This window comes from Kitasatospora sp. NPDC048715 (genome assembly GCF_043198905.1).
GTDB lineage: Bacteria > Actinomycetota > Actinomycetes > Streptomycetales > Streptomycetaceae > Kitasatospora > Kitasatospora lactacystinica.
Window position 1 is genome coordinate 550,252 of record NZ_JBICVH010000001.1, and the last position, 55,878, is coordinate 606,129.

The window sequence follows — 55,878 nt, forward strand, 5'->3', positions numbered from 1 at the left end:
TGGCGGCCGTCGCCGTCGAGGCCGCCGGGCTGAAGATCGGCGGACTGCTCGCCGAACTCGGCCGCGCCATGAAGGACGCCCTGTCCGGCGTGCTCAAGGAACCGGCCGCCGTCGCCCTGCTGAAGCTCGGCACCGCGCAGGGGACGGGGATCACCGCCGCCTCGTACCGCGGCGGCGCGTTCGACCCGCTCGCCGCCGGGCTGCCCGCCGCCCTCGGCGAACCGGGCGTGCTCGGCGCGGACGGCTCCGGGCTGGTCCTGCTCGCCGGGAAGGACGGCAAGCCGCTGGTCGGCGTGCCCGGGCTGACGGTCAAGGTGGACGAGCACGGCACGCCCGTCCTCGGCCAGGACGGGCAGCCGGTCATCCTCCGCGCCGATGGCACACCGGTGGCCGACGCCACCGGGCTGCTGGTCGTCCCCGGGCCGGACGGCAAGCCGGTGGTCGGGGTGGCGGACCTCGCCGTCCGGCTCGACGAGCACGGGCAGCCGGTGCTCACCGACGAGAACGGCAAGGCGGTCCGCGGGGTGCCGCTCGCCGGGCTGACGCCGGGGGCGGGCGGGCCGGAGGGACCGGGGGGACCGGATGGGCCGGGCGCCGGGGGGCCGGGCACGGGTGGGACGCCCGGCGGGCCGGCGGACCCGAGGACGCCGGGCGTGGTGACGGTGGCCTCGGTTGCGGTGGCGGATCCGGGGGCGGTCGTCGGTGGGCCGGACGTGGCGGTCGCGGCGAACGCGACGGCCGGGGCGTCGGCGGGGGCGTCGGCGGGCGGGGCCGGGGGCGGGTACGCCGCCGCCGGCGGCCCGCCGGGGCAGCACCGGGCGACGGGGAGCGGGGGCGGTGACTGGTCGCCACCGGCGTCGTCCGCGCCGTCCGCGCCGTCCGCGGTCGCGCCGGTCCGGCAGGGCGGCGGGCCGGCGGTCCGGGCGGACGGGGACTACCCGCTCCAGGCGCCCGCGGCCTCCGCGCACGGCGGTGGCGGTGGCGGTGCGGGTGGCGGTGCGGGTGGTGTTGGCGGAGGTGGGCCGGTGACCGTGCGGACGGACTCGGTGAGTGCGCCGGCCGCGCCCGTCACCGCGCCGTCCGCCGGTGGCCCCGCGTCCGGCCCGGTGTACGGACCGGCGTACGGACCGGCGCCGGACGCTCCTCCGCCGGTCCGGCCGGTCGCAGTGCCCGGGCAGTTCGGGACTCCGGTGTACGGCGGGTACCAGCCGGCCGGACCGGCCGGGCCCGTCGGCACCGTCGGGCCCGGGCCGCTGGCGGGCGCCGCCGGCGGGCCCGTGAACGTGGCGGCGCCGTTCGGCAGCGGTGTCGGGGCGGGCGGCGGGTCGGCCGTCGGTGGGCCGGCCGTCGGCGGGCCGCAGCCCGGCGCGCCGGTGGCCCGGACCCCGGCCGGTGCGGCACCGCACCCGGTCGTCGGACCGCCGCCCGTCCACGCCGCGCCGCCACCCCCGGCCGCACCCCCGATCGTCGGGACCACCCCGGTGATCGGCCGACCCGAAACCCACCCGGTGGAGGCCCGGAGGCGGGAGAACGCGGCGGGACTCGCCGACCCGACCCTCGCCTGGGGCGCGGTCCCGGTCGCGACCGCCCACGCGATGGCCCTCCAACTCGCCCTGCGCGCACGGCGCGGAGCCCGGCCGGACGACCCGGCGGTCCGGCTGCGCGGCATCGCCGACAGCCGTCCGTACGGCCTGCCGGGCGGGCTCGCGCCGGTCGACCCGCAGCACCAGGCCGAACTCGAACGCCGCGCGCCCCGGGACGAGGACGGCCTGCCCGTCCGCCACCCCGACCCGGCGGCCGGCGGCTGGGCGGAGGCCGTCAACGACGGCGGCTACCGCGAACCGGGCCGGGCCAACAACAGCCTGGAGATCGCCCTCTCGGCGGTCGAGTGCCACACCGGCCGCCCGACCTGCGCGGCCCCGCGCATCCCCACCGACGGCGACGCCGGCGAACGCGGCGGCCGGGACCGCGCCGAACGCGAACTCGGCGCCCCCTTCCGGGACCTGGGCGACGGCGGCCGGGCCTTCGACCGCCTCGCCGAGGACCTCCGCCGCGCCGGCCACGGCTCCCAGGCGCTACTCCTCACCCTCGACGCCTACGGCCGCCCGCACGCCTGGAACGCCGTCAACCACCAGGACACCGTCACCTACCTCGACCACCAGCTCGCCCGCCGGGCCCCCACCCCCCTCCACCCCGCCACCCACGGCCTCTGGGCCATCGCCCTCACCCCCGAAGGCCGCCCCCTCACCCCCACCCCCTGACCCCCAGTGCGGGAAGTCGGCCCGTCCGACTTCCCGCGCGGCCCGCCACGCTGCCCCTCAGCGGTGGAATGCGCGGTAGCGGGAGGAGCCCGCGTGGGAAGTCGATCCCGCCGACTTCCTGTGCGGCAGCCCGCGATGGTGTTCCTGAGCGGTGGAATGCGCGGAAATGGGAGGAGCCCGCGCGAGAAGTCGACCCCGCCGACTTCTCGCGCAGCTGGCCAGGGTGCCCTCGCGGAAAGTGGGAGCCGCGTGGGAAGCCAGCTGGTCCGTTTCCACTTGCCCGCGCGACGGGGTGTGGGGGCGGCAGGCCATGGTGGGGTTCGTGAGAGGTTGCGCAGGAAGTCGACCAGGCCGACTTTCTGCGTGGCCCGCGGCGCTGCCCGTCGGCGGTGGAATGCGTGGTTGCGGAGGAGTCTGCGTGAGAAGTCGGCCCGGCCGACTTTCTGTGTGTATTTGGGGTGGCTGGGTTCGGGTCTGAGAGAAATATGTAGACCGACCGACATATTCAACGGGGTGATGCGTAGGAAGTCGACTGGGTCGACTTTTCGCGGTCGCGTGCTGGGGGTGTGGGGGAGTGGCTGGTCCCGTGCAGTTCGCCATGGTGGCCCTGGAGGGGGAAGGGATGCGTGAGAAGTCGGCCGGGTCGACTTTCTGCGTGGCCCGCGGTGCTGCTCCTCGGCGGTGGAATGCGCGGTTGCGGAGGGGCCCACGTGAGAAGTCGGCCGGGCCGACTTTCTGTGTGTATTTGGGGTGGCTGGGGTCGGTTCTGGGAGAAATATGTAGACCGACCGACATATTCACCGGGGTGATGCGTAGGAAGTCGACTGGGTCGACTTTTCGCGGTCGCGTGCTGGGGGTGTGGGGGAGTGGCTGGGTCCCGTGCGGTTCGCCGTGGTGGCTTTGGAGGGGGAGGGGCGCGTGAGAAGTCGGCCGGGCCGACTTCTCACGCGGATCCGGTCCGGGCGGGCTTGGGTCTGCGCGTGAATATGTAGACCGGACGTCATATTCGTTCTTCCGGTGCCGGCTGCGGGGCGGCAGGGGATGTGGACGCCCGCGTGGGAAGTCGGCGGGGCCGACTTCTCGTGCATGAGGGGCTGCGCTTCCGGTGCTTGGTGCTTGGTGCTTGAGGCTTGGTGCGGGCGTGGGGCGCGGGCGTAGGGTCGCGGGTCGGGCCGGGATGGGCGGCGGGGAGTGGACGGGACGGGGGTGGCCGGGTGATTTCTCGGGCGCAGGCGGTGGAGGCGGGGCACCGGTGGGTCAACGGGGATCTGCCGCAGGGTGCCGGGGCGGTGCGGCGGGTGTGCACCCACGAGTTCGAGCTCGGCTGGGTGGTGTGGGCGGAGCCCGCCCGGGTGGTGGTCGACCCGCGGACGGGGGAGCGGCGGGCGCCCGAGGAGGTGGGGGCGGCCTGTGCCGTGGTGGACCGGGAGAGCGGACGGTTCACGCTGTGGCCCTCGGTGCCGGTGGACGAAGTGGTCGGGCTGTACCGGGACTTCGTGGGCGCCGGCGGCTACGATCCGATCCTCCCGCCGGCGACCGGCCGGGGTGCCCGGGCCGAGCTGACCTACCGGGACGACACGGGTGAGGAACGGTCGCTGGCCCTGCGCTCCGCGGCGGGCCTGCCGCACCCGGCGCTGCGCGGCTGGTGGTGGCTGCGCGAGCAGGGTGTGGCGGCCGAGGACGTGCTCGCCGTCCGGACCGACCTGCGGATGAGCGCCCTGCCCGGCGGCTACTGGTCGTACGCGCTGACCGCCGAACTGCCTCATGCCCGGATCGACTTCGAGCTCCCGTACGGCCCGCGCTTCGACCACCGGGCCGCCGCAGTACGGGCGCTGCCCGCGTCGCCGGACGGTCCGGCCCGCAACCGGGTGCCCTTCCCCCGCGCACCGGGCGGGGCACATCCGGCGGGCGAGGCGGCCGACGAGTCCGACACCGCGCTCGCCGCCCGGCTCGCGGAGCGGTTCGGCCCGGCGGGCGTCCAGCGCTTCGAGCCGGCGGACGTCGCCCGCGCCGAACTGCCCGGGGACGCGGCCGCGTTGCTGCTGGCGGTGGGTGTCCCGGTGGCCGTGCCGGGGTTCTTCGCGCTGCACCACCCGGGCGCGGAGGCGATCGCCGACGGCACCCGCCGGGGCACCGTCCTGCCCCCGCTCGCCGCGTGGCTGGCCGAGTCCGGGCGCGGCACCCGGGCGGCCGAGCGGGAGCGCCTGGCGCTCGCCGGGCAGTTGGTGCTGGGGACGGACGGCTGGGCGCTGCTGGCCCTCGGCCCGGTGGACGGCGCCGTCCGGGCGGTGGACCCGGACTACGCGACCGTCCGTCACTGCAATGAGAGCCTGCGCGCCTTCGTCCGCTGCCTGGAGGTGTTCGCCGGCTGGTGGCCCGCTCTGCGCGGGCTCGACCCGGTGGCCGCGGGCGGGGCGGTGGACGCCCTGCAACGCGCGCTGGCGGAGGTGGACGGCACGGTGTTCGCCGACCCGGAGAACTGGTGGGCCGTCATCGTGGAGCAGCTGTGGGACGGCCTGTTGTGACGGTCGGCCGTCACAACAGGTCGGCCGTCACCGGTACCGTCGCCCACCCGCACCGCCGGCACCCCGCCCACCCCGCCCACCCCGCCGGCACCCCGCCCGCCCGCGCGGCCACTGAGCGCCCGGACGGTCCGGGCGCGGACGACCCGGGCCGCCGGACCGCCGCCGGATGGCCGTCGGCCCCGCCGCCCGGTCCCGGACCAGCGCGAATACCGTCACACCCCCTCTCACCAGGGTCCGCATCGCGTAGCGTGGAGAGTTATGCGACTCGGTGTGCTCGACGTAGGTTCCAACACGGTCCACTTCCTCGTGGTGGACGCCCATCCGGGCGCTGCCCCGCTGCCGGCCTACTCGCACAAGGCCGAGCTGCGCCTGGCCGAGCTGCTGGACGCGGACGGCGCGATCAGCGCGGCCGGCGTCGAGCGGCTGGTCGGCCATGTGGCCTCCTCGCTGCGGGTCGCCGAGGACAAGGGCGTCGTCGACATCCTCCCGTTCGCCACCTCCGCCGTGCGCGAGGCGGCGAACGGCGAGGAGGTGCTGCGCCGGGTGGCCGCCGAGACCGGCGTCGAGCTGCGCGTGCTCTCCGGGCAGGACGAGGCCCGGCTCACCTTCCTGGCCGTCCGCCGCTGGTTCGGCTGGTCCTCGGGCCGGCTGCTCAACCTGGACATCGGCGGCGGCTCGCTGGAGATCGCCTGCGGCCTGGACGAGCAGCCGGACGTCGCCTGCTCGCTGCCGCTGGGCGCCGGCCGGCTGACCGCCCGCTGGCTGCCGGGCGACGTCGCCGACCCGGAGGTGCTGCGCGAGCTGAGACGACACATCCGGGCCGAGCTGGCCGCCGTGGTCGGCGAGATCAACCGCCTCGGCCCGCCGCGGCACGCGGTCGCCACCTCCAAGACCTTCAAGCAGCTGGCCCGGATGACGGGCGCCGCCCCCGCCGACGCGGGCCCGTACGCCGACCGCCGGCTCACCCGCAGCGGGCTGGCCTCCTGGCTGCCCCGGCTGTCCGCGATGACCGTCGCCGAGCGCGCCCAGATCCCCGGCGTCTCCGAGGGCCGGGCCAAGCAGCTGCTGGCCGGGGCGCTGGTCGCCGACGCCGCGATGGACCTGTTCGGCCTGCAGGAGCTGGACGTCTGTCCGTGGGCGCTGCGCGAGGGCATCATCCTGCGCCGCCTGGACGCCATGGACAGCCCGGCCGACCGCCGCCGCCCGGCGCTCACCCCGTAGCCCGGCCGCGCCCGGGCGCCGGGCGCGGCGGAGTGCCGGCCGTCGATCGACCGCGGCCGGGTCGACGTGCCGATGGTCACTGCGCCGGTCATCCCGCCCCGTTCGCAGCGTGCTCCGCTTACGCTGTCTCCCGTGGTGCAACCAGCGGGCGAGGACGGAACGCAGGAGGGCCGCACTCCCGGGAGCGGGCAGTCGCGGTCGGACGGTCCGCGCCGCCGGCTCGGCAAGGCGGTCACGGGCGCCACCGCCGCCCAGGCCGCCAAGCAGGCCGCGAAGGCCGTCAAGGCCGCCCAGCGCACCGCGAAGACGGCAGCGGCGAAGACCGCGAAGCCGACCGCGGCGGGTCCGGCGAAGACGGCTAACACGGCGACCACGGCGGACACGGCGAAGACGGCCACCGCACGGAAGCGCACCGCACAGCAGCACACCGCACGGCAGCACACCGAACAGCAGCACACCGCGCAGAAGCACGCCGCGCAGCAGCCCGCCACCGGGAAGGGCACCCCGAACAGGGCCGCCGCGAAGCCCGTCCCGAAGGAGACCCGCACCGCCCGGGCCGCCGGCGCCGCCAAGGCCGCCGTCCAGTCCGTCCGCTCGGTCAAGGCCGCCAAGCGCGACGCCGCCCGCCCGCCGCTGCTGCGCACCACCGACCGGCTGGTGCTGCCCCGGCACCCGGCCCTGCACATCCCCGACACCAAGGTGGTGCTGTCCACCGCCTCGGTGTACCCGGCGAGCACCGCCGTGGCCTTCGAGCTGGCCGCCAAGCTCGGCTACGACGGGGTCGAGGTGATGGTGTGGAACGACCCGGTCAGCCAGGACATCGACGCCCTGCGCCGGCTCTCCGACGCCCACCGGCTGCCGATCCTGGCCGTGCACGCGCCGTGCCTGTTGATCACCCAGCGGGTGTGGACCACCGACCCGTGGACGAAGCTGGTCCGGGCCCGGGCGGCGGCCGAGAAGCTGGGCGCGAGCGCGGTGGTCGTCCACCCGCCGTTCCGCTGGCAGCGCCAGTACGCCAAGGAGTTCGTCGAGGGCATCAACCGGATGGCGGGCGAGACGGACGTCCGCTTCGCCGTCGAGAACATGTACCCGTGGCGCTACCGCGACCGCGAGATGCTCGCGTACGCGCCGGGCTGGGACGTCACCGACGAGGACTACCGGCACTTCACGATCGACCTCTCGCACGCCGCCACCTCCCGGATCGACACCTTCGCGATGGTCGAGCGGATGGGCGACCGGCTCGCCCACGTCCACCTGGCCGACGGCAGCGGTTCCGGCAAGGACGAGCACCTGATCCCCGGCCGCGGCAAGCAGCCCTGCGCCGAGCTGCTGGAGCACCTCGCCCGCACCGGTTTCGACGGCCACGTGGTGCTGGAGGTCAACACCCGGCGCGCGGCCTCCCCCGCCGAACGCGAGGCCGATCTGGCCGAGGCCCTCGCTTTTACCCGCTTGCACCTGGCCACCCCCTCGCGCGTACGCTGAGCCGTCCGGCCGGATCGGGCGCGAACCGCCCTACCGAGGGGGAGAAGTGACGAACGATCAGAACGCCGGTGGGGCCGGCGGCTTCAGTGAGGTCCGCAACTTCCGCGAGCTGGCCGGGAGCTTCGGCGCGGTGGCCGCCGCGTACGACCGCGGCCGCCCCGGCTACCCGGAGGGGCTGTTCGACGAGCTGGAGCGGCTCTGGGGCCGCGGGCTCAAGGGCGCCCGGGTCCTGGACGTCGGCGCCGGCACCGGCATCGCCACCCGTCTGCTGGCCGCCCGCGGCGCGGACGTCGTCGGGGTCGAGCCCTCCGCCGGGATGGCCGCGCAGTTCCAGGCCGTCTCGCCGGACCTGCCGCTGGTCCGCGGCGTCGGCGACGACCTGCCGTTCCACGACGGTTCCGCCGACCTGGTCACCTACGCCCAGGCCTTCCACTGGACGCACCCCGAGAAGTCCGTCCCCGAGGCGCTGCGGGTGCTGCGGCCGGGCGGCGCCGTCGCGGCCTGGTGGAACGTCTTCGACGAGAGCGTCCCGTGGGTGCGCGCCCGGGACGAGCGGCTGTGGGCGGCGCTGTCGGGCCGCTACCACGGCTACCGCCGGATCGCCGAGCTGACGGTGCCCTTCGCCGCCGCCGGGCTGGAGGTCTCCCGTGCCGAGCTGCGCTGGCGGCGGCAGGTGCCGGTCGAGCAGGTGGTCGACAACCTCACCTCGCGCTCCTACTTCGCCTCGCTGGACCCGGAGCGGCGCGAACCGCTGCTCGCCGCCGAGCGTGCGGCGCTGCTGGCCGAGTTCCCGGACGGGCAGGTGGTCGAGCCGTACGTCCTGGACCTCACCGTGGCCGTCAAGCGGGACTGACCGGGGAGGCCCGCCGCCTGCCCGCATCGCGGACGGAGCGTCCGCCGGCCGGACGGCGGGCGTAGGCTCGGTACCCACAGCGGCCCCCGGACCCTCCCAGCAGCGGGGTGCCCGCGAGAGCCCCGAAGGAGTGGAGCACAGTGCCCGAGCTGAGGTCCCGTACGGTCACCCACGGTCGCAACATGGCAGGCGCCCGGGCGCTTCTCCGGGCGGCCGGCGTAGCCCGCGAGGACTTCGGCAAGCCGATCATCGCGGTCGCCAACTCGTTCACCGAGTTCGTGCCCGGGCACACCCACCTCCAGCCGGTCGGCCGGATCGTCTCCGAGGCGATCAAGCGGGCGGGCGGCATCCCGCGCGAGTTCAACACGATCGCCGTGGACGACGGCATCGCGATGGGCCACGGCGGCATGCTCTACTCGCTGCCCTCGCGGGACCTGATCGCCGACTCGGTCGAGTACATGGTGAACGCGCACTGCGCCGACGCCCTGATCTGCATCTCGAACTGCGACAAGATCACCCCGGGCATGCTGATGGCCGCGCTGCGCCTGAACATCCCGACCGTCTTCGTCTCCGGCGGCCCGATGGAGGCCGGCAAGGCCACCCTGGTCGACGGCACGGTGCGCAAGCTCGACCTGGTCGACGCGATCTCCCAGGCGGTCAACGAGAACGTCTCCGACGAGGACATCGCGATCATCGAGGAGAACGCCTGTCCCACCTGCGGTTCGTGCTCCGGCATGTTCACCGCCAACTCGATGAACTGCCTGACCGAGGCGATCGGCCTCTCGCTGCCGGGCAACGGTTCGGTGCTCGCCACCCACACCGCCCGCCGCGCCCTCTACGAGGACGCCGGCCGGACCGTCGTCGAGATCACCAACCGCCACTACGGCCAGGACGACGCCTCGGTGCTGCCCCGGGCGATCGCCACCCGCGCCGCCTTCGAGAACGCCATGGCCCTGGACATCGCCATGGGCGGCTCGACCAACACCATCCTGCACCTGCTCGCCGCCGCCCAGGAGGCCGAGCTGGACTTCGACCAGCGGGCCATCGACGCGATCTCCCGCAAGGTGCCCTGCCTGTCCAAGGTCGCGCCGAACGGCTCGTACTACATGGAGGACGTGCACCGGGCCGGCGGCATCCCGGCCATCCTCGGCGAGCTGTACCGGGGCGGGCTGCTCAACGAGGACGTCCACACCGTGCACGCCGACTCGCTCGCCGAGTGGCTCAAGACCTGGGACGTGCGCGGCGGTTCGCCCTCCGCGGAGGCCGTCGAGCTGTGGCACGCCGCTCCCGGCTGCGTCCGCTCCGCCGAGGCCTTCTCGCAGTCCGAGCGCTGGGAGTCGCTGGACACGGACTCCGCCAAGGGCTGCATCCGCAGCGTCGAGCACGCCTACTCGGTCGAGGGCGGCCTGGCCGTGCTGTACGGCAATCTCGCCGAGGACGGCTGCATCGTGAAGACCGCCGGCGTGGACGAGTCGATCTGGACCTTCAGCGGTCCGGCCGTCGTGGTCGAGTCCCAGGAGGACGCGGTCGAGGCGATCCTCGCCAAGCGGGTCAAGGAGGGCGACGTCGTCGTCATCCGCTACGAGGGCCCCAAGGGCGGCCCGGGCATGCAGGAGATGCTCTACCCGACCTCCTTCCTCAAGGGCCGGGGTCTGGGCAAGGCCTGCGCGCTGGTCACCGACGGCCGCTTCTCCGGCGGCACCTCGGGCCTGTCCATCGGCCACGCCTCCCCGGAGGCGGCCTCCGGCGGCACCATCGCGCTGGTCGAGGACGGCGACACCATCGCCATCGACATCCCCGGCCGCCGGATCTCCCTGGAGGTCCCGGACGAGGTCCTGGCGGAGCGCCGCCGGACCCTGGAGGCCGCGGGCGGCTACCGGCCGAAGAACCGCGACCGGCAGGTCAGCCAGGCCCTGCGCGCCTACGCCGCGATGGCCACCTCCGCCGACAGGGGCGCCGTCCGCGACGTGTCCAAGCTCGGCTGACCCGGCCGGGCCCGCACGGAACGGCACCGGCCCGCACGGAACGGCACCGGGCCCGAACGGAACGCGGCCGGGCCCGAACGGAACGCGGCCGGGCCCGCACGGAACGAGGAGGAGCCGTCCCACCGGCCGGGACGGCTCCTCCGCCGTGTGCGGCGGTCGGGTGATAATCGACGGCGTGAGCGAGCAGCCCCCCACCCCCGCCCCCACTCCCGTCGGCGCCCCCGAGCCGGAGCCGATCCGCTGGTTCGGCACCAGCTGGCTGAACCGGGACAACGGCTACTGGCCGCGCCGGGTCGCCGTGTCGATCGGCGCCCTGGTCGCGGCGGCCGCCGTGGTGCTGCTGCTGCGCTTCGGCATCGAGGGCATCGCCCTCTCCGACAACGGCACGTTCCTCAACGGGCTGCTGACCGCCGCCATCGCGGTCTGCTCGATGATGGCCGTGCGGCGCACCTGGAAGGTGCTCACCGAGGGCAAGGACCAGCTGACCGGCTGGATGGCCGAGGAGAAGTCGCTCGGCGCGGTCTGGCTGATCGGCGGGGCCGGCTCGCTGCTCGCCTACTTCGCCCGCAGCCTGGTCGAGGCCCCCGGCGAGGCGGTCCGGCGGGCCGCCTACGAGCGGGCCGTCGCCCAGTACGAGAAGCGCCAGGCGGGCCGCAGCCGCCGGCCCGACGCCAAGGCGCCGGGCCGGGCCAAGCGCAAGCGCTGACGCCTCCTGCCACCGGACCCTAGGTCCGGCTGACGCTGCCGCACTGGTCGGCCGGGGTGATGTCCTTGCTCCGGTCGTACGGGTCGGTGGTCGGGCCGCCCGGTGCCGGGTCGTGGCTGGTGAACTGCTGGAACTGCGGGTGCAGGAAGCCGTCGTAGACGTCGCAGGCACTGTTGCCGGCGTCCCACTGGGTCTTGGCGAACACCAGCTTCTTCGCGTCGACCTTGTAGTGCTTCGGGTCGTAGAAGCGGACGTCGTCGACCTTGCGCACGATGGTGCGGGTCGTCCAGGTGTCGCCGTTGTCGGTGGCGGCGGTCCGGGTGACCAGGCCGACCGGCTTGGCGGTGCCGCCCGGCGCGGTGTCCGGGGTGCGGCGGCGGGACGAGGCCAGCTTCTCCGCGTCCGGGCCCGGCTGCAGCGGGTAGACGAAGGTGAAGTCGGTGTGCACCAGCACGCCGCCGTCACCGTCCTCCTCGAAGCTGATCCGGCCCTGGACCTTGACGGTGGTGCCCACCAGGGCGGCCTCGCGCGGGTCGAAGCGGGTGAACCAGCTGGTCGGGTCGGTCTCCTTGGCGGGGTGGTCGAGGGCGGCGACGGCGTTGGCCCGTTCCTGGCGGTCGAGCATCGCCAGGGCGGCGTCCGGACGGGCTCCCGCGATCACCCGGGGGTCGAGGTTGGAGGCCGTCAGGTAGTCCTTGACCGACTGGAGCTGGGCGGCGACCTCGTCGGCCGAGAAGACGCCGACGGCCTTGGCCTCGGGCAGCACGAAGGCCTCCGGGCCGTTCGGCCAGCCCTCGGCGGGGGAGCCCTTCCAGGGGTGGTCCACGGTCGGCTGGTCGTCGGGGGTGGCCGGCGGTGCCGAGGTCGGCCTGGCGGTCTCCGGGGCGACGGTGGGCACCGGGGTGGCGGAGGAGTTCTTCCAGACGTGGTCCGAGAACCATGTGCGCAGCCCGTCGACGTTCAGGACGGAGAGCACCACCGCGACGGTCAGCGCCACGAGCACAGGTGTGCGCCAGCCGCGCCGGCTCGGGCGGCGGGGGTTGCCCCACGGGTCGAGCGCGGCGGGCTTCGGCTTGCGCCCGAACCGGCCCTTGGGCGCGGACGGGCCGTCGTTGACCGAGCGGCGGCCGCCCGGGTCGACCGGCGGGGTGTGCTTCCACCGGGCGGACAGCATGCGGGTGCGCCCGCTCTGCTCCTTGACGGTGGCCCCGCGGACGAATTCCTCGTCCAGGACGAGGTCGGCGAACGGGTCCTTCCCGCCCGCCTCGCGGCCCGTCTCGGGGCGCGGTTCCGGATCTTCGGCTGTCGGCATCGCGCCAGTATGCCGACAGGGTGTGACGGTCCGTTGATCGGGGGCACACTTCGTGGTGAACGCGTGTGCGTGATCCGTGGGATCGGTGTCGTTTGTCCGGAAACGGGCAGGTCGCGGGTGGCCGTCAGCCCTTGCCGCGGGCCTGCTTGACCGACCCGACCACCCCGGCGATCGCCAGCAGGAGGCCGGCCGGCAGCAGCGAGAGGAAGAAGGCGCCGAACAGGCCCTCGTCGCCGAGGAACAGCTGGGCCAGCGTGTTCAGTGCCAGCAGGCCGCCGGCCGCCGGGAGCGCGGACTGCCACGGGTGCTCGTTCGCCCAGCGGCGCAGTCGCCGGTCGGTGGTGTCGCGCCGCAGTTGGCCGCCGACGGTGCCGACCAGGAAGAAGAAGAACAGGCCCCAGCCGGCCGGTGAGGCCAGCATGCTCAGCGACCAGTTCCCGGAGATCGCCTCGATCCCCAGGGCCGTCGCCCCCACCACCGCACCGACCCCCGCGGCGGTCCGCCACGGGCCCACGGTCGCCGAGGCGACGGCGAGTTGCCGGTTCTCACGTCGGGACATTTCGTCGTGTGCCATGACTCCACGGTGCGCTCCCCGGAGCCGGGAGGCCATAGGGGAAACCCCCGAGTTCTCTCCCTAGGGGCAAGGGTCGTTCGGGTCCGTGGCGACCACGGGTCGGACGGTCCCCGCGTGTGCCGGTGGGCGGTGCGAGGATGGCCGCAGTACCGAGGCAAGGAGCGGACGATGGGCAGCAGCGCAGCACACGGACAGAAGATCGCCTTCCTGGGCACCGGCAAGATCGGGGAGGCCCTGCTCTCCGGTCTGCTGCGCGCGGGCAAGGATCCGGCCGATGTCCTGGTGACCGCCCGCCGCCCGGAGCGGGCGGCCGAACTCGCGGCCCGCTACGGCGTGGTGGCCGTCTCCAATGCCGAGGCCGCCAAGCTCGCCGACACCCTGATCCTGGCGGTCAAGCCGCAGGACATGGGCGCCCTGCTGGAGGAGCTGGCCCCGCACGTCGGCGCGGACCGGCTGGTGATCTCGGCCGCGGCCGGCGTCCCCACCGCCTGGTTCGAGGAGCGGCTGGCGGCGGGCACCCCGGTGGTCCGGGTGATGCCCAACACCCCGGTCCTGGTGGACGAGGGGATGAGCGTCATCTCGGCCGGTTCGCACGCGGGGGAGGAGCACCTGGTGCGCGCCGAGGAGATCTTCAGCTCGGTCGGCAAGGCGCTTCGGCTGCCCGAGTCCCAGCAGGACGCGGCCACCGCGCTCTCCGGCTCCGGTCCGGCCTACTTCTACTTCCTGGTCGAGGCGATGACCGACGCCGGCATCCTGCTCGGGCTGCCCCGGCAGGTGGCGCACGACCTGATCGTGCAGTCCGCGATCGGCGCCTCGGTGATGCTGCGCGACTCCGGCGAGCACCCGGTGAAGCTGCGCGAGGCGGTCACCTCCCCGGCCGGCACCACCATCGCGGCGATCCGCGAGCTGGAGAACCACGGGGTGCGGGCCGCGCTGCTCGGCGCCCTGGAGGCGGCGCGGGACCGCTCCCGGGAGTTGGCCTCCGGCGGGAAATGACCGCTGCGCGACCCCTCCCGTAATCGCGGCGCACCCCCTACGCTCTCGCCAACATCGTCCTACCGGTCGGTAGCGAGGTCTGCGAGGTCCGCGTGGAGTCCGCCTGGAGGTCCGCTTGAGTGCCGCACCGTCCGCAGGGCCCGTCCCGTCCGCCGCGGCGCCCGGTCTGCGCGTGGGGCGGGCGGCGCTCGCCGTCAGCTTCCTGCTCCAGGGCGTCACCTTCGCCCTGCTGGTCACCTGCATCCCGGAGATCCAGCACCGGTACGGGCTGAGCGACGGGCTGCTGCCGGTCTTCCTGGCCGCGGTGCCGGTTCTGGCCGGGGTCGGTTCGATCGTCTCCGAGCAGTTGGTGAAGCGCACCGGCGCACGGACCGTGCTGCGGGTGGTCCAGCCCGCCGTCTGCCTCAGCCTGGCGGCCGCCGGACTGGGCGGCACGCTGTGGCAACTCGCCCTGGCCCTCGGCGCGTTCGGGCTGCTGGTGGGCGCGCTGGACGCCAGTATGAACATGCTCGGGGTGGGGCTCCAGCACCGCTACGGCCGCTCGATCATGATCGGCTTCCATGCGGCGTTCAGCCTCGGCGGCATCCTCGGCGCGGCCCTGGCGGGCCTCGGCTCGCACTACGACCTCGGGCTGCCGGTGCTGTTCGGCACGGCCGCCGCGGTGATCGCCCCGCTCGCCCTGCTGACCGGCGGCCTGCTCGCCGGCCCGGCCGAACTCGGCGACGCCGTCCGGGAGGCCGCGGAGGCCGCCGCCCGGTCCGTCCCCTGGCGTCCGCTGCTGCCGCTCTGCCTGGCGATGGCCTTCGCGTACATCGCGGACGCCTCGGTCTCCAACTACAGCGTCAAGTACCTCACCGACGGGCTGGGCAGCCGGGAGGACCTCGCCAAGCTCTCCTACCTGGGCTACATGGTCGCGATGCTGCTCGGCCGGGCACTGGGCGACCGCGCGGTGCAGCGCTTCGGCGCCGTCCCGGTGGTCCGTGCCGGTGCCGCGCTGGCCGCGCTCGGCTTCGGGCTGGCCGCGGTCGCGCCCGGCGCCTGGGCGGGCATCGCCGCCTTCACCGTGCTGGGCTTCGGCATCTGCGCGATCATCCCGCAGGTGTTCGCGGCCGGCGGCCGGCTCTTCCCGGCCGACTCCGATGCCGCGGTGGCCCGGCTCAACCTCTTCAACTACGTGGGGTTCCTGCTGGGTTCGCCGCTGGTCGGGGCGATCGCGGACGCCGCTTCGTACCGCTGGGCGCTGCTCGCCCCGATGCTGCTGGTGCTCGCCGTCCTGCCGCTGGCCGACCGCTTCGCCCCGGAGCCCGCCCCGGAACCCGCCCCGGCCCCCGCCGTCGGGTGACGGCGGGGGCGGTCGACGGGACGTGGGGTCAGCTGATCACGGTCTGGAGCTCGGGCACTCCGTAGGTCCAGCCCTGGTCCTTGGCCGTGCCGTTGCCGACCTGGCCGAACTCGTAGTAGACGTACGGCGCCCAGTTCAGCGTGTACGGCGCGGTGCCCCACGCCGGGGTGTCGGTGATCTTGACGGTGAGCGTGACGCTCTTCGTCGCCCCGGGCGCGATCGGCGCGTTGAAGTGGAAGTTGGCGCTGTTCCCGTTGATCGCGCAGTCGGAGGTGTCACCGGTGCAGCTGAGGACGGTGAACGCTCCGGCCTGCGTGTTGGCCGGCCAGGTCGGCTGGACGGCCTCGTAGGCGAAGTAGATGGGACTGGTCTCACTGTTGGTGAGCGACAGCGTCAGGGTCAGCTGGTCTCCCGCCTTCGCCGTCGACTTGTCGACCGCGAAGGTGGTGCCGCTGACCGCGGCGGAGGCCGGCTGGGCGGCGAAGAAGACGCCAAAACCCAGTATTGCAGCGAGAATTACCCCAAGGCGTTGCACGCTGAATGGCTTCATGGCGGAGAGGATATGGAGTCGCAAAGCGTTTGTCTGCACCGCCTCAACACCCGCCTCCACAGCTGCCCCACAACTTCCGTAGTTTCATTGCGCACCCCGCGCCCGGCGGCTCCCGCGAGTGCCGCCCCGGCGCGCCCTGAGGGCGGTCCGGCCACCGCCACCCGCTACGGTGGAGGCCATGCCCGAAGCCGAGCGTGACACCCCCTGCGGCCTGCACCTCTTCTGGGACGAGGCCGTCACCGCCTACGACTTCGGCCCCGGCCACCCGATGGACCCGACCCGGCTGGCCCTCACCATGCGCCTGGTCGAGGCCCTCGGACTGAGCACCGGCCCCGGGGTGACCGTCCGCTCCGCGCCGCCAGCCGGCGAGTCCACCCTCCGGCTGGTGCACACCCGGGAGTACGTCGAGGCGGTCCGGAACGCCGCCGCCCATCCCGAGCGCTCCGACCCGCTGCACGGACTGGGCACCGACGACAACTGGTCCTTCCCGGCGATCCACTCGGCCTCGGCACTGATCGCCGGCCAGTCCGTCGCCGCCGCCGAGGCCGTCTGGCGCGGCGAGACCCCGCACGCCGTCAACTTCAGCGGCGGGCTGCACCACGCGATGCCCGGCAAGGCCTCCGGCTTCTGCGTCTACAACGACCCGGCGCTGGCCATCGCCCGGCTGCTCGAACTCGGCGCCGAGCGGGTCGCCTACGTCGACGTGGACGTCCACCACGGCGACGGCGTCCAGGCGGCCTTCTGGAACGACCCCCGGGTGCTCACCGTCTCGCTGCACGAGCACCCCGCCACGCTCTTCCCGCAGACCGGCTGGTCGATCGAGACCGGCGGCGAGGACGCCCCCGGCTCCGCCGCCAACCTGCCGCTGCCCGCGGGCACCGGCGACGCCGGCTGGCTGCGCGCCTTCCACGCCCTGGTGCCCGAACTGCTCGACGCGTTCCGGCCACAGGTCCTGGTCACCCAGCACGGCGCCGACACCCACCTGGAGGACCCGCTCGCCCACCTCGCCGTCACCGTGGACGCCCAGCGGCTGATCGCCGAGGCGCTGCACGACCTCGCCCACCAGTACGCCGGCGGTCGCTGGGTGGCCACCGGCGGGGGCGGCTACGCCGTGGTGGACGTCGTCCCGCGCACCTGGACCCACCTGGTCGCCACCGCCGCCGCCCGGCCCGTCGACCCGGCCGCCGAGACCCCCGAGTCCTGGCGCGCCGAGGTCTACCGCCGCACCCGCCGCCCGGCCCCGCTGCGGATGACCGACGGCGCCCGCCCCGCCTGGCGCGACTTCGACTCGGGTTACGATCCGGCCGACCGGCTCGATCAGGCCATCCTCGCCACCCGGCGGGCGGTGTTCCCCCAGCACGGGCTGCTGGCCTGAACCCGCCGCCCTGGTCAGGCCGTGCGTACGCCGGGCGGTGCCATCGGCCGATCGGCTACGTACTGCAACGGTCCTATCTCTCACCGTACGAGGACTGCACTTCCCCTCTTCCCACTGGTACCACCCATAACTACTCTGGGGATACACGTGTGCCGGTGGAGTCACCGGAGGGGAAGCCGGTGCCTTGCACACGGGTAAGGGTCGGGTGATGGTCATGAGTTCCGTCGAGCGCCCCCTTCAGGAAGTCGTCTTCCTGACCGTGGCGGAGGTCGCCGCGGTCATGCGGGTGTCCAAGATGACGGTGTACCGACTGGTGCACAGCGGAGAGCTGCCGGCCATCCGGGTCGGACGGTCCTTCCGGGTGCCCCAGCAGGCGGTGCACGAGTACCTCAAGGAGTCCTACGTGCGGCTCGAGAGCGCGTAGCGGCGGCGCGCGGGTGCGGGGTCCACACCGGTGGGCGCCGCACCCGTTCGCCGGGGATTTCCCCCGAGTTTCCCGGTATCGGGGAGCACGATTACGGCCTTAGCACCGTGGACGGTAGGCTAGGCCCTCACGTCAGTCGTATGGACTCCGTCTCTCACGGGCGAGAGTCTCAGTGAGCGAGGGTTGTTCCGTGGGCTCTGTCATCAAGAAGCGTCGCAAGCGTATGGCCAAGAAGAAGCACCGCAAGCTTCTGAAGAGGACCCGCGTTCAGCGTCGCAACAAGAAGTAAGCGCCCCCGGCCGCGCCTAGCGCGCCCAGCGCTTCCACCGCCCGTCCAGCCCCTCGTGGTCTGGGCGGGCGGTGTCATTTCACGGCCCGGCAGGGCGGCGCGGTACGGTGCACGCAGGCCGCTCGGGCCGGGGAACGGGGGCAACACCGTGGGCGTGGTCGTGCTCGTCACCGGCGTGGCGCGCCATCTCGGTGCCCGCTTCGTCGCCGAGGTCCGCCGCCGGCCGGGCGTGGACCTGGTGGTCGGCGTGGACGTGCAGCCGCCCCGACTGCCGCCCGAGGAGCCGGCCGGGCCGGCCGCCCCGTACCGCTTCCACCAGCTCGACCTGCGCCGCCCGGCGCTCTCCCGGGTGCTCGCCGAGCACCGGGTGGACACCGTGGTGCACCTCAGCGTCAGCGCCACCGGCCTGGGCTCCACCAACCGCTCCGCGGTGAAGGAGTCCAACGTGATCGGCACCATGCAGCTGCTCGGCGCCTGCCAGAAGGCCCCCGGGGTGCGCCGGCTGGTGGTGAAGTCCACCACCGGCGTCTACGGATCCGCGCCCCGCGACCCGGCGGTGTTCAGCGAGCGGATGCAGCCCAAGGACCCGCCCGGCGGCGGCTTCGCCAAGGACGCGGCGGAGGTCGAGGGCTATGTGCGCGGCTTCGCCCGGCGCCGCCCGGACGTCGCGGTGACGGTGCTGCGCTTCGCCAACATCGTCGGCCCGGACGCGGACACCCCGCTCAGCGAGTACTTCGCGCTGCCCGTGCTCCCGACCGTGCTCGGCTACGACCCGCGGCTGCAGTTCGTGCACGAGGACGACGCCGTCGCGGTGCTCTGCCGGGCCGCCGACGAGCCCGCGCCGGGCACCGTCAACACCGGGACCTTCAACGTGGCGGGGGAGGGCGTCCTGCTGCTCTCCCAGTGCGCCCGCCGGCTCGGCCGGCCCACCCTGCCGCTGCTGCTGCCCGCGGTCAGCTGGATGGCCGTGCTGGCCCGGCAGACCCGGCTGGTCGACGTCTCGCCCGAGCAGCTGCGGCTGCTCACCCACGGCCGGGTGGTGGACACCGCGCGGCTGCGCGACACCTTCGGCTACCGCCCGGCGTTCGGCACCCCGGAGGCCTTCGCCGACTTCGCCGCCGCGCAGGGGCCGGGTCTGCTGCCGCCCGAGCGGCTGGCCGCCGTCACCGACCGGCTGACGGCCCTGCTCGGCCCGGAAGGGGCCGCCCCCGCGGGGCCGGCCGCCGGACCGGACGCCGTACCGAACCGCCCCCGCCCACCGAGGAGCTGAACCCGCGATGAGTGCCGCAGCCGAGAACGCGTCGGGCGAGGCCAAGGTCATCCCGATCGAGTCCGCCCCCAGCTGGACCTCGCCCGAGGGGCCGAAACTGGCCGACCGGCTCGCCGGGGCCGTCGGCGGCGTGCTGTCCGGGCCGCTCGGCCCGGCCGCCACCGGGCTGTTCGGCAAGGGCTGGGAGGGCCGTGCCGCCGAGCGGCTGGCCTTCCTGCGCCGCCGGGTGACCGGCGACTACGAGGTGGACGAGTTCGGCTTCGACCGGGAGCTCACCGAGGAGGTGCTGCTCTCGCTGCTGCGCCCGCTGGCCGAGAAGTACTTCCGGATCGACGTCCAGGGCGTGGAGCACATCCCGGCCGAGGGCGGCGCGCTGATCGTCGCCAACCACTCCGGCACGATCCCGCTGGACGCCCTGATGACCCAGGTGGTCATCCACGACCACCACCCCGCCCGGCGGCACCTGCGGATGCTCGCCGCCGACCTGGTCTTCGTGCTGCCCGGCGTCAACGAGCTGGCCCGCAAGGCCGGCCACACGCTGGCCTGCAACGAGGACGCCCAGGCCCTGCTGGAGCGCGGCGAGGTCGTCGGGGTCTGGCCGGAGGGCTTCAAGGGGATCGGCAAGCCGTTCTCCGAGCGCTACAAGCTCCAGCGGTTCGGCCGCGGCGGCTTCGTCGCCTCGGCGCTGCGGGCGCGGGTGCCGATCGTGCCCTGCTCGATCGTCGGGGCCGAGGAGACCTACCCGATGATCGGCAACGTGAAGACCCTGGCCCGGCTGCTGGGCCTGCCGTACGTGCCGGTCACCCCGACCTTCCCGTGGCTGGGCCCGCTCGGGGTGCTGCCGCTGCCGACCAAGTGGACGATCCGCTTCGGCGAGCCGATCGCCACCGACAGCTACCCGGTGGAGGCGGCGGACGACCCGATGCTGGTCTTCGACCTGGCCGACGAGGTGCGCGAGACCATCCAGCACACCCTCTACCAGCTGCTGGTGCAGCGGCGTTCGGTGTTCTTCTGACGGTGCTCTTCCGGCGGTGCTCCGCCGATGGTGCTCTTCCGGCGGGGTTCGGCCGAGGAGGCCCGGGTCCTTCCGAGGAGCCGGGCCTCCACGGAAGAACCCGGGTACGGCGGGGGCCCGGCGGATATCGCACTCCGCCGGGCCCCCACCGCCCTGCCGTCAGCCGCCCAGGATGCGCAGCCCGGGCAACAGGTCCGGGAGCAGCGGGGGCACCTCGACGCCCTGCGGCTGGGCCGCGTTCGGGGCGCCGGGCGTGGCCTGCTGAGGTGCCTGCTGCGGGGCCGCGTCGGCGCTCGGCGAGGGCTTGGTGCCGGTGAGGCCGCTGGTGAGGCCGCCGACCAGGCCGTTGACGGCGTCCGGGGCGCTGCTGGGCAGGGTGTCCGGCAGGACGCCGCCCTTGCCCCCGGTGCCGGAGGCGCCGGAGCCGGGGTTGGCCGGGGCGTGCTCGGGGGCGCCGGGGCGGTTGCCGGCGGAGCCCGGGGCCCGGTCGGCGCCGGCCGTGGTGCCGGATCCGGCCGCGGGGGCCCCGGCCGGGGAGCCGTCGGTGGAGTGGGAGGAGCCGTCGCCCGCTCCGGAGCCGGCCGCGCCACCGCTCTGAGCGGGGGGCAGGACCAGGCGCAGGGGCGCGACGTCCTCGCTCATGTCGTCGAAGAGGCGGTTCACCAGGTCGGCCTGCTGGGTGAGCTGGACGGGCAGTCGGCCCTGCAGCTCGCTCCACCGGCCGTCCTCGTCGTGGGCGAAGCCGGCCAGCGCCCGCATCGGGTCGAGCGAGCCGTTGCTGCGGTAGACCGAGCGCAGCAGCTCGCGGCCCCTGAGGGCGTCGGCGTGCATGTCGTCCAGGGCGCGGCGGACCTGTTCGACGGTGGCCGGGCTGAGGCCGCCGGCCGGGCCGGTGCGGCCGACCAGGGTCTTGGCCTCGCCGAGCCGGGTGGCCGCGTTGTCGAGCAGCAGTTCGCCGCGCTCGGAGTCGGAACCGGCGAAGTCGAGCCGGAGTCCCTCCAGCCCGCGCTTGAGGCCGTACAGCGTGTCCCCGGGGAGGGCGTGGGCGCTGGCCGCGGCGGCGCCGGTCAGGCTGCCGACGGCGAGCCCGGCGACCAGCCCGCCGATCGCGAACCGGCGGCTCCAGCGGCCGCGCGGCGCCGTCCGGATCGCCCGGTGGCGGCGCTGCCGGGGCACCGGGGTGCCCGTCCCGCCGGCGAAGGCCTGCTCGAACGCGGCCATCAGCTGGGCGCGTTGGACCGTGCGGACCTCCCGGTCCAGCACCGGCCCGGGCAGCGCCCCCAGCGCGTCGGTCAGACCGACCAGTTCGGCCATCGCGACCGGACCGGCGCCGGTGGCGGCGGCGTTGTCCGATTCGGCGTTGGCCGCAGCGCGTTGCTCTGCCTGGTGGGCCTCCAGCGCCTCGGCGAAGGCCTTCGCCCGCCGGTGCTCCAGCACGTTTGCCGTCACGGGCCACACCTCCCTTCGTCGTTGTCGACACCCTGGCCTGCCGGACGGTTGCCCTGGCTGGCCAAAGCCACTCCATCGGGTGATAGGCCGCAATTCGACTTGACCGTACGCCTGGTGGGGGCTTGCACGTTGGCCAACGAGTGGTGCGGGCGGTCGGTTACGCACGGCTGATCATCGGACCGACCGTTCACCCTGACGTGTCGGCCGGGCGCGAACGGTGACGGACGGCCGTGCCGTATGGCACCGGGGTCGTCCTCGGCACGGTTCATCGCGCGTCGGGCGGGAGCAGCCGGGCCAGGGTGCGGACGGCGCGGTACTGGAGGGTCTTGATGGCGCCCTCGTTCTTGCCCATGATCCGGGCCGTCTCGGCCACCGAGAGCCCCTGCAGGAAGCGCAGGGTGACGCACTCCTGCTGCTGCGGGTTGAGCCGGCGCACGGCGTCCAGCAGGGCGGCGTTGGAGAGCGACTCCAGCACCGACTCCTCCGGGCTGCGCTCGCACTCGTTGGAGTCCAGCATCTCGCCGGTGGTGACCTCCAGCCGGAAGCGGCTGGACTTGAAGTGGTCGGCGACCAGGTTGCGGGCGATGGTGACCAGCCAGGCGCCGAAGTCCCGGCCCTGCCAGGTGAAGGTGCCGATCCGGCGCAGGGCGCGCAGGAAGGTCTCGCTGGTGAGGTCCTCGGCGGTGGCCCGGCTGCCGACCCGGTAGTAGATGTAGCGGTAGACGGTGTCCGCGTAGTGGTCGTAGAGCCGCCCGAAGGCGTCGCTCTCGCCGGCCTGGGCCCGCTCGACCAGCTCCATGATCGGGTTGTGCTCGGTCTCGTAGCCGGGGTTGGGCGCCGTCCGGGCGCGGCCCCGGCCGGCGCCGGTGCTGCCGGTGCGGCCGCGCGAGCCGGTGCCGGCCGAGCCGGCGGCGGTGGTGCGCAGCGCCGGGCCGGGCGGCTGGGGCTGGACGAACGATCCTCCAGCCGGCGCGAGTTGGGGCAGGACGGCGAACTGGCTGCGGAGCAGGGTGCGCAGCAGGGTCAGGCCGGTGGAGATCTGCCGCTCGGCGGTCGGCCGACCGCGCAGGCCGGTGCGGGGGCGCAGGGGCGCGGACGACGGGCGGGAGGGTGCAGGCGCGTCGTTCCGGACGGGTGGGTACACGGGACTCCCAGAGGCAGAACTGTGGACGGATCACCTCCGCCTGCGCGGAGAGCACTCCCCGAAGCGTCCGTTCGAGCGGGACGCGTGGTGACGTGCATCCAGGAGAGAATAACGCTTTGTGCAATGACAGCTACACCGTGTGGTCGAAGTGGTCGTTTGGGATCCATTTGTTGTGCATATTCGGCTGACACTGACCGGAGCTGTCATCGTTCATCCGGCTCAACGTGATCGAACAGGCGCTCAGGGTGACCAATTCGGCGGCCTGAGGGGCGGTTTCCCAGCCTTGGGGCTCGGCAACCCCTGACTTTCCCGGCCTGGCGAACGATCAGAACCGGTCACCGGGCGACAGGTTCGTGCAGGTGACTCGGACCACCCTGCGGTGCAGGGGAGTTCGCCCGTAAGAGGGGCCAGGTCAGAGGCCCTGTTGACGCCCGCTCACTCGCCGGGGCGAGCCCGTCCGGACGGCGTCCCGACGGCGTCCCGACGATCCGCCGACGACCTCCCGACCGTCTTCGGGCGGCCCTCGGGCGCGCCCCCGGCGGTCTTCGGGAGCCCGCGCGACCCCCGGCGCGGGAGGTTCAGGAGCGGCGCCTGCGCCGGTTCAGCGCCACCCCGGCCGCCGTCGCGCCGGCCAGCACCCCGAGCGCCGCCGCGGCCGGCAGCCCCACCCGGGCCGCCTTGCGCCCGGTCCGGAAGTCCCGCACCCGCCAGCCCTGGGTCCGGGCGTGGCGCCGCAGCGCGCCGTCCGGGTTCACCACGTACGGGTGGCCGACCAGCGAGAGCATCGGGATGTCGTTGGCCGAGTCGCTGTAGGCGGCGCAGCGGTCGAGGTCGAGGCGTTCGCGCCGGGCCAGCGCGCGGACGGCGGCGGCCTTGGCCGGGCCGTGCAGCAGGTCGCCGACCAGCCGGCCGGTGTACAGGCCGTCCCGGGCCTCGGCGACGGTGCCCAGCGCGCCGGTCATGCCGAGCCGCCGGGCGATGATCCTGGCCACCTCCAGCGGGGCGGCGGTGACCAGCCAGACCCGCTGGCCGGCGTCCAGGTGCATCTGGACCAGGGCGCGGGTGCCGGGCCAGATCTTGTCCGCCACGACCTCCTCGAAGATCTCCTCGCAGATCGCCTCCAGGTCGGCGGTGGGCTTGCCGGCCACGATGCCGAGGGCGGACTGCTTGGCGTCGGAGATGTGGTCCGGGTCCTCGGTGCCGTGCAGCCGGAACCAGGCCTGCTGCCAGGCGAAGCGGGCGATGTCGCGGCGGGTGAGGAAGCCGCGGCGGTAGAGGCCGACGCCGAGGTAGAAGATCGCGGCGCCGCGCAGGATGGTGTTGTCGCAGTCGAAGAAGGCGGCGGCGCGGGGGTCGTCCGGGTCCGGGGTGTGGTTCTCGGTCGAGGCCTTGGGGGTCTTGGGGGCCTTGCCGGGCTTCGCCGCGGCCGGCGCGTCCGGCCCGGTGCTGCCGTCCGTTCCGGTGGTGCCGTCCGGCCCGGTGCTGCCGTCCGGCCCGGTGCTGCCGTCCGGCCCGGTGCCGCCGTCCCGCCCCGCGGTGCCGTCCGGCCCGGGCTCGGCCCGCAGCGCGGCCTCGGCCGCCTCGGCCGCGGCTTCGCCGGCCAGGGCGCTCCGCTCGCTGCTGGAACGCCTTGCCTGGGTGAGCCTTCTGAGCACGGCCATGTCATCGAGGATAGCCAGCCGGGCGCGCGGCGACCGTGACGGAGCCGTGCCCGCGAGGTGAACAGCTCCACCGGGTGCCGGGTGCCCCCGGGCGGGCGGGTGCCATGGCGGAGAATGGGGTGGTGAGCCCACTGCTGCGACGTAAGAGCCCCGAGCCCGCGGACCGGACCGTGACCCTGGTCGGCAAGCCGGGCTGCCACCTGTGCGACGAGGCCCGCGAGGTGATCCTCCGGGTGACGGGCGAGCTGGGGGCGTCCTTCGAGGAGCGGGACATCACCCAGGACGAGGAGCTGTACCGCCGCTACTGGGAGCAGATTCCGGTCACCCTGATCGACGGTCGCCAGCACGACTTCTGGCGGGTCGACGAGCGCCGTCTGCGCACTGCCCTCGGCGGCTGAGCGGGGCCTGACCGGGCGTTCGTCCGTGTACCGACCCCCCGCCGATCGGCGGGGGAGGTTCGCCGAATCGTTGCCGAAGACACTCCGTTCCGGCGTGGGGCGGGGCGGGTCGGTCGGCTTACGATCGAACGCGTTTGCGCCCGTGGGGGGCTGAGCACACGAGGAGTGCGCCATGCTTCCCGGTCCTGCCCTCCGGGTGTCCGGAGCTCCGGAGCCCCGGACGGTCCCCCGGGGCTTCGCCGTGGTGGACGTGGAGGCGACCGGCCGCAGCCCGTGGCGGCACCGGGTGGTCGAGGTGGCCGTGGTGCTGCTCGACGAGCGGCTGCGTCCCGAGGGCGAGTTCGCCACCCTGCTGGATCCGCTGGGCCCGGTCGGTCCGACCCATGTGCACCGGATACGCCAGTGCGACGTGGAGGGCGCCCCGCGCTTCCGGGAGATCGCCCCGCGGCTGCTGGAGCTGTTGGCCGGCCGGGTGCTGGTGGGTCACCACGTCAGCTGCGACCACGCCTTCCTGGATCGCGAGTTCGCCCGGATCGGGGTGCCGCTGCCGCCCGTGCCGCTGCTGTGCACGATGCGGCTGGCCCGCGCGCACCTGCCGCAGGCCCGCGGCCAGGGCCTGGCGGCCTGTGCGGAGGCGGCGGACCTCGGCTGGTACCCGGCGCACACCGCGCTGGGCGACGCCCGGGTGACCGCCGAGCTGCTGCGGCACTGCCTGGGCGCCCCGTCCTGCCCGCCGGGCGACTGGGCCGGCCCGCTGCGCGAGGCCGCCGAGGTGCCCTGGCCCCGGCTGGGGCGGGCCCGTTCCCACCCGTCCGGCGCCGGCGTCCCGCTGCTGCGCAGGGAGGCCCCGTACGGCCCCTGGCTGCCCGGTTCGCGAGCCCCGGAGGTCGTGCTGACCCGGGCCGGTGCTATGCGGTCGATGGCGTGATGCGCATCACTGTGTAGGGACAAAACGGACACCATCTTTGTGCACACGTTCACAAACGCATAGCCTGGCTGCCAAAGCCCAGCTTCACCCACAGGAGCACCGTGGCAATCGGCCGATCACCACAGAGCAGTTCGCAGACGCCCGACCAGGGCGCCGCGCGCCGACCGTCGCGTGCCCGGGGCATCCCGGAGGCGACAGTCGCCCGCCTGCCCCTCTATCTGCGGGCCCTCACCGCGCTCTCCGAGCGCTCGGTGCCGACCGTCTCCTCCGAGGAGCTGGCCGCCGCGGCCGGCGTGAACTCGGCCAAGCTGCGCAAGGACTTCTCCTACCTCGGCTCCTACGGCACCCGCGGCGTCGGCTACGACGTCGAGTACCTCGTCTACCAGATCTCCCGCGAGCTCGGCCTGACCCAGGACTGGCCGGTCGTCATCGTCGGCATCGGGAACCTCGGCCACGCGCTCGCCAACTACGGCGGGTTCGCCTCCCGCGGCTTCCGGGTGGCCGCCCTGTTGGACGCCGACCCCAACGTGGTCGGTTCCACCGCGGCCGGACTGCCGGTGCGGCACATGGACGAGCTGGAGTCGATCGTCGAGAGCCAGCACGTCTCCATCGGCGTGATCACCACCCCGCCCGGCGCCGCCCAGCAGGTGTGCGACCGGCTGGTGGAGGCCGGCGTCACCAGCATCCTGAACTTCGCCCCGACCGTGCTGACCGTCCCGGACGGCGTGGACGTGCGCAAGGTGGACCTCTCCATCGAGCTCCAGATCCTCGCCTTCCACGAGCAGCGCAAGGCCGGCGAGGAGCCGGACGACCGTGCCGAGTCGGTGCTGGACCGCGCCCCCGGTCCGGTCCGGGCGGCCGCCGCCAAGCTGCGCCGCGCGGCCGGCGGCAGCGGCAAGCCCCGGGGCACCGTCGAGTCGGCGGCCAAGGACCAGGCCGAGCAGGCCAAGGGAAAGTCCGCCAAGGGCGGCGACGGGGATCTCTCCGCGGTGATGCCCGCATGAACACCGAGAGCTGTGGGGGGCGGGCATGAGCCTTCTCGTCGTAGGGCTGAGCCATCGCACCGCCCCGGTCGGGGTGCTGGAACGCGCCGCGCTGACGGGTGACGTACCGACCCGGCTGCTGCACGACGCCGCCGCCACCGCGACGGTCGGCGAGGCCGCGCTGCTGAACACCTGCAACCGGATCGAGCTGTACGCGGACGTGGACAAGTTCCACGCCGGCGTCGCCGAGCTGTCGCTGCTGCTGGCCCACCACAGCGGGGTGGACCTGGAGGAGCTGACCTCCCACCTGTACGTCCACTACGAGGACCGCGCCGTCCACCACCTCTTCTCGGTGGCCTGCGGCCTGGACTCGATGGTCGTCGGCGAGGGCCAGATCCTCGGCCAGCTGCGCGACGCGCTGGCCAAGGCCCAGGAGGAGCACACCGCCGGGCGCGGCCTGAACGAGCTGTTCCAGCAGGCCCTGCGGGTCGGCAAGCGCGCGCACAGCGAGACCGGCATCGACAAGGCCGGCCAGTCGCTGGTCACCTTCGGCCTGGAGCAGGTCGCGGCGGGCGCGGGCGAGATCGCCGGCAAGCGCGCGCTGGTGGTCGGCGCCGGCTCGATGAGCTCGCTGGCCGCCGCCACCCTGGTCCGCTCCGGCGTGACCGACCTGCTGATCGCCAACCGGACCCCGGCCCGCGCCGAGCGGCTGGTCGAGATCCTCGGCCCGGACGTGGCCTCGGTCCTGGACCTGGCCAAGGTGCCGGAGGCGCTCGCCGAGGTGGACCTGGTGATCTCCTGCACCGGCGCGGCCGGTGTGGTGATCAAGGCCGAGGACGTGGCCGCCGCGGTCGCCTCCCGGCGGGACGCCCAGCGGCTCCGCCACGGGGCGTCCGAGCCGCTCGCCCTGCTCGACCTGGCCATGCCGCGCGACGTCGACCACACCGTGCACGAGCTGCCCGGCGCCCTGCTGGTCGACCTGGAGAGCCTCTCCCACGCGCACGCCGCCAGCCCCGGCGCCGGCGACGTCGACCAGGTCACCCGGATCGTCTCCGACGAGGTGACCGCCTTCGGCGCCGCCCAGCGGGCCGCCCGGATCGCGCCGACCGTGGTCGCGCTGCGCTCGATGGCCTCCGACGTGGTCGCCGCCGAGCTCGGCCGGCTGGACTCCCGGCTGCCCGACCTGGACGAGCGCTCGCGCGCCGAGATCACCCAGACCGTCCGCCGCGTCGTCGACAAGCTGCTGCACGCCCCGACCGTCCGGGTGAAGCAGCTGGCCGCCGAGCCGGGCGGCGCCTCCTACGCGGAGGCGCTGCGCGAACTGTTCGACCTCGACCCGGCGGCCGTGCACGCCGTGTCGGGCACGCCCGTCGGCGGGGCGCCCCAGCCCTCGGCCGGGGGCACCAGATGAACCGTCAGCCATCCCACGAGTACCACCGGGACGATCACCTCATGAATGGTCAACCGATCACGGAGCAGCCCTCGGCCACCGCGGCCCTGCGGCTCGGCACCCGGCGCAGCGCCCTCGCCATGGCGCAGTCGGGCATGGTGGCCCGCGAGGTGACCAGGGTCACCGGGCGCGCCGTCGAGCTGGTCGAGATCACCACCTACGGCGACACCTCCCGGGAGTCGCTGGCGCAGATCGGCGGCACCGGGGTGTTCGTCTCCGCGCTGCGCGACGCGCTGCTGGAGGGCCGGATCGACTTCGCCGTGCACTCGCTCAAGGACCTGCCCACCGCCGCCCCGCAGGGGCTGGCGCTGGCCGCCGTCCCCGAGCGCGAGGACGTCCGGGACGCCCTGGTCGCGACCGAGGGCCTGGCCCTGGAGGAGCTGGTGGAGAAGCTGGCCGGCGCCGGCCGCCCGGCCCGGATCGGCACCGGCTCGCCCCGCCGGATGGCGCAGCTGAACGCCTGGGCCAACGCCCGCGGCGCGCAGCTGGAGACCGTCGCGATCCGCGGCAACGTGGACACCCGGATCGGCTTCGTGACCAGCGGCGAGCTGGACGCGGTGGTGCTGGCGACGGCCGGCCTGAACCGGCTCGGCCGCAGCGCCGAGATATCCCAGCACCTCGACACCGAGGTGATGGTCCCGGCCCCCGGCCAGGGTGCGCTCGCGATCGAGTGCACCACCGCCGACACCGGGCTGACCGCCGCGCTCGCGGCGCTGGACCACGCCCCCACCCGGGTCGCCGTGGCCGCCGAGCGCGCCCTGCTGGCCACCCTGGAGGCCGGCTGCTCGGCGCCGGTGGCCGCGCTGGCCACCTGGGGCCGGGAGAACGAACTGCGGCTGGACGGCGTGGTCGGCGACCCCGACGGAACCGCCCTGCTGAAGATGTCCGCCAACGGTCCGATCGTCCTCGACGAGACCGCCGAGCAGCAGGCGGTGGCCCTCGGCCGCGCGCTGGCTGACCGGCTGCTCGCCGCGGGCGCGGCCGCCCTGATGGGGGAGCGAGCCCGATGAGCCCCACCACCGCCACCGATGCCCTGTTCCCGGTGGGACAGCCCGCCACCGGACGGTGCACCTTCCTGGGCGCGGGCCCCGGGGACCCGGGCCTGCTGACCCTGCGCGCGGTCGAGGTGCTGTCCACCGCCGACGTGCTGGTCGCCGACCCGCTGACCGCCGCCGCCGTGCGCAGCCACTGTCCGGCCGGCGTGCAGGTGCACGCCCCCGCCGCCGAGGGCACCGACTTCGACCTGGCCAAGCTGGTCGCCGAGGCCGTCCGCTCCGGCAAGCACGTGGTCCGCACCGTCGACGGCGACCCCGGCCTGGACGGCTGCGCCGCCGAGGAGATGCTCAGCTGCGCGGGCGACGGGATCCCCTTCGAGGTGATCCCGGGCGTGGCCCAGTCGGTCGGCGTCCCGGCGTACGCGGGCGTCCCGCTGCGCGCCGGGTCCGGCACCGACGTGCGTTTCGTGGACGGCGCCGCGCTGCTGGCCGGCAGCCCGGTGGACCTGGGCGCGCCGGAGACCACCCTGGTGGTCCGCACCACCCTGGGCCAGCTGCCCGCCACCGCCACCGCCCTGGTCGCGTGCGGCCGCAAGCCGGAGTCGGCGCTGAGCGCCACGCTCTCCGGCACCACCACCCGCCAGCGGACCTTCACCTCCACCCTGTCCGGCATCGCGGCCGACCTGAAGGCCGCCCGGGTGCTGCCCTCGCCGGTCTCCGCCCCGGTCGACCCGGCCACCTCGGTGATAGCCGTGGTGGGCGAGCAGGTCGCCCACCGGGCCTCGCACTCGTGGTTCGAGACCAAGCCGCTGTTCGGCTGGAACGTCCTGGTGCCGCGCACCAAGGAGCAGGCCACCGGCCTGTCCGAGCAGCTGCGCTCGTACGGCGCGGTGCCGCAGGAGGTGCCGACCATCGCGGTCGAGCCGCCGCGCACCCCGCAGCAGATGGAGCGGGCCATCAAGGGCCTGGTCACCGGTCGCTACGAGTGGATCGCCTTCACCTCGGTGAACGCGGTGCGCGCCGTCCGGGAGAAGTTCGAGGAGTACGGCCTGGACGCCCGCGCGTTCGCCGGGATCAAGGTCGCGGCGGTCGGCGAGACCACCGCGCAGGCCCTGGTGGACTTCGGCGTGAAGCCGGACCTGGTGCCCTCCGGCGAGCAGTCCGCAGCCGGCCTGCTGGAGGACTGGCCGCCGTACGACCCGGTCTTCGACCCGATCGACCGGGTGCTGCTGCCGCGCGCCGACATCGCCACCGAGACCCTGGTGGCCGGCCTGGTCGAGCTCGGCTGGGAGGTCGACGACGTGACGGCGTACCGGACGGTGCGCGCCTCGCCGCCGCCGGCCGAGACCCGTGAGGCGATCAAGGGCGGCGGTTTCGACGCGGTGCTGTTCACCTCGTCCTCGACCGTCCGGAACCTGGTCGGCATCGCGGGCAAGCCGCACAACGTGACCGTCATCGCCTGCATCGGCCCGGCCACCGCCAAGACCGCCGAGGAGCACGGCCTGCGGGTCGACGTGATGGCCCCGGCGCCGTCGGCGGCCGCGCTGGCCCAGGCGCTGGCAGACTTCGGGGCCAAGCGCCGCGACACCGCGACGGCCGCCGGTGAGCCGGTCTACCGGCCCAGCGAGCGCCGTCCCGGCTCGCGCCGCAAGGCCCGCTGACACCCCTCATGGCCGGGGGCGGCCGACCGTCGCCCCCGGCACTGCACAACCGTTCGGAGAGAGAAGCCGTGTCCGCTGAATTCCCGTACGTACGCCCGCGCCGACTGCGCCGGAGCCCGGCGATGCGCCGCCTGGTGGCCGAGACCCGGCTGCACCCGGCGGAGCTGATCCTGCCGCTGTTCGTCCGCGAGGGCGTCAGCGAGCCCGTCCCGGTGAGTTCGATGCCGGGCGTGGTCCAGCACACCCGGGACACCCTGCGCAAGGCCGCGGTGGAGGCGGCCGAGGCGGGCCTGGGCGGCCTCATGCTGTTCGGCGTCCCGCAGGTGCAGGACGCGACCGGCAGCGAGGGCACCAACCCGGACGGCATCCTCCAGCAGGCGATCCGGGACGTGGTCTCCGAGGTCGGCGACTCCCTGGTGGTCATGTCGGACCTCTGCCTGGACGAGTACACGGACCACGGCCACTGCGGCGTGCTGGCCGCGGACGGCAGCGTCGACAACGACGCCACCCTGGAGCGCTACGCCGAGATGGCCCGGGTGCAGGCCGACGCCGGCGTCCACCTGGTCGGCCCGTCCGGCATGATGGACGGCCAGATCGCCGTGATCCGGCGGGCGCTGGACGAGGCCGGGCACCAGGACGTGGGCATCCTCGCCTACACCGCCAAGTACGCCTCGGCCTTCTACGGCCCGTTCCGCGAGGCCGTCGGCTCCTCGCTCAAGGGCGACCGCAAGACCTACCAGCAGGACCCGGCCAACGCCCGCGAGTCGCTGCGCGAGCTGGCGCAGGACCTCGCCGAGGGCGCGGACATGGTGATGGTCAAGCCGGCCATGGCCTACCTGGACATCCTGCGCCAGGTCGCCGACGCCTCCCCGGTGCCGGTCTCCGCGTACCAGGTGTCCGGCGAGTACGCGATGGTCGAGGCGGCCGCCGCGAACGGCTGGATCGACCGGGAGCGGATGATCATGGAGACGCTCACCTCGATCCGCCGCGCGGGCGCCGAGCAGATCCTCACCTACTGGGCCCTCGAAGCCGCCGCGATGCTCAAGTAGCGGACCCCGTACGGCGGAAGGCCGGGCCGCTCCCGTGGGGGAGCGACCCGGCCTTCCGGGTTTCCGTCAGGCCGTGGACTCAGATGCCCACGTCGCCGGCGTGCGCGAAGCCCGCGCCGCCGCCGATCACGTCGGTGGAGGTGGCGGCACCGCCGCCGAAGCCTCCGGCGACGACGTCACCGGCGTGGGCGACGCCGAAGCCCCCGCCGGCCACGAACGGCTGGTCGGCGGAGGCGACGAACTCGCCGCCGCCGGCCAGGCCGACGTGGGCGAAGGCCGGGGTGGCGGCACCCGCGAGCGCCAGTGCGGCGGCGGCGGTCAGGGCGGCCTTGGCCAGCTTGCTCTTCATGGAACTGCCCTCTCTCTGGGAGCGCCCCGCGGGCGCTCTGACACGTGATCACAACCGGCGGTCCTGATCGGCGATCCACGCGCCGGACCGGCCCGCCGCTCACCCGTCCGGACCGCGCTGCGGCGCGGCCGGCCGGACACTTCGCCCGCACAGCCCGGAGGGCCCGGGGAGGTGATCCTCCCCGGGCCCTCCGACCGTGCTGTGCCCCTTGATCAGCCGATCAGGTGCGAGACACCCGCGTCGCCCGTGGACTGGGTGTTCTGGCCGACGTTGCAGATCTGCTTCGGCTGGTTGTTCAGGACCGGGACCTCGACCGGGACCGCGATGCCGATGACGGCGACGGCGACGTTGTGGATCTCCGGCAGGCAGATGTTCGGGTTGTCCAGAACGTGGCTGTTCGGGCTGCCGTTGCCGGCGGTGCCGGTGTGGTTGGTGCCGCCGTTGCCCTGGACGGAGGTGGCGGCGCCGTCCGAGTCGACGATGGCGGAGGCCGAGCCGGCGGACATCGCGAAGGCGGCGGCGGCCAGGCCGGCGGCGGCGAGGGACTTCTTGATCATCTCTGGTTTTCCTCTCGGGGTGAATCGGGGAGCGATTCGTAGGTGGATCGGAGGGTGGTGCAGGGAGAACGGAGCGGCGACCGATCAGCCGATCAGGTGGGACACGCCGCCGTCGCCCTGGCTCTGGGTTCCCTGGCCGACGGTGCAGTACTGCCTGCCGCCGTTGTTGGCGATCGGGACCTCGACCGGGACGGCCACGCCGAGCACGCCGACCGCGATGTTGTGGATCTCCGGCAGGCAGATGTTCGGGTTGTCCAGGAAGTGGAAGTTCGGGCTGTTGTTCCCGACCGTGCCCGTGAAGTTGGTACCGCCGTTGCCCTCGATGGAGGCGGCGGCGCCGTCCGCGTCACCGATGGCGGAGGCGGGCGCGGCGGCACCGGCCAGCGCGGCGACGGCCAGGCCGGCGGCGGCGAAGGACTTCTGGATCATGGCGAGATCCCTCTCTGAAATGCTCTTTGGATTCCGTGCGTACAACGCTGAGAACGCTCAGACCCGGTCTGCAGTCACTGACGTCCAGATCAAAGAACGACGGCACGGAAGGTTACGGGGATTCTTGAAAAGAGTCCCGGAGGCACGACGGCGGAGGGAATCCGATCGGATTATTACTCCGAACCGGTTAACGGCCGCAATCCGTACTCCCGGTCACTCGTTGAGCAGATCGCTTTCCGGTTGCGGCCCCGCAGCCCTTCCCAGTGATCCCCAGTACGGACAGCAGAACGGTGAAAAGCATGAAGTTCTCCCAGCGGGCCGGCGCGATGCTGCTGGCGGTCGGTGCCGGTGTGCTCGCCTCCCAAGGAGCGGCCGGCGCCGCCACCCCGATCGGCCCCGACCAGGTCGGCGCGCTGGAGGACGCGCTGGCCACCCAGCAGGTCCCGGCGGACATCCCGCTCGCCCCGCTGGGCAGCCGGCTCACGGCCGGCATCCCGACCTCGCTGGTGATGCCGCCGGCGCCCGACCGGACCACCAGCGGCGGCGGCGCGCTGCTCCCGGAGCAGATCCTCCCCCAGCTGACCACCGGCAAGGTCGGCCCGAGCGCCAAGGCCGATCTGCCGCTCCCGCTGGTCGACCAGGGCGCTGACCTCGGCAAGGTGCTGCTGGACGCCCCGGCCGCGCCGCTGCACGCCAGGACCCCGGGGCTCACCCTCGGCAAGCCGCTCTCGCTCGCCCAGGACGGCGCCGGCCAGCTCGCCGACGGCCGGCTGAAGGTGGACGAGATCGACCCGCGCCTGGTCTCCGGCGCGGTGCAGGTGGTTCCCGGGGCCAAGGCCAGCCTCGGGGGCGAGGACAGCCGGCTCTCCCTCACCGACACGGCGGCCGCCCTGGCCGGGACCACCACCGGGACCGCCACCGGTGTGGTGCAGACGACCGGGCTGACGGGCCTGACCCAGCTCTGAGTCGGCTCCGACCCGGGCACCGCGCCCGGGGACGGGAGCCCGGCACCCAGGCCACGCGGCCGGGTGCCGGGCTCCCGCGCGCCCGGGGGCTCAGCCCGGCAGGAGGCCGGTCAGCCCGCCGACCAGCGGGAGGTCCTTGACGCCGCCGCCGGCGCTCAGCGGGCCGGTCAGCGTCCCGGTGCCGACGGCGGGCAGGCCCTGGTCGGGCTGGAGGGCCGCGCCGTTGTTGAGGAAGTCGGCCGAGGAGTTCGCCCACGGGTCCAGCCGCAGGCTCTTGATCGGCGCGATGCCGTAGCCGAGGCCGGTGGTGGTCCCGCCCAGCGCCTGGCCGAGGTCGGTCTTGGTCAGCGTGGCCGGGCCGGCCGGGGCCTCGCCCGGGGCGGTGGCGGCCTGCGCCGAACCGGCGCCGAGCAGCACCGCGGCACCCATGGCTGCGGCCAGTCCGGCCGCGTTCTTCTTCGAAACCATCGTGATCACCCTTCGGTGGATCGGGGATCCCGGACGGCTGTCCGGGGACGCCGAACTGCCCCCCGGCCGACTGGTCGGGGGGCAGGACGGCCGGAACACGTGCCGATCGGGGATCAGCAGTCGTCCGCGGGCGGCGGGGGCAGCTCCACGTTGGCGCAGGCGTTGCCGAAGGCCGGGTTCAGCAGGCCGACGATGTTGATGGAGTTGCCGCACAGGTTGACCGGAACGTGCACCGGGACCTGGATCTGGTTGCCGGAGATGACGCCGGGGGAACCGACGGCCGCGCCCTCGGCGCCCGCGCTGGCGGCGGCGGAGCCCGCCGCGCCCAGCACCAGGCCGGCAGCGGCGGCGGAGAGGACGGCGGCCTTCTTCATGTTCTGCATGGGGGGTTGATCTCCTCGATCACACACGGGTGGAGCGTGCCGCGCCCCGGCGCTGCGGGGCGCGGCACGGGCTCGGTGAATCGGCTGTCGCCGGTGCGGCGACCGCGGGTTCAGCCGATGTTGGCGCACTGGTTGCCGAAGGCCGGGTTCAGCAGGCCGATGATGTCGATGCTGTTGCCGCACAGGTTGATCGGGATGTGCAGCGGGATCTGGATCTGGTTGCCGGAGAGCACGCCGGGGGAACCGGCGGCGACGCCCTCGGCGCCCGAGCTGGCGACCGCACCGCCGGCGGCACCGAGCACCAGGCCGCTGGCGGCCAGGGACAGGACGGCGGCCTTCTTGAAGTTGCGCATGTCATTCCTCCGATTTCTGCCCGACGGAATGGGAATGTCGGGAGTCGGGCGAGCGCGAATACTCACCCGAAGGCTTCAGGGATTGCCGTGATTGTCACTCGGTCGGCGCATATCGGCGTGTTCCGCCCATGGCTCGGGCGTGGCCGTGACTGCCGGGCCGCGGTGCCTTCCGGAACGATTCCCGCACGGCCGGGAAAGGCTTCGGACAAAGGCGCGACCAGGTGGAATTCCGGTCGGGCGTTCCGGCACGGGTTGCCGGACGCCGGGTTCTGGGAGGCCCGCCGCGCGGGGGCCGGTGGAGACCGGGTTCCGTGAGGGAGAACGAGGCACCGCGCGGGGGGAAACGGTCCGACCCTCCGATCACCCGAATGCCCGGTCCGCGGCGCCGTTGCGCCGGATGGGTGACAGTGCCGGGACCGTCGCAACCGGTCCGGTGGGGTCTCGTTCTAGATGTCGCACTCCCCGTGCATATCTGTCGAACAGTCAGGAGGCTCGTATGAGCATCAAGAAGACCGCCGCCGTCGGCGCGGCCGTGGTGGGCATCGTGGCCACCGGCGCCGGTTCCGCGATGGCCAGCTCCGGCGCCCAGGGCGTCGCCGCCGGTTCCCCCGGTGTCGTCTCCGGCAACCAGATCCAGGTCCCGGTGCACGTGCCGATCAACCTGTGCGGCAACACCATCGACATCATCGGCCTGCTGAACCCGGCGTTCGGCAACAAGTGCGCCAACGTGGGCTGAGCCCGCACCCGGTTCGGCCGGTACGAGCCGCCGTTCCGCGCCTCCCTCCTGGGGCGCGGGGCGGCGGCTCTTCGTTGTGCCGGGAGCGTGTCGATCCGTCGGTTCCCGGCGGTGTCACGAGTCTTGTTGCGTTACTTGTCAGTACCTAGAATGCGAGACCTGCTCACCTTTCCTGCTCCTCTCTTGCTCCGCACCGCTCGGCTCCCCGCCAGGGCGGTCCCCCACCCCCGCAAGGAGTCGCGTGTGATCAGGTCACCCCTGCCGGCGGCACGGCGAACGCGTACGGGTGCGTCCCGGTGCGCCGCACTGCTCGCCACCGGAGCCCTCCTCGCCACCCTCGGCCTGACCGGCGCCCCCGCCGCCCTGGCCGACCCCGCCCCGGCCGCGCCCGCGGCCACCCGTCCGGCCGCGATCGTCGCCCTCGGCGACAGCGCCATCTCCGGGGAGGGCGCCGGCACCGACACCAACGACGGCTACTTCCCGGAGACGGACAGCCCCACCAACTACTGCCACCGCCACCCCAAGTCGGAGATCTTCGTCACCGACATCCCCGGGGTCACCCCGATCGACCTGGCCTGCTCCGGCGCCCAGACCGGCGACCTGGTCAGCGACCCGGAACTGGCCAAGGTCACCGGCCCCGGCAGCGGCGACTTCGGCGAGCCCAAGCAGGACGTCAAACTGGCGGACACGGCGGCCAAGTACGACGTCAGGATGGTCGTCGTCACCATCGGCGCCAACGACGACTTCGACTTCAGCGGGATCATGATGCACTGCCTGGCGCAGTACTTCCCGATCCCCAAGGACCAGGGCTGCCGGGACACCATCGGCAGCGACGAGATCCGCCGGCGCGCCAAGGGCGTCCAGCCCAAGGTGGTCGCCGCGCTCCAGAACATCCGTCAGACCATGCGCAGGGCCGGCTACGCCGACTCCTCGTACCAGCTGGTCTACCAGTCGTACTTCAACCCGATCACCCCGGACATCCGGCGCAACGACTACCTCGGCAAGATCGCCGACGGCTGCCCGGCCTTCCCCGAGGACCTCGCCTGGGGCCACAACTGGGTGGTGCCGACACTCAGTGACGCGCTGCGCGGCGCGGCCGAGCAGGTGCCCGGCGTCCGATACCTGGATCAGCGGAGGGTCGCCTTCGGGCACGAGGTCTGCGCGGAGTGGACGTCCTCCCCGTACGAGTACTCCAACGGGGACGTCATCAACCTCTCCGAGTGGGTGCGCAACGGCTGCGACTCGCAGATCGGCATCCCCGGGCTGTGCATGAACATGATCCGCCAGTCGTACCACCTGCGGGTGGCCGGCTACCGCGGCGAGGGCGTCTGCCTCGGCCAGTTCTACGCCCGGACCGAGCTGGCGCAGGCGTACTGCACGCTCAACCAGCAGAACACCACCTCGATCCAGCCGCTCACGCCCGGACAGCCGTTCGGGGACGTCCCCGAGGACGGCGCCTGGTACCAGCTGACCAACGCCGCCAGCGGCAACGCGCTCGACCTCACCGGCGGCGGCAGCTACGGCGACTCCACCAACGGGCGGCCCGCGATCACCTATCCGGCCACCGGCGGGCTCAACCAGTCCTTCGTCCTGGAGGCCAAGGCGGGCGGCAGCTACGAGCTCGACTTCAGCGGCAACCGGAACATGTGCCTGGACGCCAACGCCGGCTCCACCGCCCCCGGCACCCGGATCCAGCAGTGGGGCTGCAACGGCGGCGGCAACCAGCACTGGGTGTTCACGCCGGCCGGCGACGGCCGCTACAAGATCGCCGACTCCCAGGACCGCAGCAAGGTCCTGGCCGCCGGCAGCACCCTCGACGCCAAGGGCAACCCGTACGTCGAACTCGCCACCGACACCGGCGCCGCCAACCAGCTCTGGCAGCTCACCAAGCTCGGCATCGTCTACGTCCACGGCTGATCCACCCCGCACCCGTCCAGGCCGTCGCCGCCCCCGACCGGGCGGCGACGGCGTGGTTTTCGGCACGGGTGGCACGGTGCCGGACAGGGCTCCGGGGGCACCAGGGGGCCTCGGTTCGGGGGCGTGCCGTAGGCTCACGGGAAAATCGTTGCGCCGGAGCCGCGCGGACCACGAGCGGGGCGGGGAGTACCCAGACCAGATGAGCACGGCATCGAGCACTGAGTCGTCCAGCACCCAGTCCGGAGCGCCCGCGGCGCCCGCAGCGGAGTCGGCGGAGACCCCCGAGGAACGGACCGGCCGGGAGCCCGGCCGGTTCGGGGCGCTGGTGGACCGCTTCGGGCCCGCACTGGGCGCGTACGCGGTGGTCAAGGCCATCGGCGTGACCGTCTTCATGCTGCTGCTCTCGCACACCGGCGACTACCTGACCAAGCAGCCGGGCCGCGGGGGCGCTGCCAAGCCCTGGGACGTGCTGGGCACCTGGGACGGCGTCTGGTACCAGCGGATCGCCGAGAACGGGTACAACCCGCAGCTGATCCCGCTGCACGGCTTCCCGCTGGCGACCTACTACGAGAACTCGGCCGCCTTCTTCCCGCTCTACCCCTGGCTGATGCGGCTGGTCGGCGCGGTCACCGGGCTCGGCCCGTACGGCTCCGGGATCGTCGTCTCGGTGCTGGCCTCGCTGGTCGCGGCGGCGGGGATCTTCGCGATCGCCGAGCGGCTCGGCGGCTTCCGGGCGGGCGTGATCGCGGCGGTGCTCTGGGGCCTGTTCCCAGGCTCCGGCGTGGAGTGGGCGGTCTACTCGGACTCGCTGTTCGTCGCGCTGTCCGCCTGGGCCTGCTACTGCGTGATGACCCGCCGCTGGCTCGCGGCCGGTGTGCTGACGCTGGTGGCGGGCCTCAACCGGCCGACCGCCGCCGTGCTGATCGCCGCCGTCTCGATCGCCGCGCTGGTCGCGCTGGTCCGCCGCACCGACGGGGTGGCCCGTCCGCTGACCGCGATGCTGATCACGCCCTGGGGCCTGCTCGGCTACGTCGCCTGGGTCGGCTGGAAGATGGGCGACTGGGGCGGCTACTTCAAGCTCCAGCAGGGCGCCTGGAACCGCTACTTCGACGGCGGCTCCTCCACCCTGCGCACGATCAGGGACGTGATCACCGGCCACTGGACCTACTGGCAGGCCAATCCCGTCCCGGACCTGATCGCGATCGGCCTGCTGATCGCGCTGCCCGGGCTGGTGCTGCTGCTGTGGCGCACCCGGCCGCCGCTGGTGCTGTGGGTCTACACCGGGCTCACCATCTTCACCGCGCTGAGCACCAACCAGATCTTCGGCAACATCTCGCGCTACCTGCTGCCCGCCTTCCCGCTCTGCATCGGCCTGGCGGTGGCGCTGCGCCGGGTGCGGCTCTCCTCGCTGGCCTGGCTGCTGGCGATGCCCGTCCTCGCGGCGGGCTGGTACGGGGGCTATGCGCTGTTCGAGTTGGGCATCCCGTAGACCCGGCGTTGGTTGGCTACGGGATCATCCGGGAGCAGACGGGCCGTTGCTAACCTCGGACGTATGACGACGACCCCGCCGCCCGTGCGCCAGATCCGCGACATCTCCGGGCTGATGGACCACGCGAGCCACGTGCTGGCCACCCGGATGGCGGCCGCCTTCACCGAGCTCGGGATCACCCCGCGCGCCTACTGCGTGCTGTTCCACGCGCAGGAGTCCGAACGCACCCAGATCCAGCTGGCCGAGCTGGCGGACCTGGACAAGACGACCATGGTGGTCACCGTCGACGAGCTGGAGAAGGCGGGCCTGGCCGAGCGCCGCCCGTCCGCGACCGACCGGCGGGCCCGGATCGTCTCGGTCACCGAGGCGGGCGAGCGGGCCGTGGTGCAGGGCACCGCGATCGCCGACCGGGTGCACCGCGAGCTGCTGGAGGCGCTGCCGCAGCCGGAGCGCGAGGTGTTCGTCTCGGCCCTGACCCGCCTGGTGGAGGGCCACCTCGCGGAACCGGTCGAGGTCGAGCGCACCGTCCGCCGTGCCCGCCGCTCCCGGGGCTGACCGCCCCGACCCCAAGCTGATCCCGAGATAGATAGTCCCGAACAAAACGATCTGATAGCGTCCTACCCGGTACTCGACGAACCGGGAGAACCGCCATGACCACGCACGCCCCGGCCGCGCCCACGCCGGCCTCCGCAGCCCCCGCCACCGCCCGCTCCCGCACCCTCGCGCTCGCGGTGCTCTGCGCGGGAATGCTGATGATCGTCCTGGACGGCTCGATCGTCACCGTGGCGCTGCCCGCGATCCAGGGCGACCTGCACTTCTCGCCCGCCGGACTCACCTGGACGGTCAACGCCTACCTGATCGCCTTCGGCGGCCTGCTCCTGCTGGCCGGCCGGCTCGGCGACCTGATCGGCCGCAGGCGGATGTTCGTCGCCGGGCTCACCCTCTTCACCGCCGCCTCGCTGCTCTGCGCCGTCGCCACCGGGCAGCAGGCGCTGATCGCCGCCCGCTTCCTCCAGGGCGTCGGCGGCGCGATGGCCTCCGCCGTCAGCCTCGGCATGATCGTCACGCTCTTCCCCGAGCCGGCCGAGCGCGGCCGGGCGATCGGCGCGTTCAGCTTCGTCGGCGCGGCCGGCGCCTCGATCGGCCAGGTCCTCGGCGGGGTGCTCACCCAGGCCCTCAACTGGCACTGGATCTTCCTGATCAACCTGCCGCTCGGCCTGGCCGCCGTCCTGCTCTCCCTGCGGCTGCTGGAGTCCGACCGCGGCCCCGGCCTGCGGGCCGGCGCCGACGTGCTCGGCGCCGTGCTGATCACCGCCGCCCTGATGCTCGGCATCTACACCATCGTCGGCACCGGCCAGCACGGCTGGACCTCGGCCCGCACCCTGGGCCTCGGCGCGCTCTCGCTCGCGCTGCTGGCCGGCTTCCTGCTCCGGCAGGCCCGGGCCGCCCAACCCCTGCTCCCGCTGCGGATGTTCCGCTCGCGCAACGTCTCCGGCGCCAACGCCGTGCAGGTGCTGACCATCTCCGGGATGTTCGGCTTCCAGATCATGGTCGCGCTCTACCTGCAGCAGGTCCTCGGCTACGGCGCCGCCGCCACCGGCCTGGCGATGCTGCCGGCGGCGGCCGCCATCGGCGCGGTGTCGCTGCTGCTCTCGGCCCGGCTGAGCGCCCGGTTCGGCGAGCGCGCCGTGCTGCTCGCGGGGCTCGCCATGCTGCTCGCCGCGCTCGCACTGCTGGTCCGGCTGCCCGCCGACGCCGACTACGTCGTCCACCTGCTGCCGACCATGCTGCTGATCGCGGGCGGCGGCCTGGTGCTGTCCACGCTCGCGGTCCTCGGCATGTCGGGCGCCGGACCGCAGGACGCGGGCACCGCCTCCGGCCTGTTCAACACCACCCAGCAGGTCGGCGGCGCGCTCGGGGTCGCCGTCCTCGGCACCCTCGCGAGCGGCCGCACCGCCGCCCTGGCCGCGGCCGGACACCCCGCCGCTGACGCCCTGGCCGGCGGCTTCCGCCTCGCCTTCGCGGTCGCCGCCGGACTGCTCGCGGTGGCCCTGCTGCTCGCCGCCACCGTCCTGCGGCCGACCGGGCGTCAGAACTGACGGTCCGCCAACCCGCCCCGCCCCGGCCCGCGTTCGAACAGCGCGCCGGGGCCGGGCGTCACGGCCAGACCAGGCAGTACAGCTGGTGCCCGGCCTCGTGCAGCCGGTTGGCGAAGTCCTGCCACTCGTGCAGCATGCTGTAGATCACGAACGCGTCCCGCGGTCCGCGCCGGTCCGGCACGGTGGACCAGATGAAGGCGGCGGCGCCGAGCTCCGTCTCGTCGGCCTTGCGCAACGGCTCGACGACGTTGTGGGGCAGCTGGACGACGGCGTAGTCGGGGTGCAGCACGACCAGTTCCAGCGGCGGCACCTGGTGCAGCGGCACGCCCTGGATGCCGGTGAGCACCATGGCGCTCATCGTCTCCGGCTTGATCTTGGTGGAGAGGTGGCCGGTGGGGGAGCCGCTGGTCTCCATCAGGTCGCCGAGCCGTCCCAGCGAGCCGAGCTCGCCGGCGTCCAGGCCGAGTCCGCCCGGGCCGAGGGCGGTGGGGACTCTGGCGGCGGTCGCGCGGTCCGGGGCCCCGAAGTACTTGTAGGTCACCCCCACGCGTCCCTCACCCCGCCTCTCACCGCCGCGACGACCACGACCCGTACCCGCTCCCGTACCCCCGCGTGCGGTTTCGGCGGGCCTGCGGGAGCCCCCCGCAGCCTCGTCGTAGCCGTCCTGCGCCTCGGACACTCGGACCATCCTCACCGGAATTCGCCGGAATCGACAGACCCCCGCACATCCGGCGCCCACCGGACGTGCTCCTTACCCGTCATGCGCCGCCGTACCCACTCGCGGTACGCGGCAGTCCTCTCCACACCCCTGCACACAAACCGGAACGCCCGTGCACTCTGTGTACACAGTCTGACTGGTCCCCGGTCCGGTGCAGTCAGCGGCCCCTGCTGTACGGACAACCGTACAGACAACGGTGCCCGGATCATCGTTCCAGATGATCGGGTCGGACATGCAGAGCGTGAGGACACGATTTGAGACCATGTCTTTTGTGAGCTACCCCTACGAAGCCCCCCAGTCCCAGTCGCTGTTCGACCGCGCCTCCGTGGTGACGCCCGGCGGCGTCAACTCCCCGGTGCGCGCCTTCCGCGCGGTCGGCGGCACGCCGCGCTTCATGGTGTCCGGCGCCGGCCCCTACCTGACCGACGCCGACGGCCGCGAGTACGTCGACCTGGTGTGCTCGTGGGGTCCGATGATCCTCGGCCACGCGCACCCCGCGGTGATCGACGCCGTCCAGCAGGCCGTCTCCAAGGGCACCTCCTTCGGCACCCCCGGCCAGGGCGAGGTCGAGCTGGCCGAGGAGATCGTCGGCCGGGTCGCCCCGGTCGAGCAGGTCCGCCTGGTCTCCTCCGGCACCGAGGCCACCATGTCCGCGATCCGGCTGGCCCGCGGCTTCACCGGCCGGGCGAAGGTGGTCAAGTTCGCCGGCTGCTACCACGGTCACGTGGACGCGCTGCTGGCCGCCGCCGGTTCCGGCGTGGCCACCTTCGGCCTGCCGGACACCCCGGGCGTCACCGGCGCCCAGGCCGGCGACACCATCGTGCTGCCGTACAACGACCTGGCCGCCGTCGAGCAGGCCTTCGCCGCCCACCCGGGCGAGATCGCCTGCGTGATCACCGAGGCCTCGCCCGGCAACATGGGCGTCGTCCCGCCGCTGCCCGGCTTCAACGGCGGCCTGGCCCGGCTCTGCCGGGAGAACGGCGCGCTGTTCATCTCCGACGAGGTGATGACCGGCTTCCGCGTCTCCAAGGCCGGCTGGTACGGCCTGGAGGCGGCGAACGAGGGCTGGGCGCCGGACCTGCTGACCTTCGGCAAGGTCATGGGCGGCGGCTTCCCGGCCGCGGCCTTCGGCGGCCGCGCCGACGTGATGGCGCACCTGGCCCCGGCCGGCCCGGTCTACCAGGCGGGCACCCTGTCCGGGAACCCGATCGCCACCGCGGCCGGCCTGGCCCAGCTGCGCGGCTGCACCGACGAGGTGTACGCCACGGTGGACAAGGTCGCCGCCGAGGTCTCCGGCCTGGTCACCGACGCGCTCGCCAAGGAGGGCGTGGCCCACCGGCTGCAGACCGCCGGGAACATGTTCTCGGTGTTCTTCACCGAGGCCCCGGTCACCGACTACGACGAGGCCAGGACCCAGGAGGCGTACCGTTTCACCGCCTTCTTCCACGCGATGCTGGCCGCGGGCGTCTACCTGCCGCCGTCCGCCTTCGAGTCCTGGTTCGTCTCGGCGGCCCACGACGAGCGGGCGATCGAGCGGATCGCCGCCGCCCTGCCGGCCGCCGCGCGCGCCGCTGCCGCCGCCACGGCCTGACCCGTCGCGGCCCGAACCCGATTCCCAGGAGTAGTCGAGAAGTGAGCGCCAAAGAGATCACCGTCGTCCACGTGATGCGGCACGGCGAGGTGCACAACCCGGAGGGCGTCCTGTACGGGCGCCTGCCGGACTACCACCTGTCCGAGCTGGGCCGGAAGATGGCCGAGCGGGTCGCCGAGGACCTGGCCGGCCGGGACATCACCCACGTGGTGGCCTCCCCGCTGGAGCGGGCCCAGGAGACCGCCGCGCCGATCGCCGAGGCGCACGGCCTGGACGTCGCGGCGGACGGGCGGCTGATCGAGGCGGAGAACGTCTTCGAGGGCAAGACCTTCGGGGTCGGCGACGGTTCGCTGCGGAACCCGGGCTACTGGAAGTACCTCACCAACCCGTTCAAGCCCTCGTGGGGCGAGCCGTACCTCGACCAGGCGGTGCGGATGATGGGCGCGCTCGGCGCCGCCCGGGACGCCGCGCGCGGGCACGAGGCGGTCTGCGTCAGCCACCAGCTGCCGATCTGGACCCTGCGCTCCTTCGTGGAGCGCCGCCGGCTCTGGCACGACCCGCGCAACCGGCAGTGCTCGCTGGCCTCGCTGACCAGCTTCACCTTCGAGGGCGACCGGATCGTCTCGGTCGGCTACCGCGAGCCGGCCCGCGACCTGCTGCCCGCGCACCTGGTGGGCAAGGGCCGCAAGGGAGACAAGCCGGTGGGCAAGAGCTTCGGCGCCTAGCCTCCGCACCTTCGCCGCCCCGCCTCCGTAAGCGGCGTGTAAGTATGACTTCGGGTCACCTGGCAGATGCCGGGTGACCCGATTTCGTCGCAGGTCAGAGGGGGTGCGACGCGCAAGGCAGGACCCCGGCGAACCGGCCCGGAACTCCATGCGAAACTTTTCACATGTCTGCCATGACGCGCCCCCGTCCCCGTGTCGCCGCAGCAGCCGCCGCCACCGTCGCCGCCGCTGCGCTCGCCCTCACCGGCTGCTCCTCCTCGGGCTCGTCGGGCGGCGGCGAGGGCCAGGTCGGCTTCGTCACGGTCAAGGGCACCAACCTGTCGAAGGCGGAGGCCGGCAAGCGCGGGGACGCGCCGGACATCTCCGGCGAGACGCTGGAGGGCACCGCGGCCAAGCTCTCCGACTACCGGGGCAAGGTCGTCGTGCTGAACGTCTGGGGCTCCTGGTGCGGCCCGTGCCGGGCCGAGGCCAAGAGCCTCCAGAACGTCTCGGAGAAGTACAAGGACCAGGGCGTCCAGTTCCTCGGCATCAACACCCGGGACACCGAGAAGCAGAACGCCGTCCGCTTCGAGCAGGAGCAGGGCGTCACCTACCCGAGCCTCTTCGACCCGGCCGGCACCCAGCTGCTCAAGTTCCCCAAGGGCAGCCTCAACCCGCAGTCCATCCCGACCACCCTGATCGTCGACCGGGACGGCAAGCTGGCCGCCCGCGCCGTCGGCGGCACCACCGAGGACGCGCTGGAGTCGATCCTCCAGCCGGTGGTGGCGGAGCAGAAGCAGTGAGTCTGCCGCCCCTGCACCTCGCCGACGCCACCTCGACCGTCCAGAGCGGCGCGCTGCTGGCCGCCGCCCCGGTCGCGCTGGTGGCGGGGCTGGCGTCGTTCTTCTCGCCGTGCGTGCTGCCGCTGGTCCCCGGCTACCTGTCGTACGTGACCGGCTTCTCCGCCGCCGACCTCGCGGACGCCCGCGGTTCGCGGCGTGGCCGGATGCTGCTCGGCGTGGTGCTGTTCATCCTCGGCTTCACCGCGGTGTTCGTCTCCACCGGCGCCCTGTTCGGCTACTTCGGCCAGGAGCTCCAGGACTACAAGCGGATCATCAGCATCGTGCTGGGCTCGCTCACCGTGGTGATGGGCCTGGCGTTCATGGGCCTGGTGCCCGGGCTGAGCATGCGCGAGGTCCGCTCCCACCGCCGCCCGGCGGTCGGCCTGCTGGGCGCCCCGATGCTCGGGGTGGTGTTCGGCGTCGGCTGGACCCCGTGCATGGGCCCGACCCTGACCGCCGTGCAGAACCTGGCCCTCAACCAGGCCGACGCCCAGCGTGGCGCGCTGCTGACCACCTTCTACTGCCTGGGCCTCGGCGTACCGTTCATCCTGGCCGCGGTGGCCTTCCGCCGGGCGCTGGGCGCCTTCGGCTGGGTCAAGCGGCACTACCCGCTCGTCATGAGGATCGGCGGCGGCATGCTCGTCGCGGTCGGTCTGCTGCTCGTCACCGGGATCTGGGACTCGATGATGAGCCAGCTGCAGTCCTGGACCGCCGACTTCCAGATCGGAATCTGACCGTGAGCAACACCACGACCGAGACCGAGCAGCCGCCGGCGCCGGACGACAGTGCCGCCGAGCGGCTCAGCACCGCCCCGGTCGAGTCCGAAGGCCCGACCGGCATAGGGCCGTTCGGCTGGGCCCGCTGGATGTGGCGCCAGCTGACCTCGATGCGGGTCGCCCTGATCCTGCTGTTCCTGCTGTCGCTGGCCGCCATCCCCGGCTCGCTGATCCCGCAGAACGGGCAGAACCAGTTCAAGGTGCAGACCTGGAAGGCGCAGCACACCACGGTCGCGCCGATCTACGAGAAGCTCCAGCTGTTCGACGTCTACAGCTCGGTCTGGTTCTCCGCGATCTACATCCTGCTGTTCGTCTCGCTGGCCGGCTGCATCGTCCCGCGCACCTGGCAGTTCGTCGGCGTGCTGCGCTCCCGGCCGCCGGCCGCGCCGCGCAACCTGACCCGGATGCCGGTGCACGCGGTCTGGCGCACCGAGGCGGACGCCGACCGGGTGAACGCCGCCGCGCACCGGCTGCTGCGCAAGCGCGGCTTCCGCGCCCACCTGTCCGGCGGCGCGGTCGCGGCCGAGAAGGGCTACCTGCGCGAGGTCGGCAACCTGCTGTTCCACCTGTCGCTGTTCGCGCTGCTCGGCGGCTTCGCCTGGTCCAGCCTGGCCGCCGGCACCGGCGGCAAGCTGATGATCGAGGGCGAGGCCTACTCCAACACCATCACCCAGCTCGACGACTTCACCGGCACCCGGTTCTACGGCAGCCAGGACCTCGACCCCTTCTACCTGAAGCTGGACGGCTTCACCTCGAAGTTCCAGGAGAAGGGCGACCAGATCGGCGCCGCCCGGCAGTTCACCGCGCACGTCCAGTACTCCGAGGGCGGCGACCCGTCCGCGCTGAAGAAGTCGACGATCGAGGTGAACCACCCGCTGGAGGTCGGCGGCAGCAAGGTCTACCTGATCGGCCACGGCTACGCCCCGATGATCACCCTCAAGAACGGCAAGGGCGACGTCGTCTACCAGGGCGCCGTCCCGTTCCTGCCGCAGGACGGCAACCTGACCTCCACCGGCGTGGTGAAGGCCTCCGACTACGGCGTGGGTCCCGACGGCAACAAGACCCAGATGGGCTTCTCCGGGTTCTTCCTGCCGACCGCCCCGCTGAGCTTCGAGGGCACCGGCCCGGTCTCGCTGTTCCCCGGTGACGCCGCCCCCGAACTGGTGCTGAACGCCTTCGCGGGCGACCTGGGCACCGACTCCGGCCTGCCGCAGAACGTCTACCAGCTCAACACCCGCAAGCTCACCCAGCTGACCCAGGACGGCCAGCCGGCCAAGGCCAGGCTCAAGCCGGGTGAGGGCTGGAACCTCCCCGACGGCTACGGCTCCATCACTTTCGACGGCTACAAGCAGTGGGCGAGCTTCAACATCACGCACCGCCCGGGCAACGAGATCGCCCTGGTCGGCGGCGTGCTGGCGATCCTCGGTCTGATCGGCTCGCTGTTCATCCAGCGCCGCCGGATCTGGGTGCGGGCGGTCGCCCTGCCGGGCGGCGGCACCCAGGTCGAGCTGGCCGGCCTGGCCCGCAGCGAGTCGGCGAAGATCGCCGAGGAGCTGGCGGAGCTCGCGGTCGACCTCCAGGACGACGCCCCGGCCTCCGAGGACGACGCCCCGGCCTCCGAGGAGGACGCCGGGGACGGTGCCGGGGAAGCCGACACCGCGTCCGACGCGACACCCCACGACCCCGAGGCCGAGGCCTCAGCCCCCGCAGTCCCTGCCGACCAGAACTCCAAGGAGTAGACGGTGCAACTCGCCTCGGCGGTCGACCCACAGCTGGCCGACCTCTCCAACAAGCTGATCTATTCGGCGATGGTGGTCTACACGCTCGCCATGTTCGCCCACATGATCGAGTGGACCTTCGGCAGCAAGGGCGCCGTCGCCGTCCGCTCGAAGGTCCAGGCCGGCACCCTCGGCGAGAGCGTCGCCACGGCCGAGAAGAAGGCCAGGAAGGTCACCGTCACCGTGGCGGGGGCCGGCGGCGGCACCACCACGCTCACCCGCACCGCGGTCGCGGGCGAGGGCGCGACGGTGGTCACCAGCGGGCGCGGCGTCGAGGAGGAGGACGGCCCGGGCGCGGCCGGCACCAACGAGCGGGCCGACCTGGCCGGCCGGATCGCCGTCTCGCTCACCGTGCTCGGCGCGGCGCTGCACGCGGGCGGGATCGTCGCCCGCGGCCTCTCGGTCTCGCGCTGGCCGTGGGGCAACATGTACGAGTTCTCCTGCGCCTTCGCCTTCGCCATGACGGCGGCGTACCTGGTGCTGCTGGCCGCGAAGAAGAACGTCCGCTGGCTCGGCCTGCCGGTCGTCCTCGCGGGGCTGCTGACCCTCGGCATCGCCACCACGGTGCTGTACACCGACTCGGAGCAGCTCGTCCCGGCGCTGCACTCGCCGTGGCTGGCGATCCACGTGTCCACCGCGATCTTCTGCGGCGGCGCGTTCTACGCGGCGTTCATCGCGACGCTGCTGTACCTCGGCAAGGACTCCTTCGACAAGCGCATGGCGGCCGGCCTGACCACCGGTCCGCTGGGCACTTCGGCCTCGATCTGGCGCCGGCTGCCCGCCGCGTCGACCTTCGACAAGCTGTCCTACCGGATCAACGCCCTGGTCTTCCCGCTGTGGACCTTCACCATCATCGCGGGCGCGATCTGGGCCGAGGCGGCCTGGGGCAAGTACTGGGAGTGGGACCCGAAGGAGACCTGGTCGTTCATCACCTGGGTCGCCTACGCCTGCTACCTGCACGCCCGCGCGACGGCCGGCTGGAAGGGTCGCAAGGCCGCCTACCTGGCGCTGGCGGCGTTCGCCTGCTGGCTCTTCAACTACTACGGCGTGAACATCTTCGTCACCGGAAAGCACTCCTACGCGGGGATCTGACCGGGGCACACGATGACCCACCGGCCCGGCTCTCTCCCACAGGTAGCCGGGCCGATGTGCAGGGGTAGTGCGTGCCGGCCGCCGGTCGGTGCGAGAGGGAATTGAGGAGGAAATCGCGCAATGGAGTGCGACGAGGTCATGCTGACCGTCCGAATCACCGCCGCCGAGCGGATGCTGCTCCGCAGGCTCGCCCAGGGACACCGGAGCGACGTGTCCGAGGTGGTGTCCGACGCGCTGCTGGACATCATCCCCACGCTCAGCGCGCCGGGGGACGCCTACCGGCTGCTGGGGGCGCTGGCCATGCCCGCGCCGTGCGCCCTGACGGTCTGGCTGCCGACCGCGCTGGCCGACCTGCTGGTGCCGGGCGCGGCCCGGATCGCGCAGATCACCGACGTCCGGGTCGAGTCGGCCAGTGCCGCCCTGGGCGCGGCGCTGCGGCTGTGGCTGGCCCAGGACCCGGTCCGGCTGGCGACCAATCTCAGCGTGATGCACGCGGGCCGGCCGGCCGCACTGGTGGCCGCCTGACGGGCACGAGCCCCCCGACGGGGTCGAGTCGCCCGTTTGGGGACCAGCCGTCCGTCGGGGGATCAGCTCGCCAGCGGCAGCCGGGTGCCGCCGAGGCCCGGCGCGGCGGGGCGGCCCTCGTAGGCCTCCCGCCGGGCCGGCACCCTCGGGCCCTCGGCCGGCCCGTCCAGGGGTGCGGTGAGCAGCAGGCACTCGGCCGCCGGCCGGCCGTCCTGGAGCAGCTGGACCCGTACCGCCAGCCGGCCGTCCGCCGCGACCGGCCCGGCGGTCGGCCCGGCGGTCGGTTCGGGGACCGCCCGGACGAAGCAGGGCCGGTCCAGCTCGATGTAGCGGTCGAAGGAGGTCACCAGCTCGACCGGCACCACCGGTTCGGGGTGGCGCAGCCGCTGGGCGGCCTGCCGGGCGGCCTCCAGCACCAGCATGCCGGGCACGTGGTCCAGCTCGTGGTCGAACAGCACCGGGTGGGTGGCGTCGGCCCGCAGCAGCCAGGTGTCCGGGGCCAGGGTCGGGCCGAGCACCACGTCGGCGGGCTGCGCGCGGCCGACCAGCTCCGGCGCGGCGGGCGCCGGCAGGAGCGGCGGGGCGGTGCGCCGCGCGGGCCCGCGCAGCCGGGCGTACGAGGCGGGGGAGAGCACCCGCAGCCGGCCGCTGCCGCGGCCGATCGGCCGGCCGTCCCGGGTGACGTCGACGCGGACCCGCAGGGAGACCAGTTCGCCGTGCCGCATCCGGACGTCCTCGCAGCCGACGGTCAGCATCAGCGAGGCGGGGCCGGCGGTGACGGCCAGGCCCGGCAGTCCGGGTTCGTGGAGCGCGTAGGAGAGGTCCTCCATCACGAAGTGGTGGCCGCGCGGCACCCCGAACCCGGCGTGGCCGATCAGCAGTCCGGTCTGCCGGATCGTTTCGGCGAGCAGCACCGGGTCGTGGTAGCGGTCCCCGGGCAGCCGGTAGAAGCCGTGCAGCCGGGGCCACTGGGCGCCGAGCAGGAAGTCGTACGGGCCGGTGGCCTGCCAGCCGGTGAGGAACACCTCGGACACCGAGGCGCGGTGCACCAGGTGCCGGGAGACGGTCCGGTCGTGGAAGTCGTAGCCGGTCGCGGGGCCGTCGTGGAAGTCGAAGCCGCCACCGCCGCCCGGGCCGGGGCGGGCGTTCGGGCCGTGCGGGTCCGGCTCTACGATCGATGGCATGACGGGCCCCCGCTTCAGGGTGTCGGTCGGAGCGGCCGCCACGGCCGTCCGAGCAAAACATACATACCACCCGGTTTGTGTTTTGCGACTGGGGGTGCCCGGGTCGCATTCTCCGGCCCGATCACGCTACCTGCCCCGTGGGCTGGGGGAATGCCCGTTGAGGGGGTCCCGGACCATCGATGGGGGTCCGTCCCCGCTGGACGGCGGGGGCGAAGCAGGCGCTAGATTAGATACCAACCATGCGGTTTCGGAGGGTGCCGTCCGCATGCGAGCGCCGCCTCCGCAGGGGCCGCGCCGACAGCAGCCGGGTGGGGCGGGGATCGCGCCCGGCCGAGTCCGGAGGGGGCCAGTGGTCAAGCAGGAACGGGCTGGGCGGACCCGGCAGGCCGTACTGCTCGCCGCCGCGGAGACCTTCGCGCGCGTGGGCTTCGAGGCCGCCAGCCTGGTCGACATCAGCCGGCGGGCCGGGGTGAGCAAGGGGGCCCTCTACTTCCACTTCGTGTCCAAGCAGGCCCTCGCCGACGGGGTGCGCTGCGCCTCCGGACGGGAGGTCGGCTCGGCCGCGCTGCGCGCGCTGCGGGCCGACGGTCCGGCGCTCCAGGGCCTGATCGACTTCACGCACGAGCTGGCCCGGATGCTGCGCGAGGACGTGGTGGTGCGGGCCGGCGTCCGGCTCGGCCGGCCGGGGCCGCGCCGGGACGGTGCCCAGGAGGGGCCGGAGGGCCGGCCCGTTCCGGTGGCCCCCGACGTCGCCTGGCGCAGCCTCACCGCCGTCGTCCACCGGCTGCTGGACCGCGCCGCCGAGGCCGGCGAGCTGAGCCCCGGGGTGGACCGGCGGGCCGCCGCCGAACTGCTCACCGCGGTGGCGGCCGGCTTGGTGCTGCTCGCGGGCGAGGAGACCGGCCGGCCCGGGCCGGAGGCCGTGAGCAGGCTCTGGACGGCGGCGCTGCCGGCCCTGGTGGCGGCGGAGCGGCGGGTGGGCTACCGGGTCTGAGCCGGCCGCCGGGGCCGCCCGGCCACGGCGGCCCGGTCGTGCCCGGTCGCGGTCGAGCCCGGCGGCTCAGGCGCGCTCGGCGACGCTCAGCCGGGCGAGCGCGTGCGGCTGGACCAGGCCGGGCAGCAGCAGCGTCCAGAGGTCGGACAGCCGCTGGACCAGGTCCTGCCGGTCGGCCAGCACCTGGGAGCTCAGCTGGATGCCGGTGACGGCCCCGGTGATCACCCCGGCGGCCGCGGTCAGGTCGACGCCCGGGTGGAGGTCGCCGGCCTCCCGGGCGTGCTCCAGCAGTTCGCGGACCGTGTCCATCCAGCCCTGGTAGGCCGCGAGCTGCGGCTGGGTGAAGCTGCCGTGCTCGATCGTCAGCCGGATGCTGCCGCGCACCAGCGGGTCGGTCTGGAGCGCGCGGGCGAAGGCGTAGCCGAGGTCGATCAGGTTCTGCACCGGGCTGTCCGAGGCCGGTGTCCAGCCGGAGATGAAGACGCCCTGTCCCTCGATGACGGCGAGCGCCAGCTCCTCCTTGGAGCGGAAGTGGAAGTACAGCGCGCCCTTGGTGACGCCGGCCCGGTCCAGGATCTCGGACATCGTGGCGGCGGCGTAGCCCCGCTCGTCGAACACCTCGGCCGCGGCGACGAGTACCGCCTGGCGGGTCGCCAGTGCGCGGGCCTGCCTGGCCATCGCAGCCTCCCTGGAGTGTTCTGGTCTCGGCAGCGGCCGATCCTATGGGGGCGGACGGGGCGGCGGACGCATACCGTCCAGTAGGCATCCTACCGAGCCCTCCGCGGGCCCTTCCGGCCCCGGGCGAGCGGGCGGGGGCCGCTCCGGCGCGGCCCCGGGGCAATGCCGGACGGCCGGTCACCCGGGCGGGGTGACCGGCCGTCGGCTCGGGCCGCGGGCCGTCAGGCGGCCTGCTGCCAGCTGAACGGCGAGTAGTACGCCGGGCGGCGCTCCAGGCGCTGCCAGTTGGCGATCGGCTCGATCGGCGCGGCGGCGGCGGCCTGCTGCGCGGCGGCGGCGCGCGCGGCGAGGACGGCGGTCAGGGCGGCGAGTTCCTCGTCGGTGAGACTGCCGCGGACGATGCGGACGAGGGGTTCGGCGGAAGCGGTCATGTCCTGGTTTCTCCCCCGGTTGCTGCGGTCTGAGGTGGGTGCCCGGTGCGTACGGGCGGTTGCTGCGGGGCGCGTGCGGTGCGCACGCGCGGCGGAGCGCGCCGCTACATCGGCGGGTTGCCGTGCTTGCGGCTGGGCAGGTCGGCGTGCTTGGTGCGGAGCATGGCCAGGGCGGAAGAGATCACCTGGCGGGTCTCGGCCGGGTCGATGACGTCGTCCACGAGGCCGCGCTCGGCCGCGTAGTACGGGTGCATCAGCTCGTTCTTGTATTCCTTGATCTTCTGGGCGCGCATGGCGTCCGGGTCCTCGGCGGCGTTGATCTCGCGCCGGAAGATGACGTTGGCCGCGCCCTCGGCGCCCATGACGGCGATCTCGTTGGTGGGCCAGGCGTAGGACAGGTCGGCGCCGATGGAGCGGGAGTCCATGACGATGTAGGCGCCGCCGTAGGCCTTGCGCAGGATCAGCGAGATGCGCGGCACGGTGGCGTTGCAGTACGCGTACAGCAGCTTGGCGCCGTGCCGGATGATGCCGCCGTGCTCCTGGTCGACGCCGGGCAGGAAGCCGGGGACGTCGAGCAGGGTGACCAGCGGGATGTTGAAGGCGTCGCACATCTGGACGAAGCGGGCGGCCTTCTCGCTCGCGTTGATGTCCAGCACGCCGGCCAGCGACTGCGGCTGGTTGGCGATGATGCCGACGACGTGGCCGTCGATCCGGGCGAGCACGCAGAGCACGTTGGTGGCCCAGCGCTCGTGGACCTCCAGGTACTCGCCGTGGTCGACGATCTCCTCGATGACCTTGCGCATGTCGTACGGGCGGTTGCCGTCGGCGGGCACCAGGTCCAGCAGGCTGTCGTTGCGCCGCTCGACCGGGTCCTCGCTCATCACGGACGGCGGCATCTCGCGGTTGTTCTGCGGCAGCAGCGACAGGAGGTAGCGGACCTCCTCGATGCAGGACTGCTCGTCGTCGTAGATGAAGTGGGCGACACCGGAGACGCCGGCGTGCACGTCCGCACCGCCGAGGCCGTTCTGGGTGATCTTCTCGCCGGTCACCGCCTGGACCACGTCCGGGCCGGTGATGAACATCTGCGAGGTCTCGCGGACCATGAAGACGAAGTCGGTCAGCGCGGGGGAGTACGCGGCGCCGCCGGCGCACGGGCCGAGCATCACCGAGATCTGCGGGATGACGCCGGAGGCCTTGGTGTTGCGCTGGAAGATGCCGCCGTAGCCGGCCAGGGCGGTGACGCCCTCCTGGATGCGGGCGCCGGCGCCGTCGTTCAGCGAGACCAGCGGGGCGCCGGCCGCGATGGCCATGTCCATGATCTTGTGGATCTTCTGCGCGTGGGCCTCGCCCAGCGCGCCGCCGAAGATCCGGAAGTCGTGCGCGTAGGTGAAGACGGTGCGCCCGTGCACGGTGCCCCAGCCGACGATCACGCCGTCGGTGTGCGGCTTCTTGGCCTCCAGGCCGAAGCCCTGGGCGCGGTGCCGGCGCAGCGGCTCGACCTCCTGGAAGGAGCCCTCGTCCAGCAGCAGCTCGATGCGCTCGCGAGCGGTCAGCTTGCCCTTGGCGTGCTGGGCCTCGGTGGCCTTGTCGCTGGGGCCGCGGCGGACCTTCTCGCGCAGCTCGTGCAGCTCGGCGACCCGCCCGCGGGCGTCGGCCGGGACCTCGGGGACCTCGCCGTCGACCGGCGCCTCATGCACAACCGTCATCTCGAACCACTCCAAGGGTGAGGGAACTGTCCGACAGCCAACGTCTGCTGTGCCCCCGGCTGCGAATCACTTTCTTCACTTATGACTGTACGAGGGGCCGCGCGCTGGTTTCGGCGTCGATTCCGTACAAGGTCGGGTTCGTTTAGCTGTCAGGCCTGTACAGAAGCTGTCGGTTCGGTCGCTGAGCGCTCGGTGTTCGGTTGGATACCGGGGGTTGTCGGACAGATGATGGTCCGATGATCTGAGCATGAAGAAAGGCGCAGGTCAGGGCCGTCTTCCAGTAATGTAGGCGGGCCCTCTTGGGCCCTGCTCAAGGTCCGCTCAAGCCCGGCGGGCAGGGGGGCGCCATCCGGGTTAGGGGTTGCGCAGTCGTAGGGAAGCGCCAAAAATGCCGCAGCCCACCCCGCGCGGTGGGGGTGGGCTGTCCGAGCGAGCGGGCGGACCTGCGCCGATCAGCCCTTGCGGCCGTCCTCGGGCTCTTCGCCGTCGCGCAGCTCGCGCTCGCGGCGGCGCAGGTCGGCCTCCCACTGCTTGAGCATGTCCTCGTGGTCCTTGTTGCTCTTCTTCAACGAGGCGAGGAACTCGGGGTCGTCGTCCGGAGCCAGCGGGCGCCCGCCGCGCGGGGCGGGACGGCCCGGGCGGTCGTCTGCCGGGTAGCCCGGCCCGGCCCCGGCGGGCGCGGTCCGCAGGAAGCCGCGCTGCTTGCCGGCGATCAGCCAGGCGATCGGGCCCAGCGGCGGGAAGAGCAGCACGATCAGCACCCAGACCACCTTGGGCAGGTGCTTCACCTCGTCCTCGGGCGTGGTCAGGCAGTCCACGAACGCCCAGACCCAGAGCGCGAGCGGAAGGACGATGGTCAGAAGAATCCTCGGCACGGCTGGGATCTCCCCCCGGGCGACGACAGCGGCGGGCGCCTTCCAGGGGCCCTTGACCGGGCCAGGCTATCGGGTGGCGGATACTGACAGGCATGGCATACGACGATCTCCGCTCGTTTCTCCGGGCCCTCGACCGCGAGGGCGACCTCAAGCGCATCAAGGCGGAGGTGGACCCGCACCTGGAGATCGGCGAGATCGTCGACCGGGTGCAGAAGGCCAAGGGCCCGGCCCTGCTCTTCGAGAACGTCAAGGGCTCGTCGATGCCGTTGGCGATGAACGTCTTCGGCACCGAGCGGCGACTGGCCAAGGCGCTCGGCCTCAAGGGCCCGGACGACATCTCC

Annotated in this window: 54 protein-coding genes (2 of these 54 cut by a window edge); 36 read left to right on the plus strand and 18 right to left on the minus strand. The window is 73.5% G+C overall.

Annotation, left to right across the window (positions count from 1 at the left end; genetic code table 11):
- From ACGFSC_RS02510 to ACGFSC_RS02540, 7 genes are all read left to right on the plus strand, one after another.
- Positions 1–2,261, plus strand: partial view of a toxin glutamine deamidase domain-containing protein gene (locus ACGFSC_RS02510; protein WP_359910525.1) — the 3' portion only. Its footprint begins 544 nt before the window's first position; the window shows 2,261 of its 2,805 coding nt (coding positions 545–2,805); its start codon lies off the left edge, out of view; the stop codon is at positions 2,259–2,261.
- Between the two features lie 1,298 nt (positions 2,262–3,559).
- Positions 3,560–4,786, plus strand: a complete 1,227-nt coding sequence (locus ACGFSC_RS02515) for an SUKH-4 family immunity protein (RefSeq protein ID WP_359902711.1) — start codon at positions 3,560–3,562, stop codon at positions 4,784–4,786.
- A gap of 258 nt (positions 4,787–5,044) precedes the next feature.
- Entirely contained in the window at positions 5,045–6,007 is a 963-nt protein-coding gene (locus ACGFSC_RS02520; protein ID WP_359902714.1) for a Ppx/GppA phosphatase family protein, read from the plus strand.
- A 678-nt stretch (positions 6,008–6,685) separates the two neighbouring features.
- The gene (locus ACGFSC_RS02525) at positions 6,686–7,489 is read left to right on the plus strand and encodes a sugar phosphate isomerase/epimerase (RefSeq protein ID WP_359902899.1); all 804 of its coding nucleotides are present in this window, start codon (positions 6,686–6,688) and stop codon (positions 7,487–7,489) included.
- A 46-nt stretch (positions 7,490–7,535) separates the two neighbouring features.
- On the plus strand, positions 7,536–8,342 hold the full coding sequence (locus ACGFSC_RS02530) for a class I SAM-dependent methyltransferase (RefSeq protein WP_359902717.1): 807 nt from the start codon (positions 7,536–7,538) through the stop codon (positions 8,340–8,342).
- A 140-nt stretch (positions 8,343–8,482) separates the two neighbouring features.
- Positions 8,483–10,327: a dihydroxy-acid dehydratase gene (ilvD, locus tag ACGFSC_RS02535; protein ID WP_359902719.1), complete on the plus strand. Its 1,845-nt coding sequence runs from the start codon at positions 8,483–8,485 to the stop codon at positions 10,325–10,327.
- A gap of 175 nt (positions 10,328–10,502) precedes the next feature.
- The gene (locus ACGFSC_RS02540) at positions 10,503–11,033 is read left to right on the plus strand and encodes a hypothetical protein (protein ID WP_359902722.1); all 531 of its coding nucleotides are present in this window, start codon (positions 10,503–10,505) and stop codon (positions 11,031–11,033) included.
- A 19-nt stretch (positions 11,034–11,052) separates the two neighbouring features.
- On the opposite strand, the gene ACGFSC_RS02545 is transcribed toward ACGFSC_RS02540, so the two are convergent.
- Together ACGFSC_RS02545 and ACGFSC_RS02550 are read right to left on the minus strand one after the other, a co-directional pair.
- Entirely contained in the window at positions 11,053–12,345 is a 1,293-nt protein-coding gene (locus ACGFSC_RS02545; protein WP_359902725.1) for a hypothetical protein, read from the minus strand.
- Between the two features lie 124 nt (positions 12,346–12,469).
- Entirely contained in the window at positions 12,470–12,919 is a 450-nt protein-coding gene (locus ACGFSC_RS02550) for a hypothetical protein (RefSeq protein ID WP_359902728.1), read from the minus strand.
- A gap of 168 nt (positions 12,920–13,087) precedes the next feature.
- Between ACGFSC_RS02550 and proC the strand changes: the two genes are divergently transcribed.
- Both proC and ACGFSC_RS02560 read left to right on the plus strand, forming a co-directional pair.
- On the plus strand, positions 13,088–13,915 hold the full coding sequence (gene proC / locus ACGFSC_RS02555; protein ID WP_359902730.1) for a pyrroline-5-carboxylate reductase: 828 nt from the start codon (positions 13,088–13,090) through the stop codon (positions 13,913–13,915).
- 115 nt (positions 13,916–14,030) lie between these two features.
- On the plus strand, positions 14,031–15,257 hold the full coding sequence (locus ACGFSC_RS02560; RefSeq protein WP_359902733.1) for an MFS transporter: 1,227 nt from the start codon (positions 14,031–14,033) through the stop codon (positions 15,255–15,257).
- Positions 15,258–15,285: 28 nt separating this feature from the next.
- On the opposite strand, the gene ACGFSC_RS02565 is transcribed toward ACGFSC_RS02560, so the two are convergent.
- Positions 15,286–15,807: a hypothetical protein gene (locus tag ACGFSC_RS02565; RefSeq protein ID WP_359902736.1), complete on the minus strand. Its 522-nt coding sequence runs from the start codon at positions 15,805–15,807 to the stop codon at positions 15,286–15,288.
- Positions 15,808–15,985: 178 nt separating this feature from the next.
- Between ACGFSC_RS02565 and ACGFSC_RS02570 the strand changes: the two genes are divergently transcribed.
- From ACGFSC_RS02570 to ACGFSC_RS02590, 5 genes are all read left to right on the plus strand, one after another.
- A complete protein-coding gene (locus ACGFSC_RS02570; protein ID WP_359902739.1) occupies positions 15,986–17,182 on the plus strand; it encodes an acetoin utilization protein AcuC in 1,197 nt (398 codons plus the stop codon).
- A 214-nt stretch (positions 17,183–17,396) separates the two neighbouring features.
- A complete protein-coding gene (locus ACGFSC_RS02575) occupies positions 17,397–17,606 on the plus strand; it encodes a helix-turn-helix domain-containing protein (protein ID WP_045699258.1) in 210 nt (69 codons plus the stop codon).
- Between the two features lie 190 nt (positions 17,607–17,796).
- Positions 17,797–17,895 (plus strand): 30S ribosomal protein bS22, encoded by a 99-nt coding sequence (locus ACGFSC_RS02580; protein WP_003948845.1) that lies wholly within the window; start codon positions 17,797–17,799, stop codon positions 17,893–17,895.
- Between the two features lie 148 nt (positions 17,896–18,043).
- Entirely contained in the window at positions 18,044–19,165 is a 1,122-nt protein-coding gene (locus tag ACGFSC_RS02585) for an NAD-dependent epimerase/dehydratase family protein (protein WP_359902740.1), read from the plus strand.
- Positions 19,166–19,172: 7 nt separating this feature from the next.
- Positions 19,173–20,180: a lysophospholipid acyltransferase family protein gene (locus ACGFSC_RS02590; protein WP_359902743.1), complete on the plus strand. Its 1,008-nt coding sequence runs from the start codon at positions 19,173–19,175 to the stop codon at positions 20,178–20,180.
- Between the two features lie 159 nt (positions 20,181–20,339).
- Here ACGFSC_RS02590 and ACGFSC_RS02595 read toward each other — a convergent pair whose 3' ends face one another.
- The 3 genes from ACGFSC_RS02595 to ACGFSC_RS02605 all read right to left on the minus strand — a co-directional run bounded on the left by ACGFSC_RS02595 (position 20,340) and on the right by ACGFSC_RS02605 (position 24,434).
- A complete protein-coding gene (locus tag ACGFSC_RS02595) occupies positions 20,340–21,629 on the minus strand; it encodes a DUF5667 domain-containing protein (protein ID WP_359902745.1) in 1,290 nt (429 codons plus the stop codon).
- A 265-nt stretch (positions 21,630–21,894) separates the two neighbouring features.
- Positions 21,895–22,716, minus strand: coding sequence for an ECF subfamily RNA polymerase sigma factor, BldN family (locus ACGFSC_RS02600; RefSeq protein WP_392862389.1), 822 nt, complete (start codon positions 22,714–22,716; stop codon positions 21,895–21,897).
- A gap of 635 nt (positions 22,717–23,351) precedes the next feature.
- Positions 23,352–24,434: an HAD-IB family hydrolase gene (locus ACGFSC_RS02605; RefSeq protein ID WP_359902748.1), complete on the minus strand. Its 1,083-nt coding sequence runs from the start codon at positions 24,432–24,434 to the stop codon at positions 23,352–23,354.
- A 104-nt stretch (positions 24,435–24,538) separates the two neighbouring features.
- On the opposite strand from ACGFSC_RS02605, the gene ACGFSC_RS02610 reads away from it, so the two are divergent.
- The 7 genes from ACGFSC_RS02610 (at position 24,539) to hemB (ending at position 31,898) form a co-directional block, all read left to right on the plus strand.
- Positions 24,539–24,832 (plus strand): glutaredoxin family protein, encoded by a 294-nt coding sequence (locus tag ACGFSC_RS02610; protein WP_359902750.1) that lies wholly within the window; start codon positions 24,539–24,541, stop codon positions 24,830–24,832.
- Between the two features lie 172 nt (positions 24,833–25,004).
- Positions 25,005–25,760, plus strand: a complete 756-nt coding sequence (locus ACGFSC_RS02615; RefSeq protein WP_359902753.1) for a 3'-5' exonuclease — start codon at positions 25,005–25,007, stop codon at positions 25,758–25,760.
- A 101-nt stretch (positions 25,761–25,861) separates the two neighbouring features.
- Entirely contained in the window at positions 25,862–26,764 is a 903-nt protein-coding gene (locus ACGFSC_RS02620) for a redox-sensing transcriptional repressor Rex (protein ID WP_359902755.1), read from the plus strand.
- Between the two features lie 25 nt (positions 26,765–26,789).
- A complete protein-coding gene (locus tag ACGFSC_RS02625; protein ID WP_359902758.1) occupies positions 26,790–28,154 on the plus strand; it encodes a glutamyl-tRNA reductase in 1,365 nt (454 codons plus the stop codon).
- A 41-nt stretch (positions 28,155–28,195) separates the two neighbouring features.
- Positions 28,196–29,203, plus strand: a complete 1,008-nt coding sequence (gene hemC / locus ACGFSC_RS02630; RefSeq protein WP_359902761.1) for a hydroxymethylbilane synthase — start codon at positions 28,196–28,198, stop codon at positions 29,201–29,203.
- Positions 29,200–30,849 (plus strand): bifunctional uroporphyrinogen-III C-methyltransferase/uroporphyrinogen-III synthase, encoded by a 1,650-nt coding sequence (locus ACGFSC_RS02635; protein ID WP_359902764.1) that lies wholly within the window; start codon positions 29,200–29,202, stop codon positions 30,847–30,849. Before hemC ends, ACGFSC_RS02635 begins: the two co-directional genes overlap by 4 nt.
- 68 nt (positions 30,850–30,917) lie before the next feature.
- Entirely contained in the window at positions 30,918–31,898 is a 981-nt protein-coding gene (hemB, locus tag ACGFSC_RS02640; protein WP_359902767.1) for a porphobilinogen synthase, read from the plus strand.
- A gap of 79 nt (positions 31,899–31,977) precedes the next feature.
- Here the strand turns inward: hemB and ACGFSC_RS02645 are convergent, their stop codons facing one another.
- The 3 genes from ACGFSC_RS02645 to ACGFSC_RS02655 form a co-directional block, all read right to left on the minus strand.
- A complete protein-coding gene (locus ACGFSC_RS02645; RefSeq protein ID WP_359902770.1) occupies positions 31,978–32,247 on the minus strand; it encodes a hypothetical protein in 270 nt (89 codons plus the stop codon).
- Positions 32,248–32,459: 212 nt separating this feature from the next.
- Complete coding sequence (locus ACGFSC_RS02650) at positions 32,460–32,804, minus strand: rodlet layer protein (protein ID WP_359902772.1); 345 nt, start codon at positions 32,802–32,804, stop codon at positions 32,460–32,462.
- An 84-nt stretch (positions 32,805–32,888) separates the two neighbouring features.
- Positions 32,889–33,233: a rodlet layer protein gene (locus ACGFSC_RS02655; protein ID WP_359902775.1), complete on the minus strand. Its 345-nt coding sequence runs from the start codon at positions 33,231–33,233 to the stop codon at positions 32,889–32,891.
- Between the two features lie 299 nt (positions 33,234–33,532).
- Here ACGFSC_RS02655 and ACGFSC_RS02660 point away from each other — a divergent pair, with 299 nt between their 5' ends.
- Complete coding sequence (locus ACGFSC_RS02660) at positions 33,533–34,198, plus strand: hypothetical protein (RefSeq protein WP_359902778.1); 666 nt, start codon at positions 33,533–33,535, stop codon at positions 34,196–34,198.
- Between the two features lie 90 nt (positions 34,199–34,288).
- Here ACGFSC_RS02660 and ACGFSC_RS02665 read toward each other — a convergent pair whose 3' ends face one another.
- The 3 genes from ACGFSC_RS02665 to ACGFSC_RS02675 form a co-directional block, all read right to left on the minus strand.
- The gene (locus ACGFSC_RS02665) at positions 34,289–34,666 is read right to left on the minus strand and encodes a hypothetical protein (RefSeq protein WP_359902780.1); all 378 of its coding nucleotides are present in this window, start codon (positions 34,664–34,666) and stop codon (positions 34,289–34,291) included.
- Between the two features lie 113 nt (positions 34,667–34,779).
- Positions 34,780–35,049, minus strand: a complete 270-nt coding sequence (locus ACGFSC_RS02670) for a chaplin (protein WP_359902783.1) — start codon at positions 35,047–35,049, stop codon at positions 34,780–34,782.
- Between the two features lie 110 nt (positions 35,050–35,159).
- Positions 35,160–35,402: a chaplin gene (locus ACGFSC_RS02675; protein ID WP_359902786.1), complete on the minus strand. Its 243-nt coding sequence runs from the start codon at positions 35,400–35,402 to the stop codon at positions 35,160–35,162.
- A gap of 496 nt (positions 35,403–35,898) precedes the next feature.
- On the opposite strand from ACGFSC_RS02675, the gene ACGFSC_RS02680 reads away from it, so the two are divergent.
- From ACGFSC_RS02680 to ACGFSC_RS02700, 5 genes are all read left to right on the plus strand, one after another.
- Positions 35,899–36,138 (plus strand): chaplin, encoded by a 240-nt coding sequence (locus tag ACGFSC_RS02680; RefSeq protein WP_359902789.1) that lies wholly within the window; start codon positions 35,899–35,901, stop codon positions 36,136–36,138.
- A 243-nt stretch (positions 36,139–36,381) separates the two neighbouring features.
- Positions 36,382–38,055, plus strand: a complete 1,674-nt coding sequence (locus ACGFSC_RS02685; protein ID WP_359902791.1) for an RICIN domain-containing protein — start codon at positions 36,382–36,384, stop codon at positions 38,053–38,055.
- Between the two features lie 199 nt (positions 38,056–38,254).
- Positions 38,255–39,544 (plus strand): glycosyltransferase family 39 protein, encoded by a 1,290-nt coding sequence (locus ACGFSC_RS02690; protein WP_359902794.1) that lies wholly within the window; start codon positions 38,255–38,257, stop codon positions 39,542–39,544.
- Between the two features lie 63 nt (positions 39,545–39,607).
- Positions 39,608–40,099, plus strand: a complete 492-nt coding sequence (locus ACGFSC_RS02695; RefSeq protein ID WP_359902797.1) for a MarR family winged helix-turn-helix transcriptional regulator — start codon at positions 39,608–39,610, stop codon at positions 40,097–40,099.
- A 95-nt stretch (positions 40,100–40,194) separates the two neighbouring features.
- On the plus strand, positions 40,195–41,643 hold the full coding sequence (locus tag ACGFSC_RS02700) for a DHA2 family efflux MFS transporter permease subunit (protein ID WP_359902799.1): 1,449 nt from the start codon (positions 40,195–40,197) through the stop codon (positions 41,641–41,643).
- Between the two features lie 58 nt (positions 41,644–41,701).
- On the opposite strand, the gene ACGFSC_RS02705 is transcribed toward ACGFSC_RS02700, so the two are convergent.
- On the minus strand, positions 41,702–42,184 hold the full coding sequence (locus ACGFSC_RS02705; protein ID WP_078589103.1) for a hypothetical protein: 483 nt from the start codon (positions 42,182–42,184) through the stop codon (positions 41,702–41,704).
- A 439-nt stretch (positions 42,185–42,623) separates the two neighbouring features.
- On the opposite strand from ACGFSC_RS02705, the gene hemL reads away from it, so the two are divergent.
- From hemL to ACGFSC_RS02740, 7 genes are all read left to right on the plus strand, one after another.
- A complete protein-coding gene (gene hemL / locus ACGFSC_RS02710) occupies positions 42,624–43,952 on the plus strand; it encodes a glutamate-1-semialdehyde 2,1-aminomutase (protein ID WP_359902805.1) in 1,329 nt (442 codons plus the stop codon).
- 74 nt (positions 43,953–44,026) lie between these two features.
- Positions 44,027–44,677 carry a histidine phosphatase family protein gene (locus ACGFSC_RS02715; RefSeq protein WP_359902904.1) on the plus strand — a complete coding sequence of 217 codons (651 nt, stop codon included), beginning with the start codon at positions 44,027–44,029 and terminating at the stop codon, positions 44,675–44,677.
- Positions 44,678–44,841: 164 nt separating this feature from the next.
- Positions 44,842–45,459, plus strand: a complete 618-nt coding sequence (locus ACGFSC_RS02720) for a TlpA disulfide reductase family protein (protein WP_359902808.1) — start codon at positions 44,842–44,844, stop codon at positions 45,457–45,459.
- Between the two features lie 2 nt (positions 45,460–45,461).
- Positions 45,462–46,232: a cytochrome c biogenesis protein CcdA gene (locus tag ACGFSC_RS02725; RefSeq protein WP_359902907.1), complete on the plus strand. Its 771-nt coding sequence runs from the start codon at positions 45,462–45,464 to the stop codon at positions 46,230–46,232.
- 2 nt (positions 46,233–46,234) lie between these two features.
- Positions 46,235–48,013 (plus strand): cytochrome c biogenesis protein ResB, encoded by a 1,779-nt coding sequence (locus tag ACGFSC_RS02730; RefSeq protein WP_359902811.1) that lies wholly within the window; start codon positions 46,235–46,237, stop codon positions 48,011–48,013.
- A gap of 3 nt (positions 48,014–48,016) precedes the next feature.
- Positions 48,017–49,144: a c-type cytochrome biogenesis protein CcsB gene (gene ccsB / locus ACGFSC_RS02735; protein WP_359902814.1), complete on the plus strand. Its 1,128-nt coding sequence runs from the start codon at positions 48,017–48,019 to the stop codon at positions 49,142–49,144.
- A gap of 138 nt (positions 49,145–49,282) precedes the next feature.
- Positions 49,283–49,669, plus strand: a complete 387-nt coding sequence (locus tag ACGFSC_RS02740) for a hypothetical protein (protein WP_359902817.1) — start codon at positions 49,283–49,285, stop codon at positions 49,667–49,669.
- 62 nt (positions 49,670–49,731) lie between these two features.
- On the opposite strand, the gene ACGFSC_RS02745 is transcribed toward ACGFSC_RS02740, so the two are convergent.
- Complete coding sequence (locus ACGFSC_RS02745; RefSeq protein WP_359902819.1) at positions 49,732–50,853, minus strand: ScbA/BarX family gamma-butyrolactone biosynthesis protein; 1,122 nt, start codon at positions 50,851–50,853, stop codon at positions 49,732–49,734.
- A 349-nt stretch (positions 50,854–51,202) separates the two neighbouring features.
- Here ACGFSC_RS02745 and ACGFSC_RS02750 point away from each other — a divergent pair, with 349 nt between their 5' ends.
- Complete coding sequence (locus tag ACGFSC_RS02750; protein WP_359902822.1) at positions 51,203–51,847, plus strand: ScbR family autoregulator-binding transcription factor; 645 nt, start codon at positions 51,203–51,205, stop codon at positions 51,845–51,847.
- 66 nt (positions 51,848–51,913) lie between these two features.
- On the opposite strand, the gene ACGFSC_RS02755 is transcribed toward ACGFSC_RS02750, so the two are convergent.
- The 4 genes from ACGFSC_RS02755 to ACGFSC_RS02770 form a co-directional block, all read right to left on the minus strand.
- Entirely contained in the window at positions 51,914–52,525 is a 612-nt protein-coding gene (locus ACGFSC_RS02755; protein WP_359902825.1) for a ScbR family autoregulator-binding transcription factor, read from the minus strand.
- A gap of 221 nt (positions 52,526–52,746) precedes the next feature.
- The gene (locus tag ACGFSC_RS02760) at positions 52,747–52,956 is read right to left on the minus strand and encodes an acyl-CoA carboxylase epsilon subunit (protein ID WP_359902827.1); all 210 of its coding nucleotides are present in this window, start codon (positions 52,954–52,956) and stop codon (positions 52,747–52,749) included.
- Positions 52,957–53,060: 104 nt separating this feature from the next.
- Complete coding sequence (locus tag ACGFSC_RS02765) at positions 53,061–54,662, minus strand: acyl-CoA carboxylase subunit beta (RefSeq protein ID WP_359902830.1); 1,602 nt, start codon at positions 54,660–54,662, stop codon at positions 53,061–53,063.
- A gap of 452 nt (positions 54,663–55,114) precedes the next feature.
- Positions 55,115–55,537: a PLD nuclease N-terminal domain-containing protein gene (locus ACGFSC_RS02770; protein ID WP_359902832.1), complete on the minus strand. Its 423-nt coding sequence runs from the start codon at positions 55,535–55,537 to the stop codon at positions 55,115–55,117.
- Between the two features lie 92 nt (positions 55,538–55,629).
- Between ACGFSC_RS02770 and ACGFSC_RS02775 the strand changes: the two genes are divergently transcribed.
- Positions 55,630–55,878 carry the 5' end (the start) of a menaquinone biosynthesis decarboxylase gene (locus tag ACGFSC_RS02775; RefSeq protein ID WP_359902835.1) on the plus strand. 1,209 nt of this gene lie beyond the right edge of the window, so only the first 249 of its 1,458 coding nucleotides appear in the window; it begins with the start codon at positions 55,630–55,632; its stop codon lies off the right edge, out of view.

What these genes read in the sequence shown, in the direction of transcription:
- ACGFSC_RS02520 (WP_359902714.1), top strand. Translation starts at nt 5,045, where the DNA reads ATGCGACTCGGTGTGCTCGACGTAGGTTCCAACACGGTCCACTTCCTC.
- ACGFSC_RS02545 (WP_359902725.1), bottom strand. Translation starts at nt 12,345, where the DNA reads ATGCCGACAGCCGAAGATCCGGAACCGCGCCCCGAGACGGGCCGCGAG.
- ACGFSC_RS02550 (WP_359902728.1), bottom strand. Translation starts at nt 12,919, where the DNA reads ATGGCACACGACGAAATGTCCCGACGTGAGAACCGGCAACTCGCCGTC.
- proC (WP_359902730.1), top strand. Translation starts at nt 13,088, where the DNA reads ATGGGCAGCAGCGCAGCACACGGACAGAAGATCGCCTTCCTGGGCACC.
- ACGFSC_RS02565 (WP_359902736.1), bottom strand. Translation starts at nt 15,807, where the DNA reads ATGAAGCCATTCAGCGTGCAACGCCTTGGGGTAATTCTCGCTGCAATA.
- ACGFSC_RS02570 (WP_359902739.1), top strand. Translation starts at nt 15,986, where the DNA reads ATGCCCGAAGCCGAGCGTGACACCCCCTGCGGCCTGCACCTCTTCTGG.
- ACGFSC_RS02575 (WP_045699258.1), top strand. Translation starts at nt 17,397, where the DNA reads ATGAGTTCCGTCGAGCGCCCCCTTCAGGAAGTCGTCTTCCTGACCGTG.
- ACGFSC_RS02590 (WP_359902743.1), top strand. Translation starts at nt 19,173, where the DNA reads ATGAGTGCCGCAGCCGAGAACGCGTCGGGCGAGGCCAAGGTCATCCCG.
- ACGFSC_RS02605 (WP_359902748.1), bottom strand. Translation starts at nt 24,434, where the DNA reads ATGGCCGTGCTCAGAAGGCTCACCCAGGCAAGGCGTTCCAGCAGCGAG.
- ACGFSC_RS02610 (WP_359902750.1), top strand. Translation starts at nt 24,539, where the DNA reads ATGGCGGAGAATGGGGTGGTGAGCCCACTGCTGCGACGTAAGAGCCCC.
- ACGFSC_RS02615 (WP_359902753.1), top strand. Translation starts at nt 25,005, where the DNA reads ATGCTTCCCGGTCCTGCCCTCCGGGTGTCCGGAGCTCCGGAGCCCCGG.
- ACGFSC_RS02625 (WP_359902758.1), top strand. Translation starts at nt 26,790, where the DNA reads ATGAGCCTTCTCGTCGTAGGGCTGAGCCATCGCACCGCCCCGGTCGGG.
- hemC (WP_359902761.1), top strand. Translation starts at nt 28,196, where the DNA reads ATGAATGGTCAACCGATCACGGAGCAGCCCTCGGCCACCGCGGCCCTG.
- ACGFSC_RS02635 (WP_359902764.1), top strand. Translation starts at nt 29,200, where the DNA reads ATGAGCCCCACCACCGCCACCGATGCCCTGTTCCCGGTGGGACAGCCC.
- ACGFSC_RS02645 (WP_359902770.1), bottom strand. Translation starts at nt 32,247, where the DNA reads ATGAAGAGCAAGCTGGCCAAGGCCGCCCTGACCGCCGCCGCCGCACTG.
- ACGFSC_RS02650 (WP_359902772.1), bottom strand. Translation starts at nt 32,804, where the DNA reads ATGATCAAGAAGTCCCTCGCCGCCGCCGGCCTGGCCGCCGCCGCCTTC.
- ACGFSC_RS02655 (WP_359902775.1), bottom strand. Translation starts at nt 33,233, where the DNA reads ATGATCCAGAAGTCCTTCGCCGCCGCCGGCCTGGCCGTCGCCGCGCTG.
- ACGFSC_RS02660 (WP_359902778.1), top strand. Translation starts at nt 33,533, where the DNA reads ATGAAGTTCTCCCAGCGGGCCGGCGCGATGCTGCTGGCGGTCGGTGCC.
- ACGFSC_RS02665 (WP_359902780.1), bottom strand. Translation starts at nt 34,666, where the DNA reads ATGGTTTCGAAGAAGAACGCGGCCGGACTGGCCGCAGCCATGGGTGCC.
- ACGFSC_RS02670 (WP_359902783.1), bottom strand. Translation starts at nt 35,049, where the DNA reads ATGCAGAACATGAAGAAGGCCGCCGTCCTCTCCGCCGCCGCTGCCGGC.
- ACGFSC_RS02675 (WP_359902786.1), bottom strand. Translation starts at nt 35,402, where the DNA reads ATGCGCAACTTCAAGAAGGCCGCCGTCCTGTCCCTGGCCGCCAGCGGC.
- ACGFSC_RS02680 (WP_359902789.1), top strand. Translation starts at nt 35,899, where the DNA reads ATGAGCATCAAGAAGACCGCCGCCGTCGGCGCGGCCGTGGTGGGCATC.
- ACGFSC_RS02690 (WP_359902794.1), top strand. Translation starts at nt 38,255, where the DNA reads ATGAGCACGGCATCGAGCACTGAGTCGTCCAGCACCCAGTCCGGAGCG.
- ACGFSC_RS02695 (WP_359902797.1), top strand. Translation starts at nt 39,608, where the DNA reads ATGACGACGACCCCGCCGCCCGTGCGCCAGATCCGCGACATCTCCGGG.
- ACGFSC_RS02700 (WP_359902799.1), top strand. Translation starts at nt 40,195, where the DNA reads ATGACCACGCACGCCCCGGCCGCGCCCACGCCGGCCTCCGCAGCCCCC.
- hemL (WP_359902805.1), top strand. Translation starts at nt 42,624, where the DNA reads ATGTCTTTTGTGAGCTACCCCTACGAAGCCCCCCAGTCCCAGTCGCTG.
- ACGFSC_RS02715 (WP_359902904.1), top strand. Translation starts at nt 44,027, where the DNA reads ATGCGGCACGGCGAGGTGCACAACCCGGAGGGCGTCCTGTACGGGCGC.
- ACGFSC_RS02720 (WP_359902808.1), top strand. Translation starts at nt 44,842, where the DNA reads ATGTCTGCCATGACGCGCCCCCGTCCCCGTGTCGCCGCAGCAGCCGCC.
- ACGFSC_RS02740 (WP_359902817.1), top strand. Translation starts at nt 49,283, where the DNA reads ATGCTGACCGTCCGAATCACCGCCGCCGAGCGGATGCTGCTCCGCAGG.
- ACGFSC_RS02745 (WP_359902819.1), bottom strand. Translation starts at nt 50,853, where the DNA reads ATGCCATCGATCGTAGAGCCGGACCCGCACGGCCCGAACGCCCGCCCC.
- ACGFSC_RS02755 (WP_359902825.1), bottom strand. Translation starts at nt 52,525, where the DNA reads ATGGCCAGGCAGGCCCGCGCACTGGCGACCCGCCAGGCGGTACTCGTC.
- ACGFSC_RS02760 (WP_359902827.1), bottom strand. Translation starts at nt 52,956, where the DNA reads ATGACCGCTTCCGCCGAACCCCTCGTCCGCATCGTCCGCGGCAGTCTC.
- ACGFSC_RS02765 (WP_359902830.1), bottom strand. Translation starts at nt 54,662, where the DNA reads ATGACGGTTGTGCATGAGGCGCCGGTCGACGGCGAGGTCCCCGAGGTC.